35 protein-coding genes and 1 pseudogene are annotated in these 40722 nt (G+C 39.4%); 29 read left to right on the top strand and 7 right to left on the bottom strand.

The window, feature by feature from the left end:
- The first annotated feature begins 157 nt into the window (after positions 1 to 157).
- The 18 genes from PaeCFBP13512_RS21970 (at position 158) to PaeCFBP13512_RS21885 (ending at position 20160) form a co-directional block, all read left to right on the top strand.
- On the top strand, positions 158 to 1249 hold the full coding sequence (locus tag PaeCFBP13512_RS21970) for a YrpD family protein (protein WP_137225984.1): 1092 nt from the start codon (positions 158 to 160) through the stop codon (positions 1247 to 1249).
- Between the two features lie 29 nt (positions 1250 to 1278).
- On the top strand, positions 1279 to 1722 hold the full coding sequence (locus PaeCFBP13512_RS21965; protein WP_137225982.1) for a copper amine oxidase N-terminal domain-containing protein: 444 nt from the start codon (positions 1279 to 1281) through the stop codon (positions 1720 to 1722).
- Positions 1723 to 2257: 535 nt separating this feature from the next.
- Entirely contained in the window at positions 2258 to 3232 is a 975-nt protein-coding gene (locus PaeCFBP13512_RS21960) for a glycoside hydrolase family 5 protein (protein ID WP_137225980.1), read from the top strand.
- Positions 3233 to 3389: 157 nt separating this feature from the next.
- The gene (locus tag PaeCFBP13512_RS21955) at positions 3390 to 3689 is read left to right on the top strand and encodes a chorismate mutase (protein ID WP_137225978.1); all 300 of its coding nucleotides are present in this window, start codon (positions 3390 to 3392) and stop codon (positions 3687 to 3689) included.
- Positions 3690 to 3818: 129 nt separating this feature from the next.
- A complete protein-coding gene (locus PaeCFBP13512_RS21950) occupies positions 3819 to 4910 on the top strand; it encodes a D-alanine--D-alanine ligase (RefSeq protein ID WP_137225976.1) in 1092 nt (363 codons plus the stop codon).
- 313 nt (positions 4911 to 5223) lie between these two features.
- Positions 5224 to 5541 (top strand): hypothetical protein, encoded by a 318-nt coding sequence (locus tag PaeCFBP13512_RS21945; protein WP_069329411.1) that lies wholly within the window; start codon positions 5224 to 5226, stop codon positions 5539 to 5541.
- 92 nt (positions 5542 to 5633) lie between these two features.
- Positions 5634 to 6635, top strand: a complete 1002-nt coding sequence (gene uvsE, locus PaeCFBP13512_RS21940; protein ID WP_137225974.1) for a UV DNA damage repair endonuclease UvsE — start codon at positions 5634 to 5636, stop codon at positions 6633 to 6635.
- Positions 6636 to 6682: 47 nt separating this feature from the next.
- On the top strand, positions 6683 to 7555 hold the full coding sequence (locus PaeCFBP13512_RS21935; protein WP_083243679.1) for an inositol monophosphatase family protein: 873 nt from the start codon (positions 6683 to 6685) through the stop codon (positions 7553 to 7555).
- 135 nt (positions 7556 to 7690) lie between these two features.
- Positions 7691 to 7960, top strand: coding sequence for a hypothetical protein (locus tag PaeCFBP13512_RS21930; protein WP_137225972.1), 270 nt, complete (start codon positions 7691 to 7693; stop codon positions 7958 to 7960).
- Positions 7961 to 8087: 127 nt separating this feature from the next.
- Entirely contained in the window at positions 8088 to 9362 is a 1275-nt protein-coding gene (locus PaeCFBP13512_RS21925) for a stalk domain-containing protein (protein WP_161594338.1), read from the top strand.
- Between the two features lie 121 nt (positions 9363 to 9483).
- The gene (locus PaeCFBP13512_RS21920) at positions 9484 to 10389 is read left to right on the top strand and encodes an alpha/beta hydrolase family protein (protein WP_441343344.1); all 906 of its coding nucleotides are present in this window, start codon (positions 9484 to 9486) and stop codon (positions 10387 to 10389) included.
- A 233-nt stretch (positions 10390 to 10622) separates the two neighbouring features.
- Positions 10623 to 12386 (top strand): sensor histidine kinase, encoded by a 1764-nt coding sequence (locus PaeCFBP13512_RS21915; protein ID WP_137225969.1) that lies wholly within the window; start codon positions 10623 to 10625, stop codon positions 12384 to 12386.
- Positions 12379 to 13938, top strand: a complete 1560-nt coding sequence (locus PaeCFBP13512_RS21910) for a response regulator transcription factor (RefSeq protein ID WP_137225967.1) — start codon at positions 12379 to 12381, stop codon at positions 13936 to 13938. Before PaeCFBP13512_RS21915 ends, PaeCFBP13512_RS21910 begins: the two co-directional genes overlap by 8 nt.
- 501 nt (positions 13939 to 14439) lie before the next feature.
- The gene (locus PaeCFBP13512_RS21905) at positions 14440 to 15732 is read left to right on the top strand and encodes an ABC transporter substrate-binding protein (protein WP_137225965.1); all 1293 of its coding nucleotides are present in this window, start codon (positions 14440 to 14442) and stop codon (positions 15730 to 15732) included.
- Positions 15733 to 15847: 115 nt separating this feature from the next.
- The gene (locus PaeCFBP13512_RS21900; RefSeq protein ID WP_069329402.1) at positions 15848 to 16756 is read left to right on the top strand and encodes a carbohydrate ABC transporter permease; all 909 of its coding nucleotides are present in this window, start codon (positions 15848 to 15850) and stop codon (positions 16754 to 16756) included.
- A gap of 2 nt (positions 16757 to 16758) precedes the next feature.
- On the top strand, positions 16759 to 17664 hold the full coding sequence (locus PaeCFBP13512_RS21895; RefSeq protein ID WP_083243647.1) for a carbohydrate ABC transporter permease: 906 nt from the start codon (positions 16759 to 16761) through the stop codon (positions 17662 to 17664).
- A gap of 77 nt (positions 17665 to 17741) precedes the next feature.
- The gene (locus PaeCFBP13512_RS21890; protein WP_137225963.1) at positions 17742 to 19037 is read left to right on the top strand and encodes a rhamnogalacturonan acetylesterase; all 1296 of its coding nucleotides are present in this window, start codon (positions 17742 to 17744) and stop codon (positions 19035 to 19037) included.
- Between the two features lie 88 nt (positions 19038 to 19125).
- Complete coding sequence (locus PaeCFBP13512_RS21885; RefSeq protein WP_137225961.1) at positions 19126 to 20160, top strand: glycoside hydrolase family 88/105 protein; 1035 nt, start codon at positions 19126 to 19128, stop codon at positions 20158 to 20160.
- Positions 20161 to 20314: 154 nt separating this feature from the next.
- Here PaeCFBP13512_RS21885 and PaeCFBP13512_RS21880 read toward each other — a convergent pair whose 3' ends face one another.
- Complete coding sequence (locus PaeCFBP13512_RS21880) at positions 20315 to 21400, bottom strand: hypothetical protein (protein ID WP_137225959.1); 1086 nt, start codon at positions 21398 to 21400, stop codon at positions 20315 to 20317.
- 143 nt (positions 21401 to 21543) lie between these two features.
- Between PaeCFBP13512_RS21880 and PaeCFBP13512_RS21875 the strand changes: the two genes are divergently transcribed.
- Positions 21544 to 22866 carry a VWA domain-containing protein gene (locus PaeCFBP13512_RS21875; protein ID WP_241669460.1) on the top strand — a complete coding sequence of 441 codons (1323 nt, stop codon included), beginning with the start codon at positions 21544 to 21546 and terminating at the stop codon, positions 22864 to 22866.
- Positions 22867 to 23126: 260 nt separating this feature from the next.
- On the opposite strand, the gene PaeCFBP13512_RS21870 is transcribed toward PaeCFBP13512_RS21875, so the two are convergent.
- Positions 23127 to 24047, bottom strand: coding sequence for a DMT family transporter (locus PaeCFBP13512_RS21870; protein ID WP_137225957.1), 921 nt, complete (start codon positions 24045 to 24047; stop codon positions 23127 to 23129).
- Positions 24048 to 24311: 264 nt separating this feature from the next.
- On the opposite strand from PaeCFBP13512_RS21870, the gene PaeCFBP13512_RS21865 reads away from it, so the two are divergent.
- Positions 24312 to 25670, top strand: coding sequence for an aminotransferase-like domain-containing protein (locus PaeCFBP13512_RS21865; protein WP_137225955.1), 1359 nt, complete (start codon positions 24312 to 24314; stop codon positions 25668 to 25670).
- 114 nt (positions 25671 to 25784) lie between these two features.
- On the opposite strand, the gene PaeCFBP13512_RS21860 is transcribed toward PaeCFBP13512_RS21865, so the two are convergent.
- From PaeCFBP13512_RS21860 to PaeCFBP13512_RS23665, 3 genes and pseudogenes are all read right to left on the bottom strand, one after another.
- Entirely contained in the window at positions 25785 to 26276 is a 492-nt protein-coding gene (locus tag PaeCFBP13512_RS21860) for a type III toxin-antitoxin system ToxN/AbiQ family toxin (protein WP_161594337.1), read from the bottom strand.
- A 282-nt stretch (positions 26277 to 26558) separates the two neighbouring features.
- Positions 26559 to 27878, bottom strand: a complete 1320-nt coding sequence (locus PaeCFBP13512_RS21855) for a glutamate-1-semialdehyde 2,1-aminomutase (RefSeq protein ID WP_069329396.1) — start codon at positions 27876 to 27878, stop codon at positions 26559 to 26561.
- A gap of 564 nt (positions 27879 to 28442) precedes the next feature.
- A pseudogene (locus PaeCFBP13512_RS23665) lies at positions 28443 to 28922 on the bottom strand (LCP family protein); the annotation flags it as partial.
- Positions 28923 to 29364: 442 nt separating this feature from the next.
- On the opposite strand from PaeCFBP13512_RS23665, the gene PaeCFBP13512_RS21845 reads away from it, so the two are divergent.
- The 7 genes from PaeCFBP13512_RS21845 to PaeCFBP13512_RS21815 all read left to right on the top strand — a co-directional run bounded on the left by PaeCFBP13512_RS21845 (position 29365) and on the right by PaeCFBP13512_RS21815 (position 35084).
- Positions 29365 to 30390, top strand: coding sequence for an ABC transporter ATP-binding protein (locus tag PaeCFBP13512_RS21845; RefSeq protein ID WP_069329394.1), 1026 nt, complete (start codon positions 29365 to 29367; stop codon positions 30388 to 30390).
- On the top strand, positions 30383 to 31177 hold the full coding sequence (locus PaeCFBP13512_RS21840) for an ABC transporter permease (RefSeq protein WP_137225949.1): 795 nt from the start codon (positions 30383 to 30385) through the stop codon (positions 31175 to 31177). Before PaeCFBP13512_RS21845 ends, PaeCFBP13512_RS21840 begins: the two co-directional genes overlap by 8 nt.
- A 4-nt stretch (positions 31178 to 31181) precedes the next feature.
- Positions 31182 to 31970: an ABC transporter permease gene (locus PaeCFBP13512_RS21835; RefSeq protein ID WP_137225947.1), complete on the top strand. Its 789-nt coding sequence runs from the start codon at positions 31182 to 31184 to the stop codon at positions 31968 to 31970.
- A 63-nt stretch (positions 31971 to 32033) separates the two neighbouring features.
- Complete coding sequence (gene bcp, locus PaeCFBP13512_RS21830) at positions 32034 to 32492, top strand: thioredoxin-dependent thiol peroxidase (RefSeq protein ID WP_137225945.1); 459 nt, start codon at positions 32034 to 32036, stop codon at positions 32490 to 32492.
- Positions 32493 to 32524: 32 nt separating this feature from the next.
- Complete coding sequence (locus PaeCFBP13512_RS21825; protein WP_342671996.1) at positions 32525 to 33091, top strand: DUF3290 domain-containing protein; 567 nt, start codon at positions 32525 to 32527, stop codon at positions 33089 to 33091.
- 31 nt (positions 33092 to 33122) lie between these two features.
- On the top strand, positions 33123 to 33758 hold the full coding sequence (locus tag PaeCFBP13512_RS21820; protein ID WP_137225943.1) for a DUF421 domain-containing protein: 636 nt from the start codon (positions 33123 to 33125) through the stop codon (positions 33756 to 33758).
- 153 nt (positions 33759 to 33911) lie between these two features.
- Entirely contained in the window at positions 33912 to 35084 is a 1173-nt protein-coding gene (locus PaeCFBP13512_RS21815) for a M20 metallopeptidase family protein (RefSeq protein WP_137225986.1), read from the top strand.
- A gap of 106 nt (positions 35085 to 35190) precedes the next feature.
- Here the strand turns inward: PaeCFBP13512_RS21815 and PaeCFBP13512_RS21810 are convergent, their stop codons facing one another.
- Positions 35191 to 36621, bottom strand: coding sequence for a stalk domain-containing protein (locus PaeCFBP13512_RS21810; RefSeq protein WP_137225941.1), 1431 nt, complete (start codon positions 36619 to 36621; stop codon positions 35191 to 35193).
- A gap of 199 nt (positions 36622 to 36820) precedes the next feature.
- Here PaeCFBP13512_RS21810 and PaeCFBP13512_RS21805 point away from each other — a divergent pair, with 199 nt between their 5' ends.
- Complete coding sequence (locus PaeCFBP13512_RS21805) at positions 36821 to 37951, top strand: YrpD family protein (protein ID WP_137225939.1); 1131 nt, start codon at positions 36821 to 36823, stop codon at positions 37949 to 37951.
- Positions 37952 to 38015: 64 nt separating this feature from the next.
- On the opposite strand, the gene PaeCFBP13512_RS21800 is transcribed toward PaeCFBP13512_RS21805, so the two are convergent.
- Positions 38016 to 38669 carry a DedA family protein gene (locus PaeCFBP13512_RS21800; RefSeq protein ID WP_137225937.1) on the bottom strand — a complete coding sequence of 218 codons (654 nt, stop codon included), beginning with the start codon at positions 38667 to 38669 and terminating at the stop codon, positions 38016 to 38018.
- A gap of 269 nt (positions 38670 to 38938) precedes the next feature.
- On the opposite strand from PaeCFBP13512_RS21800, the gene guaA reads away from it, so the two are divergent.
- Positions 38939 to 40477, top strand: coding sequence for a glutamine-hydrolyzing GMP synthase (guaA, locus tag PaeCFBP13512_RS21795; protein WP_069329386.1), 1539 nt, complete (start codon positions 38939 to 38941; stop codon positions 40475 to 40477).
- Positions 40478 to 40722: the final 245 nt, after the last annotated feature.

The following is a 40722-nucleotide window of genomic DNA, read 5'->3' as shown; positions in this document are numbered from 1 at the left end:
TATATTATTAATTCCGCAATTTTTAATTATCAATATCTGTTTTCTCAAAAAATATTATCTTTACATTTCTCTATATATTATATATATTCTTAATGTAATTAAATACATATTATATATGGAGGAATGTTCATAATGAAAAGAAGATTTTTTCTTAATTATGAGGTTAGTAACAGTTTGTATTTTATCATCAAATTTTTTATCTATTACTCAAGCATCTCAACAATCAATAGTAGAAAGTTCTAATGGCGTTTCTATTAATAATCCATTTAATATTTCAGAAAGTAACATCAATAACGTTCTTCTAGAAATAAAACAAGGAATTCAAAGAGATAAACAACAGGACAGTAGCCAAATTTTTTCTACAAATAAAATGGATGATGCTAAAACAAAAAATGGTATATATGATTACATAGTTTTAGATTCTAATTATATCTATTCTTACGAGGAATCACCTAACCAAACTCCAAAATTAGATATACAGAAATTTGATTCGAATTCTTTGCTTACTCCTAAAAATCAATCAACAGTTTCTGATAATGTTTACACTAACAAATCGCTTGCAACTTCTCTTGTAGCAGCTGGCTCACCTTTTGTAATTGGTGATGGAATAGGAGGAAGGCAAAATATTGTTAAAACAGGCGGATATTTATCAACTAAACTTCATCTTCCAAATGAAACACAGGTTGAAGAAGAGATAGCAGCTTATAATTATTCAGGATTTAGTGCTGGTACGTATGAAGCAGATATGGGGCTAGTATATGACTCGAGTGTAGGACCCGGTTCCAGTTCTAAAGGTTGGAAGCCTACAATGGTAGTTAAAAAAGGAACTTCAGTAGCGAGTTCTTCAGACCTAATAGCAGGATACTCTAATGTACAAGCAGCTAATGCGTATTCTCCAGATTCGGATGTTGTTCTTTATGTTTGGCATAATTATGAAGGTAAAGTTAGAATGAAAATTACAGGTACAGCTATTTGTACAGATCAAGGTTGTAGTCATACTCAAAAGACTGCGCTTACTACAATTATGGAAACGGCGAGCTCAAGTTTGAATATTAGTAATTTAGATAAATGGAAACTTCTTTCTACAGTTGTTTCTTCAGCCAATAAAGGTAAAAACAAAGCTGTTTATTCAAGTATTAAAGTGGATGATAATCCTGTCCCAAGTAGTGCCTTTAGTACTCCATTAACGGAGAAAACGACGATTACAAGAGATGCAAACAATACAGTAACAATAACTGTTTCAGGGTAATTATTCATATTTGAAAAGAGGAGATCACAATGAAAAAAATATTCACACTGCTATGCCTGTCAATAATGCTTTTTATCGGAGCTACAGTACCTTCAACCTACGCTAGCAATCAACCTGTAACTCCTACGATCTTTGTCAATAAACAAAAATTTGAGTCTCATGCTCTTATTTCTTATGCAGGTTATGCCATGATTTCATTTCGTGATATTTTTACGAAATATAATATGGAAGTGAATTGGGATCAGTCTAAACAAACTGTTACTGCTAAAACAAAAGATGGAATGAAATCATTTGTTTTGACTGCCAATTCAAATACCGCTTATATAAACAATAAAAGTTACGATCTCGCTCAGTCTCCATTCATACAAAATGGAATACTATATGTTAACTTGAGATTTATTAGCGAAGCTTTAGGAGCAACAGTTCAATATGAAAAATCTTCAACTACTATATTTATAAACACAATTAAATAGATAAATGTAAAAGTTTAGGTGTTTTAAATTATTCTTAATTTTTAATTAATGGAAAGTATGTTGTATAGCTCAGTCGATATTTATGTAATATTAAATAATATACAGAAAAAAGAACTTATATTAACTATGTATAAGTTCTTTTTTTGTTCTAAAAGAGTATGTATGGAAGTATTTCATCCTCTATCATTATGAGAAGGCTGATTCATTTAAAGCGTATTATATTCAACTTAACTGTACTTAAATAGGTTTGAAAAATGAGATCACTCATATAAACATATTGAGTTACTTTATACGATCGTTTTACTTCTATATAGTTATATTTTTATTTGAAATACCTTTATAAAAAAGGATTAAAATAAATTATATACTTCTTTTAAATTATGCTCATTAGTCGCTCTATTAGATTAATACCATATTCATCACCTAATTGAATAATTACAATTAAAACAAATATTGTAATTTAATACGTTTGGTGATAATTTACAGGGGACAGTCGGAAGACAGCTTATTTTCAAAATAGCAGAGGAGGAATAATATGTTGTTGAGAAAAAGCTTGATGGTGGTATTGGCAATGATGTTGGTTGTTGTAACGATAGGAGTATCGAAATCATCTGCTGCTACCGGATTTTATGTAAGCGGTACCAAATTATATGATTCAACAGGCAAGCCTTTTGTGATGAGAGGGGTCAATCATTCTCACACCTGGTTTAAAAACGATCTGAATGCTGCTATTCCAGCCATCGCCAAAACAGGTGCCAATACAGTACGTATTGTATTATCCGATGGAACACAGTACACCAAAGACGATATCAACTCAGTTAAAAATATTCTGGCTTTGGTCAATCAATATAAAATGATCGCTGTTTTGGAAGTGCATGATGCGACAGGTAGTGATGATGTAGCCAAATTAAACAATGCTGTGAACTACTGGATCAGTATCAAAGATGCGCTAGTCGGCAAAGAAGATCGAGTCATTATCAATATTGCCAACGAATGGTACGGTTCATGGAATAGTGAAGGTTGGGCGAATGGCTACAAGCAAGCTATTCCTAAATTAAGAAATGCTGGACTCAATCATACACTCATCGTCGATGCTGCTGGTTGGGGACAATATCCACAATCCATCGTAGATTATGGACAAGCCGTATTGGCAGCCGATTCTAAAAAGAATACGGTATTCTCGATCCACATGTATCAATATGCAGGTAAAGACGATGCAACGGTCAAAGCGAATATGGAAAATGTAATCAATAAAGGTCTGGCTCTAATCATCGGTGAATTCGGTGGATTCCATCAAGGTGAAGATGTGGATGAGTACGCTATTATGAAATACGGTCAGCAAAAAGGAGTCGGCTGGTTAGCATGGTCATGGTATGGTAATAGCTCTGATCTATCTTACCTTGATCTGAACAATGGACCCGCAGGTAGCTTAACAAGTGCGGGTAATGTAGTTGTTAATGATCCGAATGGTATCAAAGCGACTTCGAAAAAAGCTGGAATTTATCAATAAAACGATATGTAATAGCGAATCACAAGAAGGCAACTGGATCGTCCAGTTGCCTTTTTTGTTGATTTTGTATTGGGTAATATAAGGAAGACATTTATAATAGTACGAAACAAGATTTAGAAATGATTTAGCTAGAGGATAATAGAGGAGATGAGCAGAGATGAGAGATTGTCAGAATTTAGATGAGGTAAGGGAAAGTATCGATCAATTGGATCAACACATCATTCAATTGTTAAGTGAACGGAGTCAGTATGTAAGGCAAGCAGCCGCTTTTAAAAAAGATAAAGATGCTGTAAAAGCACCTGCAAGAGTTGAATCAGTGATCCATAAAGTTCGTCAGCTGGCTGTAGAACATGCATTAAATCCATCGATTGCAGAAAAGGTCTACCGAGCAATGATTGCCGGTTTTATTGAAGATGAACTACAAGAACATGAGCGAATCAATCCAAGTAATAGATAAGCATACAAAGTTTTTTTGCAGTGTTTTTCTACAAGCTTTATACTGAATACAGGTTATACAATAACGATCATTTACAATAGCATTTATTCACATGCTTTCATATGTACAATGACTAACGGGGGTTCTGAAATGACAGCAACAAAATTAACAGTAGGTTTGATTTACGGTGGTAAATCTGGAGAACACGAAGTTTCTTTACAGACTGGATTTTCTGTTTTAAATGCGATTGATTATAAAAAATATAATGTAGTGCCTATCTATATCGATCCACAAGGACGCTGGAATATGGGCGAAGTGTATCATGGTGCGCCTAGCCAATTGAGTGATTTACAGATCGATGGTGGTGCAGAAGCCACTTCACAAGCGATGAGCATCCTTTGGAAAAAATTAAGCGGCCAAACTAGCGAAATCGATGTATTGTTCCCACTTCTTCATGGTACATACGGTGAAGATGGTACTATTCAAGGTCTTTTTGAAATGATGGATATGCCTTATGTTGGTGCAGGCGTACTTGCTTCTGCAACAGGTATGGATAAAGCGATTATGAAAAAGCTATTCGCTCAAGCACATTTACCACAGTGTAAATACGAAACGTTTATTGCAAAAGAGTGGGAAACGCAACAATACGATATTTTGACAACGATCGAAACCAATCTTGGCTACCCGTGTTTCGTCAAACCAGCGAATCTCGGATCAAGTGTAGGTATTTCCAAAGCTAAAGACCGTAATGAACTGGAAAAAGCAGTTGACTATGCTTTACGTTACGATCTTAAAGTGATCGTCGAAGAAGCTGTAGATGGACGTGAAATTGAAGTCGGCGTACTGGGTAACGAATTGCCACAAGCTTCTGTTCCCGGCGAAGTCGTATCCACTAGCGATTACTATGACTACGATGCTAAATACATCGACGGTACATCCAAAATGGTCATCCCTGCTGAAATCGACAGCGAACTTGCCGAAAACCTACGTGAATTCGCTATCCGTGCATTCCGTGCTATCGACGGAAACGGTCTATGTCGTGCCGACTTCTTTGTTCGCCGTAGCGATGGCGAAATCTTTATCAACGAAGTCAACACCATGCCAGGATTCACTGCTTTTAGCATGTATCCACTACTATGGCGCGAAACCGGTACAGCCTATCCAGACCTATTGGATCAACTGATCACACTAGGTATAGATCGCTATAACCAACGCCATGAACTGAAATACGGAAGAGAATAGTAAGCAACCATCAATAATTCTAAAACAAACTAGCTTCATCCCATCTCTAAGGTTTTTTAAGGTATTAAATGTACTAAACCGCGTGGAAAAAGTGTAGGTACCTCTAGCGGAGGGGATAGAATGTTCTGAAAGAGCTACAAGCTTTCTTTGAAAGCTACTTCGGAAGTTTAAACGGCGCTCGCATTTAAGACTCGGATATCGACTGCTTGAAGTCTAATCAGATTCCGATCTTAACAGCGACGGCAATAACATCCTATCCCCGAAGCGTCCGTACCTCACCTCAACCACCGCCCACTCGAAAGGAGCAATGACCATGGGATTTCAAACCGAATTTAACTCCGTATGCAAGTTCAAAAATGAACAAGAACTACTCGAACTGCTTGAATACGGCAAAGGCAAAATGCTCAAAAGCGGATTTCGCGTCTATCCAACCGGACAAAAAGTAATCGCCTATACACCCAAGAACGTAGCGATTGCCATCGTCAAAATCACAGCGTCTATCGCTGAAATCAACTTCCAAGGTCGTGAAGTCACCGCCGTAGAACTTGAATTGGTTCGCAAATTAACAGAAGAAGAAGCAAGAGTACAGACCGATCTTGCACATGAAATGTTTTTCGGAGAGCAAGAATAGGTTTAATCATACACATACAGAATCATACTAGATCGAATGCTTTTCTTCTGTATACACCTTGGACATCACACTAGAGGAGGCACTTGAACCCTATGATTGTACGATTCGGATATGTGGCGATGTCACTAGAGATCGCAGATTCTTCACCTTCCAAAACAATGACAATGGCAAGATTCAGCAAACTGCCTGATCGTGAAGCAGGCTTGCGTTTGTTAGAACAAATTGCTACGACTAACTTACACAATACCTTACGTTTGTTACGCCATAATATAGCTGAAGGTATTCAGATGTACCGTTTTTCATCCAAGTTAATTCCGCTTGCGACCCATACTGATTTGCACGATTGGAATCCGTTTGAAGCGTTGGCAGAACCTTTTGCAGAGATCGGGGAATATGTGCGTAAGCATGATCTGCGAGTATCGTTTCATCCAGATCATTATACGGTACTTAGTACGCCAAGACCGGAAGTACTGATCTCTTCGATTCGTGATCTGCAATACCATGTGAATATGCTCAAAGCCATGGGGCTGGATGCTCGTTCAAAGAACAATATCCATATTGGCGGAGCTTATGGAGACAAGCCTACCTCGGCAGCACGATTTGTAGAACATTTTGGTCGCTTGAGTGCAGAGATTCAGTGCCGTCTCACGCTAGAAAATGATGACAAAACCTATACCACAGGCGAGACGCTTGCAGTAGCCCAGCAGACCGGTCTGCCGATGGTGCTCGATATTCATCATCATATGGTCAATTGTCATGGAGAACCAGCTTCCGATTGGTGGGAAGAAGTAGCCAAAACATGGGATTCTCCATTAGCACGTACCGATGTGCCTGATGGTATACACTTACCACCCAAAATTCATGCGTCTAGTCCCAAAAGCGATACCGATCGTCGAAGTCATGCAGATGGTGTAGAAGCAGGCCCTTTACTGGATTTCCTCAGAGTCGCTGCACGCACTTCTTCTCATCTGGATGTCATGCTTGAAGCGAAGCATAAAGACCATGCACTATTTCAATTAATGCGTGACTTGACAAAGTATGAAAATGACGGAGTACGGATCATAGATGGTGGAAGTATAGAAGTGTTGTCGTGATATAATGTAGGTAGATGTAGATTCCAGAAATCAGGGGGAATGAAATGATGGAAGAACAACAAAAAGTACCTTATGTAGTCAGTGGAAAAAGTAAAGTAGCTGTAGCTATTAATGCGGCGTCCAAAACGGGCGAATGGATCAAAAGTAAGCTAGGTGACTATAAACAATTAAATACCAAAGTCTCTTCACAAGATCTGGTCACTGAAGTCGATAAAGGCGCAGAACAGATGATTCGTAAGCTTATTCTAACGTACTGCCCGGATGATGAATTTTTGGGAGAAGAAAGTGTGGGCGCAGGCGCAGCAGCTTCAGCCAAAGCGATTGATGCAGTGAAAGATTCAGAATATGTATGGATCGTCGATCCAATTGATGGCACGACTAACTTTGTGCATGGTTTCCCATACTTTTGCGTATCGATTGCACTTGCTCACAAAGGTGAAGTGATTATTGGTGTGATCTATGACCCTTCTCATGATGAACTGTTTGTAGCCGAAAAAGGTAAAGGTGCTTATGTGCATGGTAATCTGATGAAAGTTTCACAAGAGGCTACACTGGGCGAAAGCTTGGTCGCTACAGGTTTCCCAGCAGATCGAGGGGAATCATTGCGCCTGAATATGAGTGGATTGAATGCGATTGTACCAAAAGTACGTAGTATTCGTAATGGAGGTTCAGCAGCATTGCATTTAGCTTATGTTGCCGCAGGACGCTTAAGTGCGTACTGGGAAATTGGATTGAACGCATGGGATTTGGCGGCAGGTTCATTGTTAGTGACTGAATCAGGTGGTCAAATTGGAGATATCTCAGGAGATGATTACCATCTAGCTGTGCGCAATGTGTTAGCTACTAATGGTCATATTCATCAAGAATTAATGACTGAATTGCATGATGCAGGGCTTCAACATATTCCGGCTCAAAAGTAATGATTTGAATCGGGATCATGTGGTATACAACGATTAACATCCCTACGATTTGGGGTAATACTATACTATCCAGCTTTATTACAAATATCAAGTCCTTATGGCGAATCGATTATTATCGTTAAAGGAGTGACCAAGATGAGCTCATCTGATAAATCAGCCGAAGAATTAGAACGCGAGCTAACCGAACGTTTAACAGAAGGCTTTATGCAAGAAGAAGACCGTGAGGTTAGAGAGCGACGTATGATTCCTTCGAAGTATGAGATTCGTATTCAGACTACACTTGATCCTATCGCTGAAGAAACGATGCAATATCGCAAAATGGCGAAAGAAATCGATGGACGTTATGATGAATACATGAACAAAATCAAGCGCCCAGAGTCAACAGATGATACTGAATCTCGTTGATCACATCATACAGGGTAAAGAGCTGTTATCTACCACCCTTTAGGGAAAATAGATAACAGCTTTTTTTGGTGTAAATAACAATCGAAGTTACTAGACAGAACCAGAGATAGAAAGGATGAAGCACGGAATGAAAAAGAATTATAAACAAATACTAGGTTTGATGGTAGTAATAATCAGTCTAGTCGGTAGTAGTGTAGGTCTAGGAGGAGCGCAAGTGGATGCCGCCACCTCAAGTCAGAATCCAGATGCCAAGCGTGCTTTTTCACATATGGTCTTTCTTGGCGATTCGATTACAGCAGGATATGAGCCAGGTGTGAAAGCTGCTAATTATGATGGATTTGCACCCCGACTCGCAGAACAAGGGTTATTCCGCAGTGCTGTACAATCTCAGAACCACAGCATCCTTGGATTAACCAGTACAGGACTTGATAATTATTTAAGCAAAGTCACCGCAGGATCAAAGATCACGACGAATGATATTCAAGCTAATTTGCCCGGAGCCGTCTATTCACTCAATACGATTCAGGCGAAAAAAGATATTGCTCAAGCGGATCTGATTACGGTTACGATTGGAGGTAACGATTTCCTGAACGCATTGGGTTCTCTGAATGAATTGCCACAAGATATTTCCAGTCTGAATCTGGATCAAGTCGGTACAAAGTACAAAATCAATATCGATCATATTATGAAGCAATTAACATCGCTCAATGCCAAAGCAGTCATTGTAGTTGCGGATCAATACCAACCTATGCCTGCTGAAGTAGGCACTCAATTATATGCAGGACTGAATACAGTGGCTAATCAATTTAGCCAGATTGTTGATCAGACTGTAAAGTCTTATGTCGCTCAAGGATATGATGTGCGTGTAGCTCATGTTTCTAAAGATTTTCCGGGCAAAGAGTTAGCTATGACTCATATTGCAGAGGGAGATATTCACCCGAATCAGACAGGGTACGATGCGATTGCTCATACATTTGCACAAACGATCTGGGGAAGTAAAGGGGATAGAACTCCATTTATAAAAGGACAATCTGCTACATCAACAACTCCTGTGATTGTAACTAACGGGCAACCCCTTCAAACGGCATATGCTCCGCTGATTCGTAAAGGCAAAACCTATGTTACATTGCGAGATGTCACTACAGCTTTGGGTGCAACAGTCAACTGGTCGAATGCTACACAAACAGCAACCATCCAAAGTGGCAAAAACAAAATCAGTATTCCAGTAAATAGTAAACAAATCAAAGTAAATGGTGCTACTCAAACGATAGATAATAGTGCTTTTATACAAACGACTAAAGGAACGCAGAAAGTCTATGTGCCTTTAACTGTACTCACTCAAGCATTTGATTATAATGTACAATATGTAGCTCGCTGGAAAGCTGTTTTTATTAGATCATAATAGAATAAATAACATCGTATTTAGCAATCAAATAGAGAGGGTTCTTAGCAATAAGCCCTCTATACATAATAAGCAACTACTAACTTTAGAATAGCAATAGATACGAAAAGGAAGGTGTTATGTGGAAAGTAAAGAAATAAGCCATCGTTATCATGCAGGATATCGTCAGGTGGTAGTAGAGGATACATTATTAGCTGTATCCTTGCCAATGACGATTATGTATCCGACAACAAGTCCTGAATGTATCGAACCACTTGGACCCTACACATTAGAATTGTCAAAAGATGCAGACCCCATCGAAGACATGTCATTCCCTTTGGTGATCATCTCTCATGGGAATAGTGGTTCTCCTTTGGTACATCGTACATTAGCTCAATATTTAGCACGTCATGGATTTGTAGTGGGTATGCCAGAGCATCTTTACAATAATCGCAATAATAATCAATGGGAAGGTACGATACAGAATCTTACACATAGACCCAGACATATTGGACTAGCTATCGATTGGTTTTTTGAGAATAATGTATTTCAAAAAGTGGTACAGTCTGATCACGTATCTTTAATTGGTCATTCTTTGGGAGGGTACACAGCATTAGCTGTAGCAGGTGGGTTACCGACTTCATTTGACCATGAGTCTCCAGATCAAACTGAACATCCGATAGAAGTAACTTCAGATCACCGAATTCAATCACTTGTATTATTAGCACCTGCATCGGTATGGTTTCGAGAAGAAGGAGCATTAAAAAATGTAGATATACCTATTCTGATGCTAGATGCGGAGCAAGATCAGTATACTCCTTATTTTCACGCTCAAATTGTATTACACGGAGTAGCACATCCTCAACAAGTTGAATATCGAACGATTCAAAATGCAGGACATTTTTCATTTCTTAGCCCTTTTCCTGAAACGATGAAAAATCCAGCATTTCCTCCTTCTCAAGATCCTGCCGGATTTAACCGTACCGATTTTCATGAGATCCTAAATAGCGATATATTAAACTTTCTTCAAGCAAATACGCTTAAGTAAAATGTAAACTATAGTGTATTAAACTAGATCATATCAAATAACCTCTGAGGCTCAAAAGAGGTTATTTTTTGCTATATACGATTGTAAAACTTGGTATTTATAAACATATACTGAAATTTTGGAGTATTCACGCTATAATAAACATACAGGAATTGGAATTTAATTAATAAAAATGTAAACGTTATCATTAAAAGTGTAAATACTAAGGGGTAGCAAAGGTGGAGACTATTCTTATGTTTACCAGAATTAAAAGCGCTTACAATAATCTAGGTATTCATCGAAAAATGTTGCTACTTATCTCTGCATTGTTATTAGGAAGCTTTGCTTTTTATGCACTAGTACTCAGTAATTTGTATGAAACGTATGATAGCCAAATGTATGAGAAGACTTCTGAGCTACTGAATATGTCTTCGGTCGGAATCGAAAATCAACTGAAAGATATGGAGCATTTATCATTCAAAGTTGTCACAGACGAACAATTACAGCGGTACTTAACAGAACTGGAACAGACTAATTCGGTATATCAAAAAAATGTATTACGCAAAAAGCTGACTAATCGCTTGATCGCTTTTGCGGGTTCTGAACCTTTTGTATACTCCATGATGGTGATTGATAAAGAAGGCGAAGTGATGTCAGCAGGCAATCGGGAAGGCATACCGGCTGAATTACGAACCGATCTAACAACATTGGCAGACCAGAATAATGGAGCGAATGCTTGGTATGTTGGTGGCAAATCTTCATTGTTGGCAGTGCGGCAATTCAAAGCATTTACCGGATCAACCTTCACACTGAAAAATCTAGGTACAGTTATTATCCGTATTCGGATCGACCGGATCGTCGATAAACAGGTTCATCAGTCAGCAGGGAGCACACTGGTGATCGCAGATCATCAAGAGATTGTGTATCCTGAGAAATTATCATTTAGTGAAACAGAGATTAACCAAGAACTGAGTCGCAATCAGCCATATGGTGTAGTGAACTTGCCGGAAGGCGGGTATTTTTCCGCTCGGATTCAATCGCCTTACACGGGCTGGACGTATTTGCATATGACTCCTTTTGACCCGATGTTCGAACGAATTACATGGATGAAGCGTCTGGTGACTATTATTTTTATCGCTATCTTTTTATTAGGGTTAGCTTTCGGCACACGATTATCTCGCAGTATTACAAGACCGATGGAACGTTTATTGCAGAAAATGAGAACGGTAGAGACTGGTAATCTGGATCGTCTGGAAGAATTAACACTGGGGCCTGTACCCGAAGGCTCGCAGACAGAAGTCGGATTATTGCACCGTACCTTTAATCGTATGTTACGGCGAATCAGTGAATTAATAGATGAAAATTATGCCAAACAGCTTATCATTCGTGAGACCGAACTCAAAGCATTACAAGCACAGATCAATCCCCATTTTCTATACAACACCTTAGAATCTATTAACTGGATGGCAAAAGTAAACAAACAATCCAAAATCTCTGAAATGGTCGAAGCTTTAGGTTTTCTGCTACGTAGTTCTGTGAATATGAGCGAAAAGTTGATCCCGTTAGGACGTGAACTTGATATCGTCTATAGTTACGTCACGATTCAGCAGATGCGATTTGAAGAACGATTACATTTTGAAGTCGATATCCCTGATAATCTCAAAGATGCCCTTATTCCCAAGCTTACCTTACAACCACTGATCGAAAATGCGATTCATTATGCGTTGGAACCCAGTGTGAACGTATGTCATATTCGGATTGTAGCTAGACATGAAGAAGATGTACTTTATATCAGTGTCGAAGACGATGGGCCCGGGATGACGGCTGAATTTCTAGAACGTCTGCATAGCGGACAAGTACAGACACGTGGTGAAGGGATTGGACTCAGTAATATTATCGAACGGATTCGGCTAACATTTGGCTCAGAGTATGGGATGGAAATTGAAAGTCTACCCGGTGTGATTACTGCTTTTCATATTCGTATTCCTTATGAAAGAGGGGAAGCGCAAGATGTATAAAGTATTGTTAGTGGATGATGAACGGATGATCTTAGAAGGAATATCACAGGTTGTGAACTGGCAAGAAAGTGGAACTGAATTGATCGGTACGGCTCGTAATGGACTGGAAGCGTATGAACAGATTCAAGCGAATTGTCCGGATATCGTGATTAGTGATATTTCGATGCCGGGATTGGATGGGATTGGACTTGTAGCGAAGACACATGCATCATTTCCAGATGTACGGTTTATTATGTTGTCCGGTCATAAAGACTTTGATTATGCACGTAGAGCAATGCAATACGGGGTGAAGCATTATCTGGTTAAGCCTTGCAACGAACGTCAGATTCAAGAAGCGATCGGTGAATTATTATCCGAACGTGAGGTTGAACATGAACGAGATCAATTCGTAAACAGTATGAAAGAACAATTCACACGTATGTTGCCCCAAGTGAAAGAACAATTTCTGAAAGAATTTATTGCGAATAAAATGTACGGTGTACGTGATCTCGATTATTATGAGCAACTGTTTCATCTCAATTTACGTGATCGTCCAGTACGTATGGCTTTGATGCGTGTCGAAGAATCTCATGAGTATGAACATTTATTTGCACTAAAAAATATAGCGGATGATCTATTGGATGGCGTGTTGATGGGCACAACGATTCATATGCAAGATGAATTACTTCTTTTATTAGATGATCCTACATCGATCTCGAAGCTCATTAGTGATCTGGAACATGTACAGAATGTCTTTGCAGGCTTTTACAAATTAGAAGTAACAATCGCTCTCAGTGAACCGGATTATATGATCTCATTACGTCGTATGTATCGGGATACTCAACAGTGTATGAATCATCGCTTCTATGTAGGCGAGGGAAGTATTATTACCAAGTCCGATCTAGCATTAGCCGATCAGAAAGACAGTACTTCTTTTGAACTGGATGAAGAAGCTTTCACACTGTTAATCAAATCAGGGCAAATGGAAGAAGTGACCGCAGAAATTGACCGCTTATTTGTAACGTTAGCCGAATGGCGACATGATATTGGAGTCACCCGCTCGTATGTGCTGCAATTGTATGCCGTTATGATTCGCTTATGCTTACCAGAAGAACGTTCTTTATTTACCAGCCGAATGGCAGAACTGGCAATGGTAGATACACTGACTGGATTGCATGAATTCGTGCAAGAAGCGGCGGCTTACTTAACGATGAGTTACTATAAGAGCAATGTGAATCGTCAATCTTCGGTCGTCAATAAAATGATCCAGATCATCGAACAAAATTATACCAGTGCTGAATTATCACTTAACGGTGTCGCCAATCAGATGCTCTATATGAACCCTGATTACCTCGGGAAGATTTTCAAAAAAGTAACCGGCGATAATTTCTCTCATTATGTCAATCGTTATCGAATTGAACGCTCAACCGATCATATTCGTCGTAGTGGAGATGTAAAAGTATTCGAACTCGCCGAACTATTCGGATTCGGTGGCAACTCTCAATATTTCAGTCAAGTATTCAAAAAATGGACAGGCATGACCCCAACCGAATATCGGAAAAGTGAAGAGTAAACTCATTTCTAAAAATACATTAATAGTAAAATATCGTACAACATACCTCAAAATAAAAAGCGACTTTTGATTGTCGTTTTTTATTTTGACTTAAATCAAATTTACCGTATCTTGTCGCACAAGCGAAGAGCATCTTCATATTCTGAAAGAGCGAAGCGATCGACTTTGTCATAAACTCCCTACGGCATAGCGGTTATTCAAGGGAGTTCAGTACAACAAGCGACGACAAGAATAAGATGATGATCGTAGCGAAAGCCACTTTATACTGTAAACCAAATCATTTGGATACAAATATCCGTCTTAGCAGAAATTCAGACTACTCTGTTTTTTACACGATCACATCGGATTTGTGTATTCATTTGTGATCTTTCATCTGCGAAAATGAAGGTATCACTTAAATGTAAGCGTTAACAAAAAAAGGAGTATCATCGTATTCTACTTACTTATTTTAAGCAATATGAACAGCCATCATCTGTTTGATTAACGAAAGGGGAGAATATAATGAGAAAAAAAACAGCACTGTTATTCATGGTCACTATTCTACTTTTTATCACAGCTTGCGGTAATTCAGGTAGCGGAGGTAGTAATGCGAGTGGAGGTACAGATGGCAAAACGCTTCGTATTGCTTGGTGGGGATCAGATACTAGACATGAATATACACAAAAAATTATTGATATGTATAAAGAGCAAAATCCAGGTGTGAATATTGATATCGAATATGCTTCTTTTGACGATTATTGGAAAAAGCTAGCGCCACAAGCAGCGGCTAATCAATTGCCGGATATTATGCAAATGGATGTATCCTATATTAGCCAATACGCTAAAAATGGACAATTGGAAGACTTGACCCCTTACTTAGGCAGTAAAATTAAAGTTGATGATGTGACTGAAAATGTACTTAAAACAGGTATGATTGGTGGCGTACAATACGGTATGCCAACAGGGGTTAACGTATTAGGATTCCAGTATGATCCAGCGATTTTGAAAAAAGCAGGAATCAATGAAATTCCAGACAATTGGACATGGGATCAATATAAAGAAATTGCGCTTAAAGCAAAAGACAAAGGAATTTACTTTGATAGTTCGATGGCAGCAGATATTTTCTTTAATTACTTTTTACGTACCAAAGGTCAATCACTTTACAATGCAGAAGGAACCGCACTTGGATATGAAGATGATGCGCTGTTCACTGAATTCTTCGGCATGTTAGCAGAGCTGATCAAAGAAGGTGCAGTCCCTTCCCAAGAGAAATTGAACCAGACTAAAGGGATTCTAGAAGAGTCGGATATTGTAAAAGGTACAGGTATCGGAATCTGGCAATGGTCGAATCAATTCGTAGCGTTACAGCGTGTTGTGAATCGTCCGATGGAGCTTGCTCCGATGGTAGGGCCGGATATGGAAAAAGGAATTTATATGCAACCAAGTATGTACTGGGCTGTAGCGAAAAGTTCGCAATCCAAAGACGAAGCAGCTAAATTTATCGACTTCTGGATCAACAATCAAGATGCGAATAAATTGATCAAAGGTGAGCGCGGTGTACCGATCTCTGCGGCTGTGAAAAAAGCAGTGGCACCAGAACTCAGTGAAACAGAGAAACAAGTATTTGATTTCGTTGCCAAAATGGAACCAATTAGTTCGCCTATGAGCCCGCCACCACCTGTAGGATCTGCTGAGATTATTGCAGCACTAACCGATTATGTGGAGCAAATTAACTTTGGACAAGCAACCGCTGCTGAAGTCGCACCGAAGTTCCGTGCAGATGCTAATGCGATTTTGTCCAATAATCAACCTTAATATGGCACTCGTTAGCTGATACATGTAGAGAAAGTGAACCGGACGTTGGATAATTCTCCACCCGGTTCACTCTTATCTCTCAAAATCTCAACGATCTGAGGAGGTGCGAACGCTTATGGCTATACGTAATGAGTCTTTAAAAACCAATTTGACCGGATATGCTTTTATTAGTCCTTTTATTATTGGCTTTCTGGCTTTTACTTTGATCCCTATGTTTATATCACTCTATCTATCTTTTACCAGCTATAACTTGTTTACTTCGCCACGCTGGATAGGACTTGGTAATTTTGAAAAAATGTTTACCAATGATCCGAAGTATTGGAACTCGGTGAGAGTCACGATCTATTATGTATTTGTAGGTGTTCCATTACGATTAGCTTTTGCTTTATTTGTTGCGATGGTGCTGAATACAGCATCACGGATGGTGGGTACATATCGGACGATTTATTATTTACCATCGATTATTGGTGGAAGTGTAGCTGTATCTATTATGTGGCGTAATATTTTTAGTGAGCAAGGGATCGTCAACCATTTCTTAATGGCGTTCGGTGCCGCACCTGTAAACTGGTTTGGTAATGCTACAGCTGCTCTAGGTATGCTGATTACGTTATCAGTATGGCAATTTGGATCATCGATGTTGATTTTCCTTGCTGGCTTGAAAAATATTTCACCGGAAATGTATGAAGCCGCTAGTGTCGATGGCGCTTCACCTGTACGCAAATTTCTGAATATTACATTGCCACTGCTCAGTCCGGTCATTTTATTTAATCTGATTATGCAGACGATTAGTGCATTTATGACATTCGTACCTGCCTATGTGATTTCTAAAGGAGAAGGCGGACCACTGGATGGAACCATGTTGTATTCACTGTATTTATTCCGTCAGGCATTTATGTTCAACAATATGGGTTATGCCGCTGCAATGGCATGGGTAATGTTGATCTTTATCGGTATTCTAACATTTGTATTATTCAAAACATCTAAAATGTGGGTGTTCTATGAATCTGAAGGGGGAGGGCGTTAATTATGGCTGAACGTAAAGCGTCTATCCCAGAATACAATGTGATCAGCAGTACACGAGCGCAAAAAGGTTGGTTCTGGCGCAAAATCAAATGGCCCATCTATCATATTTTTGTCGGTTTACTTGCTGTCTTAATGATGTATCCGATTGCCTGGATGTTACTGAGTTCATTCAAAGAAAGCCGTACGATCTTTGCAACAGCCAATACATTATTACCCGCACAGTGGATGTGGGATAACTATATTACGGGCTGGAAAGGTGTCGGCGGCTATTCTTTCGGACATTATATGTGGAATTCACTGGTGATTGTAGTGATCTCTACGGTCGGCGTTGTCTTATCGTCTGCTGTGATTGCCTTTGGATTTGCTCGCTTGAATTTTAAAGGTCGGAACTTCTGGTTTGCGATTATGATGGTTACTTTGATGTTGCCTCATGATGTCGTGCTAGTTCCACAATATATTATTTTCACCAAATTAGGATGGTTGAACAGTATCTATCCAATTGTCGTTCCACAGTTTTTTGGAGCACCGTTCTTTATTTTCTTAATGGTACAGTTTATCCGTACGATTCCTAAAGATTTGGATGAAGCGGCAACGATTGATGGCTGTGGTAAATTCCGTTTGTTTATACAGATCATTTTGCCATTGATTAAGTCTTCGCTAGCTACAGCAGCGATTTTCTCCTTTTACTGGCGTTGGGAAGATTTACTCGGTCCGGTATTGTACTTGAATTCACCGGATAAATATACAGTCTCTATGGGTCTGAAAATGTTTTTAGATAGCGAATCGTCTTCTAACTGGGGTGCGATGTTTGCAATGTCGATTGTCAGCTTACTACCTGTTGTTGCAATCTTCTTCGCTTTCCAAAGACATATCGTTGAAGGGATTAGTTCTAGTGGGATCAAAGGATAATTTTTAAAAATCATAAATAATGCACAATACTGTAGCAATTCAGGATCAAAGCGATCTAGGCAAGGATGGTGGAACCAATGAATGATCAATCAACCACTCATACTTCTACAGAACCATGGCGGATAACAGAAGGTGGCGATGCCAACGCAGCATTAGGTGAATCGTCCTCTATCCCTATTTCATCTACATCTGATCTTTCAGTGCCTGAACCGTTACCTGCACCATTGCGATATGATTTTGGACCGGGAGAAGTCACTCCCGGTTATATCGCTGTGTCTCCTGATGATCGGTACGAGGAGAATGAACAGACTAAAGGGTCTTATGGATTTGCACATCCAGAAAGAGTATATGGACGAGAACGAAGCGCTATGTACAGTCATTACAACCGTACAGACCAGAGTGTCATGACTACCGATCATTTGAAAAGTAGTTTCTGTATTCCGCTAGGGACTTCATTTATAACTGATCTACCTAATGGTACATATCAGATCCAGATCATGGTGGGAGATGAACAAGCGGCTACCCATACGATTATCAAATGTGGAGCAGACAAGTTGATGTTACCGCCTATCGACACGTTGCCAGGGCAGTGGATCAGTAAATTATTTACCGTTCCTGTGATCGACAATAAATTGCAACTGCATATCAGTGGCAAAGCGCCACGTCTAAATGCGGTAGAGATTACAGCAGTACCTCAAGTGCTCAAACTATTTATCGCAGGAGATTCTACTGTAACCGATCAGAAGGAAGGCGGCGCTCCTTATGCGGGTTGGGGGCAAATGTTGCCTGCACTATTCAAACATGATGTGTGTGTAGATAATCATGCGATATCCGGTCGTAGTTCCAAAAGCTTTATTGATGAAGGACGACTGACTATCATTGCAGATCAGCTCAAAGCAGGTGATTTTCTGTTGATTCAATTCGGTCATAATGATGAAAAGAATGATCCTGCGCGTGGTACAGAACCATTTACAACGTACAAAGATTATTTATTGCAATATATCGAAGTCGCTCGCACTAAAGGGGCTAACCCAATCTTAATCACACCGGTAAGTCGGCGTTACTTTGATGCCAATGGATTCCTTATGGATACACATGGCGATTATATTGTAGCTGTCAAAGAATTAGCGACAGAACAGCAAGCACCTCTAATTGATCTAGCAGAGCAGACCAAGATGCTGTTAGAGTCGTTGGGTGAAGAACAAAGCAAGTCGTTATTCGTATGGTTGTATCCGGGAGAATATATCCATTTTCCTGATGGGATGGAAGACAATACGCATTTTCAAGAACAAGGTGCATATCAAGTTGCCCAATTGGTTGCTGAACGTATTCGTGAGCTAGCGATTCAACCTCTATTAATGTATTTACGTTAACCTACATGCTGATCTAGCTATTCTGTAATAAGAATATTCCGATTTCTGATCATAACTCTATAAGTGATAGCGAAAGGATGATTATATTATGCCTGCATTACAATTTGATGAACAACATATCCGTGATGTGATAGATCGTGTCGTTGAACGTACATTTAATATGGATTTCCGTTGGGATTGGCCGGGTGGTGTGGCTTTTTATGGTATATGTGAAGCCTATGAAGCGACTGGAAAAAAGGAATACTTGGACAAACTCAAAATCTGGATCGATGAACAGATTGAAGAAGGACTACCACAGTTATCGGTTAATGGCGTCTCGATCGGTCACTGTTTGCTAACCTTATATGAAGCGACAGGTGAAGAGAAGTATTTGGATATTGCGAAAGAAATGGCAGAATTTCTCGATAGCAAAGCAGAGCGCTTCGCCGATGGTATTTTCCAGCATACAGTTAATTCGCTGACAGATGTATTTCCACAGCAAGCATGGGTAGATACGATGTTTATGGCGGGTTACTATTTGTTGCGGATTGGTCATTTGTTAGGCAATGAAAAGTATATTGAAGATGGCTTGAAGCAGTATCACGGACATGAAGAATTTTTGCAAGATAACGATACCAATCTGTATTATCATGGTTGGGATCATGTGAATCAGCATCATATGTCAGGCATGTTCTGGGCGCGTGGTAACTCATGGGCGGCACTCACGATGGCAAAAGCACTCAAATTTATTCCGGTGCAACATCCATCCTATATGATTATCGATGGTTCTCTGCGAGATCAATTAAGTGCTCTGGTACGTCTGCAATCGCCAGAAGGGTTATGGCATACTGTACTAACAGATGAGACGTCTTATCTGGAGACATCAGGTTCTGCCGGTATTGCGACAGCGTTGTTATTGCAAGGCAGACTGTATAATAAATATACGCAAAAAGCGATAGATGGCATTCTGTCGAAAATCAAAGAAGACGGCACCATCACAGGTGTATCCGCAGGGACGGCTGTCATGAACGATATCGACGGCTACCGCAAAGTGCCAGCCAAACGTATTCAAGGTTGGGGACAAGGATTAGGTTTAGCTTTTCTAGCTCAACTGGTACGAACCAAAGAAGATGTATTTGGTTGAATCGTTTGCTATCGTATAGATAGTTGTCTCGAAAAAAGGGATAAGATATCACGTTAAGTAGACTTGTCAGCTCCATAAATAAGATATAAAAAAACACGCTGCTCTTTGTATAAGAACAGCGTGTTTATCTTTTTATTTCAACAGATAGATAAGATTACAATAGCGGTTGCTTCACGATCGAGAATTGATGATCTAGATTCTCAACAATCATATACAGTAGACCATTTTCGTATTTAATAAATTTGGATACTGTGTTGTCAGATGTTTTGGACATTTGAAAGATTTCTTTACCGTTACGATCATACAAATAATTTTTCTGCTCACTATCGTCTACAAGAAAGACTTGATTGTTATTGTAATCGGTTGTCCATTCTGCATCACGATCCGCTAACGTACGCATCATTTCATACGTAGGTTGACCTGTAGCTAGATTATAACGTGCATAGACTGGAAAAGGTTTGTCTGTATTGGTGCCTAACGGATTCCCTTTAATATTGGTAGTGTAGAGAATCAGTTCATTATTTTGCAATTGAAAATCAGCATCAATATTCCATGGAGTCGTAATCGTTTTGCCTTTTGCTGTAGGTTGAGCAGTATCCCAGATATAAAAGACATTTTGGGATTGCATCAAGCTACCACCGTTATATTGAGCGACCACATAATGCGATTGAGTATTTACTTGATACGGAGTAGCATTTTCATAATTAAAGGTCTGCTGAATCAAAGGTGTTGTGCTGAGAACAGCCTTTTTCCACGGTGCTTGATAGACCGACAACTGTTTAGTTGATTGAACTACAATCTGTTCTTTAGTTGTTGCTGTTGGTGCAGACCAATCTAGCTGTGAACCATTCCCAGCAACAGATTGATATAGAGTCTGTGGCAAAGTCGTGGTGGATAGCACTTTACCCATTGTGGCTTTCGCTGTAGATAATGTGATTTTCTGTAGCGAGTTCTTATGATCAACAAGCAATACCATCTTATTAGAACCGATCAACACATCGTAGCTGAAAATATGATCATAAGACTGTTTCCAGAGTGACTTCGATGTATTGAGATCAACCATTTCGATGTTGTGTTCAGCCATATCTACTAGAACGGCTTGATCATGGGGTAGATTCACAATTTGTGTATCAATATGGAAATCTTCAGGAAAAGATAAATGATCATCTGTACTATTTGCAGCAAAGGCTTGTACAGGTAATAATAGAAGCAATACTATCGTTAATATCCATTTTTTCATCAAAGATAATCCTTTCTGTACGATCCTTTATTTTATGTAGCATACCTATATATTCTATTCTATTATACCGTATATTTATAGCCTATGTAATGTTTAGATTTGACGAGGAAAATAATAGGCTTTATGGTAAGAATATAACAATCATGATTCAAAAAGGGGTTGCTGTTATGGCTAGCGAACATATCGTATTGAATCAAGGGCAAAATACTAATCTAGCACAGGGTCATTCATTGAACGTCACAATTCAATGTGAATCTTCACCGTCACCACTCGATATCAGTTGCTTTATGGTCGATGAAGCAGGCAAAGTTCCTTCGGATGACTATTTTATTTTTTATAATCAAAATGTTGATCCGCATCAATCGGTTCAATGTACACAATCGACAGAGCGAAGTACACAATTCACATTAGATATGCATAAACTACAAAGTGTTCCTGTTGCCAAATGTGTATTTACAGCAACATTAGAAGGAGCCGGTACTTTTGCAGAAGTGCAAGGATGCCAGGCTGTGCTTCATATTGGTGAGCAAGAGATTACATATACCATTACAGAAGCGACCGCAGAGACAGCGCTTATTTTTATAGAAGTCTATCGTTATCAGCAAGGATTTAAAGTTCGAGCGATCGGACGTGGATTTTTTGGAGGATTGAAGCCTTTAGCTGAATCATTTGGAGTAGAAATTGATGACAGCCCTGAAGAAACGGTAGATGTTCCAACAAGTTCTGTTGAGACTACCCCAGCACCAGTGATTTCTGAACCGACACCCGAATCTGTGACACCACCATCTAATCCATCTTTAGGCAAAATCGATTTACTCAAACGCAAAGTGACTTTATCTTTGGAAAAGAAACAAATTCCACCGATTCAAGCAAGAGTAGCGGTAGTATTCGATGCGTCAGGTTCGATGTATTCCCTTTACAAAAAAGGAATCGTGCAAGAAGCGTTTGAGCGTATTCTGGCAATCGCAACAGCATTTGATGATAATGGAGAATTGGATGTATGGTTTTTTGCTAAAGAGTTTTTGCGTGCTCCAAGCGTACGAGCCGAAGATTACAAAGATTATGTCGCACGCACGTATAAGCTAGGAAGCAAAGGTGGAACGAACAATGAACCGCCTGTGATGGAAGATGTGATTCGCAAATATACCGTCGAAGAGCCGAATGTACGGATTCCGACGTATATTATCTTTTTCAGCGATGGTGGAGTAAGTAGTAAGAGCAAAATCACTAAACTGATTACCGACAGTTCGCATCAGAATCTATTCTGGCAGTTTGTCGGATTGGGCAATGCCAACTATGGTATTCTGCGTCAATTGGACGAACTCAAAGGACGATTTATAGATAATGCCAGCTTTTTCGAATTAGACGATATTTCTAAAGTCAGTGATGAAGAGTTATATGATCGATTGTTAAGTGAGTTCCCAAGCTGGATTGTAGAAGCGAGAAGAAAAGGCATTTTGGCATAATGTTAAAAGAATGAAGAATGAAGAATGAAGAATGAAGAATGAAGAATGAAGAATGAAGAATGAAGAATGAAGAATGAAGAGCCAGAAGGTAGTAAAGCATCTTGCGTAATATGCAGACGGCTTTCACTATCTTTTGGCTCTTTTTGAGTTTGAAGAACTAACAGATATCTATTGTAACCATTCATTGAGATAAAGAAAGGTTACACATGTGGTTACTACATATGAATGATGTGTAAAACCTGATTTCTCTTTTTCACATATCAACTTTCTATCGAACGCTTCCCCCAATTGGTTCCCAATACACCGACAATAATCAAAGTTGTACCAATGATGTGATAATACATTAACTGCTCATGTAGAAATACAGTGCCTGCGATCATCGATGTAATCGTAGCAAAATTGCTAAATACGCTCATTTTGGTTGCTTCCAGATGAGAAAGGGCATAACTAGATAACAAAGTTGTGCCTAGCGAAGATAAGATACCTAAATACAACAAAGCCAATCCATAATTCGGTTGTAGCAAGGGCTGCACGTAGTCGATCATATTCCCGAGGATCAGATGGCGACCAAGTGCGACAACATTAAATAATACACAAGCCGTAATCATCGTCACCCATGTTAATTGAAGCGGATTATACTGTCGTGTCAGTGGACGAGCCAGCACCCCGTACCCTGCAAAACAAAGCGCAGATCCCACCAACAACAAAATACCACCCACATTACTCAATGAAAAGTGGGTACCGCCTTTCATAACAAAAATAAACACTACCCCTATCACCGACAATAACAGTGAACTTTTCTGTATCCATGAAGATTGTTCTTTAAGAAAATAAGTCGCCAATATTAATGTGAAAATAGGCGCGGTTGCCTGTATAATGCCAGCTTCGGAAGAAGAAGCATACAATAACCCAAACGCTTGAAAAGCAAAAAATAGAATCGGCGATAACAACGCCAAAGGTAGCATGCGCCAGATATCTCGCCATGTACATGTGACCTTAATCCAACCGAACACAATCGGAATGCCCATCACCAACGTAGATAACAAAAACCGATGAGCCAGTACATCCAATGGATGAGCAGTATCAACTGTCATTTTCATAAATAAAAATGAAAATCCTATAATTAGTGCATAAGCCAGTGCAGCAAAATAAGCGGGTAAACGCTTTGAATCTGTAGACATCGGTATACCTCCAAACGATCATTTGCTATAGAATAAGAACGCTTATTCAATATACCGCGGCTAGTAGACCGCTCACAATCACGATAAAATCAAACTGTACCGATACAGATAGAATAGAAGATAATAGAAAAATGGATGTAGCACATGACATACTAATGCTACAAAAGAATGACATATATATGATTCAAAATAATGAGGTACACATCACTCGGACTCATGTGTACCTCCACATCAAAATGAAAAGATTGGCAAGGAGCAGATTGGATGAATAAACAACAACAATTAGTTGCTCAGATTCAAGAGCAGATTCAGCAAGGTATTTTATTATCGGGTCAGAAGCTACCTTCGATTCGTGTTATGTCTCAGACGAACCATTGTAGTCCATCGACTATTATTGGAGCCTATGAACAATTAGCACGCGAGCGGTGGATCTATGCTATGAATCGCAGTGGGTATTATGTGGCACAGCAAGGGTATCATCAACAGCGTTATCCAGTACGCGATCAAGTGGATTTATCATCGGCAGCCCCAGCGCCTGAATTGTTTCCCTATGATGATTTCCAAAGTTGTCTTAATCAGGCGACACAAGTCTACCGAGATCAATTGTTTTCGTACGGTATGCCTCAAGGATTGCCACCCTTATTATGTGAAGTGAGGCAACAGTTAGAAGAGGTTCAGGTATTTGCACGAGAATCGCAGTTATTTGTCACTTCAGGCATTCAGCGAGCATTATCGATCTTGACGATGATGCCTTTTCCGAACGGTCGACAGACAATTATGATTGAACAACCCAGTTACCATTTGCTGATTGAATTACTGGGAGCGCTACATGTACCTGTGGAAGGGGTAGAACGAACTGTTCATGGACTGGATTGGGAAAAAGTAGAACGTCTTTTCCAGAGTGGAGAGATTAAGTTTTTCTATGTGATTCCACGATTTCATAATCCACTCGGTACATCGTTATCGACATCAGATAAGAAGAGGTTAGTTGCCTTAGCTACCAAGTATGATGTGTATATTGTAGAAGATGATTATTTGTCTGATCTGGAACATGCTGTCTCGAATGATCCGCTATATGCGTATGATACGTCAGAGCATGTCATTTATCTCAAAAGCTATTCTAAAATTCTTTTTCCCGGTCTACGAATCGGTGTCGCTGTTTTACCTGAAGCGCTTATTTCTACCTTTTCACAATATAAACGATTACTCGATATCGACAGTTCTGTTCTTTCGCAAGCAGCTTTACATATGTACATCAAAAATGGAATGTTTACACGTTATCGTCGGTATCTACTGGAAGGATACGATCGCCGTATTGCTCAACTGCATCGTACATTAGATGAATTATCTGCTGATCCTATTTTTGCCAATGCTCCTCGCAATCAGGCTGTGCATACATTTTTGCGATTACCGGATAATTTCCCTACGGCTGTCTTGATCAAGCGCTTAGCACAGCAGAAGATTGTTGTAGGGGATGGCAGTCAGCACTTTTTAGCTAATAGCCCGTATACTATGAATTTACTGCGGATTAACGTATCAAATGTACCTGAAGAACAGATTGATCCTACACTACAAATCATAGCCAAAGAAATTCGCAAATTATCTATCACGCCCAAGTTGTAACTTTATGATGAGGAGCTACTAGTTACTGATCATAACTATTTTTATAAAAATAAATCGAGCAAAAGAAAAGCGACCTGTGATATATACACAAGTCGCTTGATTCATATAAAAGAATTAAGTTGTTTTTTCGAAATCTTTATATATATTTTCTAATAATTTGAAGTTACACGATCTGCTAACTAAAAATCGATTACCTTTATTTACTTTGGTATATAGATTTTCCGCTTGTTTTAAAAAATCATCTTGATTAGATTTGATGTATTCGTATTCTGCTTGCAATAAGGCAGAATATTGTTTCTCTTCCAAAGCAAAATCTATATACGTAAATTCACTAGATAATATAGGAATCATACAGTTGAACTTTATAACAGAAACAGGATCTTGTTCAGAATTATTGTATATTTTCGCAAAAGTAGCATTCTTTTTCTGGAATTTTGGTTTATAAGATGACAATGGTGCATAGTAATCATGTTCATTAATTCGCAATAATATTCCTACATATGGACGGGTTTTATTGTTGGAAGCATTCATTTGTACGCCAGTATCATGTTTGCGTAAAAAATTGATATAATCATCAGATACTTTATAAAATTTTAGTTCATTCAATATTTTCTCCAAAAAAAATAGAAGCTATTCGGCTTCTATTTCCTCGCACTCATGGTAGCGTTCACCAACTTTAAAGCCCACATTTATATTGGTAGTGGAACACCAACTTTAAAGCCCACATTTGCATTGGTAGTGGAACACCTCATAATAAACACACTTAAGAAAGCGAGATATTATGTGTTACTTAACTATATTTTAGCAGATTTTTTGAAGGAATTCAATTCAAATATATAAAACTGATTCTATTTATATACTTATTTTTGAAAATAAAGTAGTCGCATATTACTTCCCTGCTGCAACTAACTTCAACGCTTCATCTGCCGCTTGCAACGTCTGATCAATATCTGCATCCACATGAGCCGTGGTTAAGAACCATGCTTCATACTTGGATGGAGCCAGACATACACCACGATCTAGCATATGACGGAAGAACGCTGCGAATTTCTCGCCATCGGTATCTTGAGCTTGATCATAATCCGTCACTGGATGATCGCAGAAATGCGTTGAAAATGCACCACGAATACGGTTAATGGTCATCGCTACGCCGTGACGATCCGCAGACTCACGCAATCCATCGGTTAAGCGAATCGCTAGACGTTCCATTTCTTCATAGACCCCTTCGCCTTGTAACACTTCCAGACAAGCGATACCCGAAGCGACAGACGCAGGATTACCTGCCATCGTACCTGCTTGATAAGCAGGGCCTAGTGGAGCCACTTGTTCCATAATATGTTTGCGTCCACCATAAGCACCGATAGGAAGCCCGCCACCAATAATTTTACCAAGAGCTGTTAAGTCAGGGACGATCTGATCGTGATTGTCTAAGCCGGCATACGTCTGACTGGAACCATAATGGAAACGGAAAGCTGTAATGACTTCATCGTAAATGACTAAAGCGCCGTAATCATGAGCTAACTTACATAATCCTTCTAGAAAACCAGGAGCAGGCATAACCATACCGAAGTTCCCAACGATCGGCTCTACCATTACAGCTGCAATCTGATCGCTCCAATGTTCCAGAGCTTCGCGTAATGCTTCTAGATTGTTAAAGGGAACAGTAATCACTTCTTGCGCAATACTGGTTGGAATCCCTGCACTATCTGGAATGCCTAGCGTAGAAGGGCCAGAACCAGCTGCTACTAATACCAGATCCGAATGACCGTGATAACAGCCTGCGAATTTAATGATTTTATTCCGCTTGGTATACGCACGAGCGACACGGATTGTAGACATCACCGCTTCTGTACCAGAGTTGACGAAGCGAACTTTATCCAATGAAGGAATACTGTCTTTAAGCATCATTGCTAATTGGATTTCGATTTCTGTCGGTGTACCATACAGAATTCCATTTTGCGCGGCTTTGGTAATCGCTTCAGTAATATGAGGGTGAGCATGCCCTGTAATAATAGGACCGTATGCCGCCAGATAATCAATATACTTATTGCCATCAACATCTGTGAAATGAGCGCCTTTGGCATTAGCCATAAATACAGGTGCACCGCCACCGACAGCTTTAAATGAGCGAGACGGGCTATTCACACCGCCTACAATATGTTCTAGTGCTTGTTCATATAATTGGGAAGAACGTGTTCGTGGATTCAATACAATCGCTCCTTATTCAAAATAACAGCAACCACCGTTCAGACAAGAAAAAAGCGCCCTTGATATGGGCGCTATAATTACAGGTGTAACGATCGTTGAACTGCGCTACTTTTATTTTACCATTGTTGCTACAGAATGTTGAGTGATTATCTTAATAGCTTACTGCACCGAAGAGCTTGAGCTGTTCGAGGTTGAACTTGAAGAAGAGGAACTACCTATACGTTCTGGATTAGCACTTGAGCTGGAAGAACTGTCTGAACCTGTTGTACTTTTCGTAGAGCCTGTAGATACAGGAGTCGGTTCAACTGCTGATTTGTTCAGTGCATCTTGTACATATTTTTGTAATTCTTCGCTACTCTTAATGCCGATCACATCCGCGCCGCCTACTTTTTTCTCCGCTAATAGGTCATCTGGAGGTAGTTGGTCACTACCGTTCATTTTACTATCATAAGCGACCGAAGCCAATTTCCAGAGATCATCGGTACTCAAGTTGGTATCAATATACGGATTAACCTGTTCTAAGATCGTTGGTAAATTCATAATCGAAGTAGTGGACTTCATTTTCTCGCCAACAGCGGTTAAGAAAGCACGTTGTCTTTCGGTACGAGAAAAGTCGGACATGGCATCATGACGGAAACGTACATATTGAAGAGCTGTTTTGCCATCTAAATGTTGCATACCTGCTTTGAGATCAATATCATATTCATGCTTATCTGCGGCACTGGTATAATGCATATCTTTTTCAACATCGAAATCGATACCCCCTACAGCATCAACCAGTTTGATAAAGCCCTGGAAGTCTGTGTAGACATAATATTGGATCGGAATACCAAGCAAGTCACTAACGGTCTTCATAGCTGTATTCGGTCCATGGGTAATCGCACTATTGATCCGATTCTCACCATAACCAGAGATCGGAATATACGTATCACGCAAGATCGAGAATAAATGAATTGTTTTTTTGACAGGATCAAGTGAAGCGACAAGCATTGTGTCTGAACGTGGAATCTCACCATCGTCTGCACTACGAGAATCGACACCCATTAACAGAATATTGACCGGTTCGGTTCCTTCCCATACTGGAGGTTGAGTCGCAGCGACATTGGTAGGTTGTACATTTTTGAAAGGTGAAGCAGCGCCTGTTTTTTGCAAGCCATCAATTTGGTTAAATACTGCTGTGAAATAATAAATCGCATAGCCTATAACCGCAACTACAATAATCGCTACGGTCCAAAGCAGCGTTCGCTTTGTCTTTACATTCATGTTCTTTCTTCCTTTCGAGGGTGAGGTCTATACTATGTTTACAGAATCTTAATGCCAATTTGAAAAATTGTTTATCACTTTTGATTGCTCTTCATGACACCCGTACATTATAATTTTTTTTTAGGCAACAATCAATTACAGCGAATTGACAAGATTGTTATAAATGACGCCAAATTTAGCGCATATCTAACATGAACATCAATCAAGCATAAAGGAGATACTCATGCAGGCGATCGAAGTACAAGATTTACGCAAAACCTTTCAGATTCAGAAGAGCCGCGGAGGATTAACCGGAGCACTGAAAGACTTATTCGCACGACAGTATAATGAAGTCGCTGCGGTGAACGATATTACCTTTTCAATACCACAAGGAGAAATCTGTGGGTATATCGGGGAAAATGGTGCTGGCAAATCAACCACTATCAAAATGCTGACCGGTATTCTTGTTCCTACATCCGGACAGATCAAGGTCAACGGGTATGTGCCTTATCAGGAGCGGGAAAAGTTCGTACAGGGGATCGGTGTTGTTTTTGGACAGAGAAGTCAGTTGTGGTGGGATATAGGAGTTATCGAATCGTTCCAATTGCTTCGTAAAGTATATCAGGTATCTGAAGCAGATTACAAAAAACGCTTGGATGAGCTGGTGGAACGTCTACAATTACAAGACTTATTAAGCCGTCCAGTGCGTAAGTTAAGTCTGGGTCAGCGGATGCGTTGTGAATTAGTTGCAGCATTGTTACACAATCCGTCGATTATTTTTTTGGATGAACCAACAATCGGCTTGGATATCGTGGTCAAATCCGAAATTCGTGAATTTTTGAAAGACCTCAATCGTACGCAAGGTACAACGATTCTGCTAACGACTCATGATCTGCAAGATATCGAAGCACTTTGCTCGCGCGTAATTATGCTAGATGCAGGGAACGTTATCTATGATGGTGGCTTAGATGATCTGAAGACTCGCTGGGGCAAAGGGAAAGAAGTACGCTTCCAGTTTGGCAAGGCTGTTACAGCTTCTCAGCTACAGGCATGGACAGCCAGCCTACCGGTACAATGGACACAAGAAGGTGAACTGGTAGCAACAGCTTTAGTAACCGCAGATACAGCCGTGTCTGATGTGCTAACGGCAGTGCTCAGTCAGGTCGAGATTCTGGATATCCAGATTTCAGAGACCAGTACCGATGAAATTGTACGTCAGATCTACAGTTCTGGTTCAGCAGAAAAGCCGGAGGTTAAGATTCATGTCTAGTCTGTATTGGGATTTTATTCGTATCCGCTTTTTGACGATGTTAGCGTATCGAGTTAATTATTACTCGGGTATTCTCGTGTATACGCTCAATATTGGTGTGTATTATTTTACATGGCAAGCCATCTACGGGGGTAAAGAACAGATTGCAGGCTTTACAGCAGCGCAGATGACGACCTATGTTGCTGTTTCTTGGATGGCACGTTCGTTTTATTTTAACAATCTAGATCGAGAGATTGCGACCGAGATTCGAGATGGTACGATTGCGATTCAGTTTATCCGTCCATACAACTATTTAATGGTCAAAATGATGCAAGGATTCGGTGAAGGGTTGTTCCGGTTCTTACTATTTATGATTCCAGGGATGTTGATTGCGTTACTATTATTCCCTGTTCAATTGCCGACAAGCATCACCTCTTGGATAGGTTTTCTGATAATGTTATTTTTCAGTTTTCTGATTAACTCGCAGATTAATATTATTATCGGAATGCTTGCCTTTTTTGTTGAAAATAACGAAGGGATGATGCGAATGAAGCGCATTGTCGTCGATCTATTTTCCGGGCTATTGATTCCGATTAGCTTTTTCCCGGGATGGTTAGTCTCCATTATGAATTTTCTTCCTTTTCAAGCGATTACGTATTTGCCGGGTTCGGTATTTACAGGTCGTGTCAAAGGAACAGGTATTTTGGAAGTGTTAGGGATTCAAGTGGCTTGGTTTGTTCTATTATTGATTCCTATCTATTTTATATGGCGTGCTGCTCGTGTGCGGCTGTTCGTACAGGGGGGCTAAGCAGATGAAATATTATCTTGGACTGGTATGGGAATATTTTCTGAATTATGCGAAGACACGCTTAACGTATCGTGCAGATTTTTGGGTAGAAGTGATCTCAGATCTGCTGTTTCAAGCGACGAACTTAATCTTTATTTTCGTCGTATTTGCGCATACCGATACGTTAGGTGGATTTACAGAAGCTGAAGTGGTATTTGTGTATGGATACTTTATGATCCCTTACGGGCTATATAGTTGCTTTGTGAATCTATGGAACTTTGGCGATCGTTATATTGTCAAAGGAGAAATGGATCGCATTTTGACCCGTCCTGCACATAATCTATTTCAGATTTTTCTAGAAAATCTGGATCCACCGTCATTAATCGGTTCGTTCATCGGTGTGATTATTATGTTCTGGAGTGGAGGACAACTTGGGATTGAATTGTTATGGTGGCATATCCCTGCACTGATTGTTATGGTACTGGGTTCGACACTGATCTATACAGGTATCTATACGATTCTGACTTCGATCTCATTTTACTCGGATTCGCCAACAGGCATTATTCCGTTGATGTACAATATTCAGACTTATGGACGTTATCCAATCACGATCTACAATCGTATTATTCAAATTTTGCTAACATGGATATTACCGTTTGCATTTGTGGGTATCTATCCAGCCGCACTGTTTTTAGATCGACCTGAAATGATTCGAATGGCATGGATTACACCTGTGATGGGGATTGTCTTTTTCATATTAGGATTGTTATTCTGGAATGGTGGGATCAAGCGTTATCGCGGAGCAGGATCGTAAGTCTAACCTGATCTGAAGCAGGGTATGATCACTACCAGCGATATTTCAAAAGGAGGCTATACAATGAGTGAACTACAAGTAGGACAACCTGTGCCGGAATTTACACTAGAAGCATCAGGAGGTCAAGAAATCTCGTTAAGCGATTATCGTGGCAAAAAGGTCGTGTTATACTTTTACCCTAAAGATAGCACGCCAGGCTGTACACAAGAAGCTTGTGATTTCCGTGATAGTGCAGCGGCTTATGAACAAAAAGGTGCGGTTGTTCTCGGGATTAGCCCTGATCCAGTCAAGTCACATGATAAATTTGCACAAAAGTATGAACTTTCTTTTCCTTTATTGTCTGATCCTGATCATGCAGTAGCTGAAGCATTTGGCGTATGGCAATTAAAGAAAATGTATGGCAAAGAATACGAAGGTATTGTGCGTTCTACGTTTCTAATTGATGAAGAAGGTATATTGATCAAAGCATGGAGCAAAGTGAAAGTTAAAGGGCATACGGAAGACGTATTTGCTGCTCTATAAGTCGCTCTACCTCTACAAGTTAATGATGATCTATGATAGTTATTTCAAAGCAACGTCCTTCCAAAGACGTTGCTTTTTTTATTTCTAAGATTGCGCTTACGTTGCTACAGATAAGTGAGAGTACACGTCAAAAAAAGAGAGGATGTTTATCTATGGATTTCTATACGATAGCCTATTTGGAGAACCAATCCACCTTTAATGTTTATCTGAAATATATCTTTATTTTTGTTGCTTTGATCTTATTATTGATTTTATTCTCATTATATATGCGTAAACGAATCGAAACGAAATATCGTGATTTGAGCATTATTTTGCTATTGGTTATTGTGTTCCTGATCGGTGTACAGTATTCAGATTATACACAAGATCAAAGTACGTATTCGAAATACTCGCAGATGGTGCAATTTGTCCATCAACTTGCCAAAGATCAACAGCTAGATGAGACGCAGATCAGTGTGAATTCGACAACACTGGTAGATGAAGTGATTATCAAAACACCGACTCAATACTATACGGCTCATTTTAATGACGATATGAGCGCCTATACGTTAGAAACAGTATATCTAGTTAATCCAGATATTCATGTGAACGACCAATAACAGACTGCAATCGACAGAAAGGAACCAAATTATGGAAGCATATTATCCGGTTATTATCAAATTAGCACTGGGTATTCTTTGTCTGGTGTTACAGATTAATCTAATGGGCAAAGGTAATTTAGCGCCAACTTCCGCCATCGATCAAGTACAGAATTATGTGCTCGGGGGCATTATAGGGGGTGTGATCTACAATGAAGCTGTAAAGCCATTGCAATTTTTTCTAGTATTGATGATCTGGACATTACTTGTATTTATGATCAAATTCCTCAAACAGCACAATCCATATATTAAACGTATTGTCGATGGCAAGCCGATCAATCTTGTCGTCAATGGTGAAGTGGAAGTGGGAGAATGTCTACGTTGCGGTATTTCAGCCAATGAATTAATGTTCAAGCTACGTGCAATAGGTATCTACGAAATCCAAAATGTAAAACGAGCGATATTAGAACAAAATGGACAATTAACCGTCATCCAGTATGGAGACGAAAATATACGCTATCCTATTATTGTAGATGGACAGGTGAATCAAGATGTACTGGATCTTATTCATAAAGATATCAAATGGTTAGAAAATCGAGTCAAAGAAGAAACCCATTATCAGATATCAGAGATTTACTTGGGTGAATATATTTCAGGTGAACTCCGTCTACATGCGTACAAAAAGTAAAAATTAGAAATTAAATAGTATCTATAACACTATAATTTTATATGATAAATTTGACATAAAGAGTGAGCTATGTTAGTTTGGATTCATTGGTTTTTTCTAAATAATGGAATATTTAGAGATTGATTCACACTATATAGGAGGCTTACAGTTATGATAAAACAACAATGGATACAAGCAATAGAAGCACAATTTGATCAAATGGTCGCTTGGCGCAGACATATGCACCAGTTTCCTGAATTATCATTTCAAGAAGTCAAAACATCACAATTTATTGCAGATACACTCAAAGGATTCGGTTATGAAGTGCGGACAGGTGTAGGTGAAGGCGGATTAATAGCTGATCTACAGGGCGGACAAGCAGGGCCAACGATTGCTTTTCGTGCAGACTTCGATGCATTGCCCATCCATGAAGAAAATACAGTGGACTATCGTTCGCAAAATGATGGCGTTATGCATGCTTGCGGACATGATGGGCATACAGCGACACTACTTGGCGTAGCCCGTGTACTTAGTGATCAACAAGCCCATTTGAAAGGCAAGATTCGTTTTATTTTCCAACATGCTGAAGAATTACTTCCAGGTGGAGCCAAAGCGATGGTCGAAGATGGAGCATTAGACGGAGTCGATGAAGTGTATGGAGCGCATTTAGCAAGTGCTCTTCCACTAGGCAAAATCGGAACAGCTTCAGGCCCTGCGATGGCATCGGCAGATTCCTTTTCGATTACGATTCAAGGTAAAGGCGGACATGGAGCACAGCCTGATCTGTCAGTCGATTCTATCGTGATTGGTAGCCAGTTAGTCGGTGCTTTGCAGACGATTGTATCCCGTCATATCAGCCCTATGCAATCAGCAGTAGTGACTGTCGGTGTGTTCCAAGCAGGACAAGCGTTTAACGTTATTGCCGACAAAGCGAAGATCGAAGGTACAGTTCGTGCATTTGATCCAGAGATTCGAACTAAGATCGAGCAAGATATTCGTGACTTGGTACACGGAATTACTTTAGCCAATCATGCCACATATACGATTAATTATATTCACGGGTATCCAACCGTCGTGAATACACCAGAACAAACAGAACATGTTCAAAAAGTCGTCGTTGATACGATGGGCGAAGAAGCATTTCTCATGTTGCCACCAGCGATGGGTGCAGAAGACTTTGCCTATTATCTACAAGAGCGTCCGGGTAACTTCTTCTTTGTCGGATCGAAAAATGAAACCGAAGATACCGCATTCCCACATCACCATCCACGATTCGATATTGATGAACGTGCGCTTGTGAATGGAGCTAAAGTCTTTTTGGGTATTGCAGCAGAGAAATTGCTATAAAGTAGACAGAATCTGTTAACAAAAAGTTTATGAAAAAAGAGCTTGTCGATTGAGTTAATTCATCGACAGGCTCTTTTTTCTGTAATATTTCATGATCTACTGGATATTAATGATGGTCATTACTAGTATCAATGCTGACCGTATAATTTGTGCTATCCCAATTGACATGAGCACCAATCGTTTCTGAAATAAAGCGTAGCGGAATAAAAATACTCTCATTAGCATACTGGGGTGGAGAAGACAAAGGAATATTTTTACCGTTCACAATAGCAGTATTTTTTCCTTTGGTTAGGTGAATGCTAGTGGTGCCGCTTGTGATAGATACATTATTTTTATTTTTTCTATCCCATATAACTGTAGCATTCATTTTCTCGAACAGCCCACGTACGGGTACATAGACAGCACTTTGTTTTAAGAATGGCAAATTGGGCATCCGAAGCTCAGTCTTATTCAATTGTACAGTGATAGGCTTTTGTACAATAACCGGTGTGGGAGTACCATCTGAAGCGAATGGACTACCAATACCGAGCTGCCCTGCGGAATTAATGCCCCAGCTGTGAACAGTACCGTTCTGATCAAGAGCCAGTGTAAAGCTATTACCTGAAGAAATCTGTACAATTTTTTGTAATCCTTTTACCTGTGTGATAACTGGTGGATTGCTTTGACGATCTATTTCCCAGACCGAACCATTAGTTGTAATCGCATAGATTACACCCGCTGAACCGTTATCTGTCGAAGTGACTGGTAGTTTCAATGTATAGGTTTTGGGAGCATGCATACCAGAAGTAAGATCCCAATACAGTACTTTTCCATTTTTGTTGACAGCGATAACTTTCCCATAGCTCATAGTAGCAGATACAATCTGTTTTCCGCCGATCAGCAACGTCGGCGATATCGAAGGGCTACTAACAGATCCCCATCCCCAGAGTGTTCCATCTTTTTTTAAGGCAATCGAATAGTTATCACTGGCATTAATAGACTTTACTTCATCCAAACCGGACAGATGTACAGGTGTATTGTAAAAAGGTGTGGTATTTACTTTGGACTTATCCAATTGGCCTTCTGTATTATCACCCCATCCCCATACTTGTCCATTGTTATCCAGGGCGAGAAAGTGATGTGTACCGGTAGCTGTAGTAGCGATATCTTTCAGACCTTGTACTTGTACGGGGCTAGATGTTTTTTGTCCACTTGGATCATCAACTCCCCATGTATACACTAGCCCCTCTTTGGTCACCGCACTTGTATAGACGTCCGTACCGGGAGCAAACATTTTGAAAGATGCAGTCGGTGTAGTAAAAGAAAGTGGAGAAACGTGAACATAATTATCGCCTGTTCCTGAATTTCGGCCTACACCCCACGTCCAAGTAGTACCGTCTTTGTCAATAGCATAGGAAGTGCCTAATGAAGTTTGTATGTAGCTGATAGATTCTAGTGCATGTGTTGTATTGTCTTTGGCTGATGTGATATGAAAAGGTATACAAAGACCTAAACATAGACAAACAACTAGCGGAATAACATATTTACTTACTTTCATGATATTGTGCCTCCTGAGTGCATATGGTTTTTATTACATAAACAGTATATTTCATGAAGAAAAAATATACAAATGTAGATTTTTTAAAATAAAAGATTTACATGTTTACAATAAAATGATATAAGAATAATGTTAGGAAAAAAAATACATATAAGGAGGATAGAAGTGAAGTTAGATTTTTTAAAACTTAATAGTTGAGGTGGAAGAATTGAGAAAATTTATAACTGTAATTATTATTGGTATGTTGTTTTTAGAAACAAGTTCTTTAAAAATTTCTGCAGCTGATATAGGTGTGACAAATGGTACAGTAACAGCAAATACATATACACAGGATAATAACTCACTAGCAAGTTTTGTGAAAGTAACTAATGTAGCTAATGTTTCTACTCAAAATGTAAATAAGTTTATCTCTCAAGCACAAAGTGTTATCAAAGAAACTAGGGGAACTTCTCAGTCATCTGATTTTTCTCAGATGTTAGTAGCAAATAAAGAAGTGTATGATTATTTCTATATTGATGAAGCTAATAAAGATTTATATTTTTATGAAGATTCTTCTAACTCTAATCCTATTGCCAAAATTGTTGATCTAAATACTCATTCGTCGATTGATACTTCTGTTAAATCAAGTTCTAACAGTATGTATACTCAGAACTTAGCTTCACTCGCTCCAATCTCAGGAGGAATGGGTGCGAGAGCAACTGTACCTTCTGGTAATCTATTAGAAGCAAGAATAAACACAGATAATAATATAAAGCAATTAAATGCAAATACGGGTACTACATATACATATGTAGGATTTACCGGGGCTACAGAGGTTGATGCCGGATTGCAATATAGTCCATTAAATCCGACCTCAAATGGTCATCAGGTATGGAAACCTTATTTAAAATTAGGTTCTAAAGACCCTTGGTCTACAGATACTATGCTTGATGGTTATGATGCAGTTCAATTTCAAAATGGGTATATCCCAGGTGAAGAAGTGCAAGTAAGTTTTTGGAAAAATTATGTTCATGATAATGTAAAGACTACAAGACTTAAATTGCAGGGGTTAGCTAAATGCGCTAATTCTACATGTTCAAATGCTTCACCAACAAAATTGGCAGTTATAATGGAGAAAAATGGAACTGGGATTGCCAATATTGATTCTTATAAGATTCTAGCTACTATAGCTGATATAAAAGATACAAATACAAAAGCTTCAGGAGTAGTAAAAGCATCAGTGACTAACATTACTGTAGACGGTGTACCTAAAACACCTACCCAAGCTGCCAAAAGTGCTAATAGCAGTATGAGCGTATCGTCTAATAGTGTCACATTCAATATAAAATAATAAAAAAACAGCGAAGATCGTGGCATCCATTGCCCGGTTCTTCGCTGTTTTTTTAATTTTTAGTTTATTCATCTGCGGAATCATCCGGCTTTTTTTTACCAAATCGATTCACCAGTGCAATTCCTAATCTTCTGCGGAACTTCACAAGAATAAAGAATAAGATTAGCACCACAATGATCGCAATCGCTTCAAATGAATATTCATGAATCCAGTGAAAGACCATCGTCCATTGCGGTCCAAAAATTCGACCTAACGCTAGAAATACACCAACCCAGATTAATGCTCCACTATACGAATAAGCGGCAAACCGCCAGAACTTAAAGTTCATCACACCTGAGAAGTAACCGGTGAAATGGCGTACCCCCGGTATAAAATATCCAAAAAACACAAGCGTATATCCATATTTACCAAACCACGATTGTGCTTTATCCAACTTCGATTCTGGAAGAAGCAACCATTTACCATATTTACGTAAGAACGGAAGCCCTGCTTTTCGACCGATAAAATAAGTAATCGTCATTCCGATCGTAGTACCGGCAAAAGCACACAGCAATAATAATGCCATATTGAGGCGACCCATATAAGATAAATAACCAGCGTATCCCATCGTTGTTTCGCCAGGGAACGGAAGAGCAATAAATTCAAGCAACAACCCTAGAAATAGTACCAGATAACCATGATGAGTAAAAAGAGATTCTATATAATGTATCAATTGCATGTGCTGTCCTCCGGAATACTATAATTTCTCTATATTTGACTATTGTTGTTAAAATAAAACAATCTATTACATCATAATCTATCGGAAAGTACAAAGTCTATTAACAGGTCTATTTTAAAAGAAATCTTGTTATTTCTAAAATGTAAGCGCAATCTTGAGTAAGACGGGAAGAAACCCTGATTTTAATTGCTATAGTAAGGTGGGAAGCCTTGACGGTGGCTTTTGCACATAGGTATAATTAGACTCATTGAAATATGGGAGGCTCGTGAATGAATAGTCCAAGTGAAATAATTGTAGTGCTCGATTTTGGAGGACAGTATAACCAGTTGATCGCAAGACGTATCCGTGATCTTGGGGTATACAGTGAGTTAATGCCTTTTAATACACCTGTAGAAAAGATTCGTGAATTATCACCAAAAGGAATTATTTTCTCTGGTGGACCATCTAGCGTATATGCTGAAAATGCACCACATGTAGATCCAGCGATCTATGATCTCAATGTGCCAATCTTTGGTATTTGCTACGGTATGCAGTTAATGGCTCAACAATTGTCCGGTAAAGTAGAACGTTCTGCGAAGCGTGAGTACGGGAAGTCAGATGTAGACTTTATGGCTCATTGCGAACTAAATAAAGGCATGGAATCCAGTCACACCGTATGGATGAGTCATGGTGACCATGTAGTCGGTTTGCCAGAAGGGTTCGTATTGGATGCAAGCACAGAATCTGCACCGATTGCAGCGATGAGTAATGCAGAGCGTCAATTGTATGCAGTGCAGTTCCATCCAGAAGTACGTCACTCTGTGTTCGGTAATGAAATGATCCGTAACTTCTTATATGAAATTTGTAAATGTGCGGGCGAATGGAGTATGGAGACGTTTATCGAAGATACAATCGAAGAGATTCGTACTCAAGTCGGCGACAAAAATGTGTTATGCGCACTTAGTGGCGGTGTCGATTCTTCAGTTGTTGCGATTCTGTTGCACAAAGCGATTGGTCCGCAATTAACATGTATGTTTATCGACCACGGTCTATTGCGTAAAGGTGAAGCGGAAAGTGTAATGGAGACTTTCGTCGGCAAGTTCGATATGAAAGTTGTCAAAATTGATGCGCAAGAGCGTTTCTTGTCTAAATTAGTAGGCGTTGACGATCCAGAGCAAAAACGTAAAATCATCGGTAACGAATTTATCTACTGCTTCGATGAAGAATCCCGTAAATTAGGTGACTTCGCTTATCTAGCACAAGGTACACTGTATACGGATATCGTAGAAAGTGGTACAGCAACAGCACAAACGATCAAATCTCACCATAATGTAGGTGGATTGCCAGAAGATATGCACTTTGAATTGGTAGAGCCACTGAAAGCACTATTCAAAGACGAAGTACGTAAAGTCGGCGAACAGTGTGGATTACCAGCTGCCATCGTATGGCGTCAACCTTTCCCAGGTCCAGGTCTAGCGATTCGTGTATTGGGCGAAGTGACTGAAGATAAATTGCAAATCGTTCGCGATTCGGATTATATCTTACGTGAAGAGATCGCTAAAGCGGGTCTTGAAAGCGAAATTTGGCAGTACTTCACAGCCCTTCCGAACATGAAGAGCGTAGGAGTCATGGGCGATGCTCGTACGTACTCATATACCGTAGGTATTCGTGCAGTAACGTCAATTGACGGCATGACTGCCGACTGGGCACGTATCCCTTGGGATGTGTTAGAAAAGATTTCGGTACGTATTGTTAATGAAGTTGATAATGTGAACCGGATTGTGTATGATATTACGTCCAAACCACCAGCTACGATTGAGTGGGAATAAGCAAAAATAATAAAAATTAGAGGGTTTACTTTAGTAAACCCTCTAATTTTTTACTATTTTATAAGAGAAAATTATTTCTAGTAATATATATGCTTAAAATTTTTCGTGATGAAACCGTAATTTGAAAAAAATACTTTATATAAATAAGAATAAATAATGTATTTTTATTGTTATTGCTAGCTTTGAATATGTTATTATAGGTCTAACTTCATAGAATACAAATAAGGAGAATAAATTTGGAAAGC

Source organism: Paenibacillus sp. CFBP13512 (assembly GCF_005233705.1).
Classification (GTDB): domain Bacteria; phylum Bacillota; class Bacilli; order Paenibacillales; family Paenibacillaceae; genus Saccharibacillus; species Saccharibacillus nuruki.
This window is presented reverse-complemented; position numbering and strand designations above follow the sequence as displayed.

Excerpts from the sequence above, each read along its gene's own strand:
- PaeCFBP13512_RS21970 (WP_137225984.1), top strand. The coding sequence starts at position 158 with ATGAGGTTAGTAACAGTTTGTATTTTATCATCAAATTTTTTATCTATT.
- PaeCFBP13512_RS21965 (WP_137225982.1), top strand. The coding sequence starts at position 1,279 with ATGAAAAAAATATTCACACTGCTATGCCTGTCAATAATGCTTTTTATC.
- PaeCFBP13512_RS21960 (WP_137225980.1), top strand. The coding sequence starts at position 2,258 with ATGTTGTTGAGAAAAAGCTTGATGGTGGTATTGGCAATGATGTTGGTT.
- PaeCFBP13512_RS21955 (WP_137225978.1), top strand. The coding sequence starts at position 3,390 with ATGAGAGATTGTCAGAATTTAGATGAGGTAAGGGAAAGTATCGATCAA.
- PaeCFBP13512_RS21950 (WP_137225976.1), top strand. The coding sequence starts at position 3,819 with ATGACAGCAACAAAATTAACAGTAGGTTTGATTTACGGTGGTAAATCT.
- PaeCFBP13512_RS21945 (WP_069329411.1), top strand. The coding sequence starts at position 5,224 with ATGGGATTTCAAACCGAATTTAACTCCGTATGCAAGTTCAAAAATGAA.
- uvsE (WP_137225974.1), top strand. The coding sequence starts at position 5,634 with ATGATTGTACGATTCGGATATGTGGCGATGTCACTAGAGATCGCAGAT.
- PaeCFBP13512_RS21935 (WP_083243679.1), top strand. The coding sequence starts at position 6,683 with ATGGAAGAACAACAAAAAGTACCTTATGTAGTCAGTGGAAAAAGTAAA.
- PaeCFBP13512_RS21930 (WP_137225972.1), top strand. The coding sequence starts at position 7,691 with ATGAGCTCATCTGATAAATCAGCCGAAGAATTAGAACGCGAGCTAACC.
- PaeCFBP13512_RS21925 (WP_161594338.1), top strand. The coding sequence starts at position 8,088 with ATGAAAAAGAATTATAAACAAATACTAGGTTTGATGGTAGTAATAATC.
- PaeCFBP13512_RS21915 (WP_137225969.1), top strand. The coding sequence starts at position 10,623 with ATGTTTACCAGAATTAAAAGCGCTTACAATAATCTAGGTATTCATCGA.
- PaeCFBP13512_RS21910 (WP_137225967.1), top strand. The coding sequence starts at position 12,379 with ATGTATAAAGTATTGTTAGTGGATGATGAACGGATGATCTTAGAAGGA.
- PaeCFBP13512_RS21905 (WP_137225965.1), top strand. The coding sequence starts at position 14,440 with ATGAGAAAAAAAACAGCACTGTTATTCATGGTCACTATTCTACTTTTT.
- PaeCFBP13512_RS21900 (WP_069329402.1), top strand. The coding sequence starts at position 15,848 with ATGGCTATACGTAATGAGTCTTTAAAAACCAATTTGACCGGATATGCT.
- PaeCFBP13512_RS21895 (WP_083243647.1), top strand. The coding sequence starts at position 16,759 with ATGGCTGAACGTAAAGCGTCTATCCCAGAATACAATGTGATCAGCAGT.
- PaeCFBP13512_RS21890 (WP_137225963.1), top strand. The coding sequence starts at position 17,742 with ATGAATGATCAATCAACCACTCATACTTCTACAGAACCATGGCGGATA.
- PaeCFBP13512_RS21885 (WP_137225961.1), top strand. The coding sequence starts at position 19,126 with ATGCCTGCATTACAATTTGATGAACAACATATCCGTGATGTGATAGAT.
- PaeCFBP13512_RS21880 (WP_137225959.1), bottom strand. The coding sequence starts at position 21,400 with ATGAAAAAATGGATATTAACGATAGTATTGCTTCTATTATTACCTGTA.
- PaeCFBP13512_RS21875 (WP_241669460.1), top strand. The coding sequence starts at position 21,544 with ATGATTCAAAAAGGGGTTGCTGTTATGGCTAGCGAACATATCGTATTG.
- PaeCFBP13512_RS21870 (WP_137225957.1), bottom strand. The coding sequence starts at position 24,047 with ATGTCTACAGATTCAAAGCGTTTACCCGCTTATTTTGCTGCACTGGCT.
- PaeCFBP13512_RS21865 (WP_137225955.1), top strand. The coding sequence starts at position 24,312 with ATGAATAAACAACAACAATTAGTTGCTCAGATTCAAGAGCAGATTCAG.
- PaeCFBP13512_RS21845 (WP_069329394.1), top strand. The coding sequence starts at position 29,365 with ATGCAGGCGATCGAAGTACAAGATTTACGCAAAACCTTTCAGATTCAG.
- PaeCFBP13512_RS21840 (WP_137225949.1), top strand. The coding sequence starts at position 30,383 with ATGTCTAGTCTGTATTGGGATTTTATTCGTATCCGCTTTTTGACGATG.
- PaeCFBP13512_RS21835 (WP_137225947.1), top strand. The coding sequence starts at position 31,182 with ATGAAATATTATCTTGGACTGGTATGGGAATATTTTCTGAATTATGCG.
- bcp (WP_137225945.1), top strand. The coding sequence starts at position 32,034 with ATGAGTGAACTACAAGTAGGACAACCTGTGCCGGAATTTACACTAGAA.
- PaeCFBP13512_RS21825 (WP_342671996.1), top strand. The coding sequence starts at position 32,525 with ATGATAGTTATTTCAAAGCAACGTCCTTCCAAAGACGTTGCTTTTTTT.
- PaeCFBP13512_RS21820 (WP_137225943.1), top strand. The coding sequence starts at position 33,123 with ATGGAAGCATATTATCCGGTTATTATCAAATTAGCACTGGGTATTCTT.
- PaeCFBP13512_RS21810 (WP_137225941.1), bottom strand. The coding sequence starts at position 36,621 with ATGAAAGTAAGTAAATATGTTATTCCGCTAGTTGTTTGTCTATGTTTA.
- PaeCFBP13512_RS21800 (WP_137225937.1), bottom strand. The coding sequence starts at position 38,669 with ATGCAATTGATACATTATATAGAATCTCTTTTTACTCATCATGGTTAT.
- guaA (WP_069329386.1), top strand. The coding sequence starts at position 38,939 with ATGAATAGTCCAAGTGAAATAATTGTAGTGCTCGATTTTGGAGGACAG.